Consider the following 57671-nt stretch of genomic DNA (forward strand, 5'->3'; position numbering starts at 1 on the left):
CCTTTGCAAAAGTGTTTAGTGTGGATAAAGTACAAGGCGCACGGAACACAGAAACCGAGATAGTACGCGGTGTACAGCGAGGTTGCGAGTACCGCGCAACGCAGTAATTTGCCGCAATAAATACTTTTGCAAAGGTCTCTTTAAACTAGTGCTTTTAGTTAAGCAAAAGCCTTTAATTTTCAAGCCAGCGAAACAATCGCCTCAATTTCCACCAATACATCACGCGGTAATTTAGCCACTTGCACAGTAGAGCGCGCAGGCGTGTGGCTACCAAAAGTTTCGCCATACACCTTATTCATGTCGGCAAAATCATCCAGATTTTTTAAAAAAACGGTAGTTTTAACCACTTTGTTTAAGTTCGCACCTGCGGCTTCAATCACGGCTTTAAGATTCGCCAATACTTGTGTGGTTTGCGTAGTAATATCGCCATCATTCAGCGTGCCATCTGCTAGAAGCGGAATTTGACCGGATGTAAACAAAAAATCACCCACTACCATCGCTTGTGAATACGGGCCAATAGCGGCTGGGGCGTTAGGTGTTTGGATTACGTGCATGAGGAAACCTTTTTAAATAATAGATATTTTGAAAATTTTGTTGAAATTAATAGTGAATTATATATTGCCAACTAGATATTAGAAGCATCGAAATATTGAAAATGTGCACGTTTAACATTGCAAAATAGCTCATAAGCAATGGTACCTGCTGCTTTTGCCACATCATTGGCTGCCACCTGGTTGCCCCATAACTCAACCTGGCTACCAATACTTGCTGCTGGAATATCGGTTAAATCAACAAACAACATATCCATGGATACACGGCCTATCAAACGGGTCATTATGCCATCTACAGCCATCGGCGTCCCTGCGATGGCCGACCTTGGATAACCGTCTGCATAGCCACAAGCGACTACACCGATTATTGTATCTTTATCTGCTGTAAATATGCTGCCATAACCAACTGATTCACCCTTTTTTATATTGCGAATCGAGATGATTTTTGAAGTAAGCTGCATCACTGGTTTTAACACAGGTACTTGTGATGATTGGACGATAGGGCTGGCACCATACAACATAATGCCAGGCCGCGACCAGTCACGCTTTATCTTTTGCCAGCCAAGAATCGCAGCAGAGTTGGCTAAACTTAATTCTATACGGGCTGCTTGTTTAAGCGCATGAATAGTGTTTTGAAAAACCTCAATTTGTTGCGAAGTATGGTCTGAGCTTAAGTTATCTGCATTGGCAAAGTGACTCATTGCCACAATTTTTTTAACGTTTTTATGTCCATTCAAACGTTCATAAGCTTGTACATATTCACTTACCGACAGGCCCAGCCTATGCATTCCACTATCCATTTTTAGCCATACCTGCAATGGTTGTGCGAGTTTAGCCGACAACAAAATTTCGAGTTGCCACTGGGCATGCACTACAATCCAACAGTCGTTTGCGACAATATCAGGTAACTCATTGGCTTCAAAAAAGCCTTCCAACAGCAAAATCGGCTCAGGAATACCAGCCTCTCGCAATTGCAATGCTTCTTCTAAACATGCAACAGCAAAGCCATCAACCTCACCTTCTATTGATTTAGCGCAATGCACGGCACCATGACCGTATGCATTGGCCTTTATCACAGCAAGCGCCTTGCCGCCATGACATTGTTTGGCAACACGATAATTGTGTCTAAATGCATCTAGGCGAATGTGAGCGATTGCGGGACGAGACATGACTGTTTTATGTTTTTATATGGTCTGCTGTGTAGTGGAAGGTTTGTGAACGTTCTTATTGTAGCTAGTTACAGTATATCGACCAAGTGCAAAATCGTCACTTTGGATAGCAGGTTGATGATTAGCGACTAAATCTGCCAGCAACTGTCCTGAACCGCAAGCCATCGTCCAGCCTAGCGTACCGTGGCCAGTATTGAGCCATACGTTCTCATACATAGCAGAAGCCTTACCGATAATCGGTGTACCGTCTGGCGTCATCGGTCGCAATCCAGTCCAAAATAGCGATTGCGACACATCGCCTGCATTGGGAAACAAACTGCCAAGTACCATTTCTAAAGTCTCACGACGGCGCGGATTAAGGCTTAAATCGAAGCCCGCTAATTCTGCCATGCCACCAACACGAATGCGATTATCAAAACGGGTAATGGCGACTTTATAGGTTTCATCCATCACGGTTGAAATGGGCGCGGCATCATTGTTAATCACAGGCACGGTGAGTGAATAGCCTTTGACGGGATAGACAGGTATTTTCAAACCTAAACCCTGCATCAATTGGCGGGAGTAACTGCCAAGCGCAACCACATATTGGTCTGCATGTAACATTTCCAAACCTTCTTGTGTAGTAATTTCAACGCCGCTAAGTTTGCCATTCAAGGTCAATAAACGCTCAATCGTCGCATCTTGTCTAAATTTAACACCAAGCTTGCGCGCTTCAACGGCCAAATTGGTAGTAAATAACTGACAGTCGCCTGTTTCATCGTGCGGCAACCGTAATCCGCCTAAAAGCTGATCTTTTACCAAGGCTAATGCAGGCTCTACGCGGGCACAACCATCGGAATCAAGATGTTCAAACGGCACACCCATTCGGCTTAACACGGCAATGTCTTTCGCCTCGGCATCAAGCTGTTTTTGTGTGCGAAATACCTGCAAAGTGCCACGTGTGCGACCTTCGTAAGCAATGCCGGTATTAGTGCGTAGTTCACCCAAACAATCACGGCTATATTCGGCTAACCGCACCATGCGCTCTTTGTTGCGATCGTAGCTTGCGGAGTTGCAGTTTCTTAACAATTTAAGCGTCCACGCTAATTGCCATAACGACCAGTCTGGCTTAAGCGCGAGCGGAGAATGCCGTTGAAATATCCATTTCAACGCCTTCATAGGCACACCAGGCGCTGCCCAGGGTGCAGAATAACCAGGGGAGATTTGCCCTGCGTTAGCGAAGCTGGTTTCCAAACCAACTGCGGGTTGACGATCTATCACCGTGACCTCAAAGCCCTTTTGTGCCAAATAATATGCACTGGTTACGCCAATGACGCCCGACCCTAATACAAGCACACGCATGACGACTCTCCAAAAATATACAGGTACCAGATATACAGGTACCAGATATACAAATATTTGCCTATACAGAATACATAGATAGTTTATTTTTTAATAACACAATTATTTAACTTAATTTATAATTGTTTTTAGTAAATATCACCAATTATTATTTATTAACAGAAAAAAATAACTGAAATTTTTTTTCATAATGTTTTTTATTTTTGTCTAAGGGTGAAATATGCGTATTCGAACCCATGCCGTGCGTGAACTAGATCGTATAGATCTTAAAATACTATCAGTGCTGCAAGAAAATGCGCGCATACCCATTACCGAACTTGCGGAACGCGTCGGCCTTTCTGTCACGCCTTGTGGAGAGCGAGTAAAAACTCTTGAAAAAGAAGGAGTGATTTTGGGCTATCACGCCCGGCTTGACCCGCATGCGCTAGGATTCGGCTTACTGGTATTTGTGGAGTTAAAGCTTTCTACCAAATCTGGCGCAATTTTCAGTAAATTCAAGCAAGAAATTCTTAAATTACCAAGCGTGCTGGAATGCCATCTGGTTTCAGGTGATTTTGATTATTTAATTAAGGCGCGCATAGCGCAAATGACCGACTATCGCACACTCCTGGGTGATATTTTACTTACTCTGCCAGGTGCGCAGGAATCTAGAAGTTATATTGTGATGGAGGAAGTGAAAGAAGGTTTGGCACTTCCGCTAATTGACACAAAAGATTAATTTCAAACACCATCACAAGTGGCTCTTAATTGTACTAATTCACCTTAGTAGATAATGTACATCCACTACTAACACTGACTAATTTTAAACATTGTAGTTAAAATAATTCTAAAATAATTCTAAAATAATTCAATGTCACCTTCTTTTTTATTTTCCTGTATGGCACCTTCATCTACGAGTTGCTCATAATGACAAATTCGGTTGCGTCCATTGTTTTTGGCAAAATAGAGCGCCAAGTCTGCACGATCTATCAACTGGCTTGAAGCGTCATCCGCTAAAATTTCAGTATAGCCTGCACTTACTGTCACCTTACCGACCTGAGGAAAATTGAAATTACCAACTTTTTCCCTGAAGCGTTCTAAAATAATCGGTATATCACTTTGACTCGTACATTCAAACACACCTACAAACTCTTCTCCACCAAAGCGAAACAGCGGATCTGTAGTCCTGAACGTCTGCGTCATTAACTGAGAAAACAAAAGCAGCACTTCATCACCTATCAGGTGACCAAATTCATCATTCACCCTTTTGAAATGATCAATATCGAAAATCGCCAGATAATGAAACAGCTTTGCTTCATCCTCTTTACGCGCATTCGTTAAACGCATCCGCGCCAAAACCTTATTAATTTTCTTCTCGAAAGTTTTACGATTAAGCAGCCCTGTTAGCGTATCACGCTCATTGTCATTGATAAGCCCGGTAAAGTTTTGGTAAATCTGCAGCAGTTTGGTAAAGTTTTCATGTGACTGAGGATCACATACAAAATTCTCGATGCCTATAATCGCCACAGTATGGCCTGCCGCATTTTTTAAAGGGTACAGTGCCGCGCTAGGCTCTCCCTCTTGGGCATAAGTACTATACCCGCCAGACTTAAATATCTCGATAAGCTTCTGTGTCAACCTTGGGGAAAGCGCATCTTTTTTTAATGGCTTACCAATAACAATGTCAGGAGGAAGCTGCTTTCTCACATCCTCAACACGATAAACTGACACTGATTTATCACCCTCGGCATTATAAGGTGCAATTAAATCAAACAGTGTTTGCGCCAATAAAAGCTCAATCGCCACCACATCGCGCTCGTATGTGAGTGCGATGAGTTTATCTAAAATTAAATGTGTATTGGCTGTATGCAAGAAATTAGGCTGGTAGGCGCATATAAATGTTATTTAAAAAAAATGGGGTTCAGGTCATTCATGGGATTTAAGTCATACAAATGTCATAAAGCTTAAAGTCTATATGAAATATCATTCTGCAATCGAATAATTTAGCGCAAATATATGGCGTAATTCAAAACTTACTTCTTAACGGCAGCGTGACAATGAGCAAACTCTGAACTATCCTATCGCTGACACGACGATAGCACTCAAGGCATCAAAAGTGATTGTGGAAAAATGTAATGACTAAAGCTTAATTGTTTTATTAAAGAAAGACTCTACCTGACTATGCGAAACTGGCTTACTGACTAAATAACCCTGTATCTCATCACAACCTAAATTCCTTAAAAACGCCAACTGCTCTTTTGTTTCTATCCCTTCACTGACAACACGTAATTTTAAAGCGTGTGCCAGATTTATAATCGCGGTCACGATTTCTGCATCATCGTTATTGGTCAGAACGTCATTAATAAAGCTTTTGTCAATTTTAACGGCATCAATCGGCAAGCGCCTTAACTGACCTAAATTTGAGTGCCCCGTCCCGAAGTCATCAATATACAGGTGAAGATTAAGCGCTCGCATTTCAGCAAGAATTTCCATGGTCATCTCCGGGTCATCCATCGTTGCGCTTTCAGTAATCTCAACGTTCAGCATGGAAGGATTCATTCTCGTCATTTTGATGATCTCAAGAATATCCCCTATCAAAGATAAATCACTGAATTGCCGAGGTGAAATATTAACGGCAACAGCTGGCGGATTGAGTCCGGCCTCATGCCATCTAACCCATTGCTCACATGCTTCACGAATCACAAATCGGCCAATCGGCACAATCAATCCTGTTTCCTCAGCAATCGGGATGAATTTATCAGGGCTGGTCAGCACGCCCGTATTAGTTAACCAGCGTACCAGCGCCTCCAAACCGACTACCTGATTAGTGCGCAAATCCACTTTGGGCTGATACATCAGCAGAAGTTCGCCTTTCTCAAGCGCCTGTCTTAGTCCGTTTTCAATTTGTAATTGCTCATGCGCTAAAACGTTCATTTCCTCACTAAAGTACTCAAAACCACTACGTTTGCTTTTGGCTTGGTACATGGCTAAGTCCGCCTGCCTGAGCAGCGCATTGGCATCTGTGGCATCGTTGGGTAAACACTAATGCCGATACTTGCACCAACGCTATAGCGTCTACCATCGAGTTCAAATGGCTGAGAAACGATACCGATGATTTTTCTGGCAAGGTTACTTGCGGCGTTATTGATGGGTGGGTGGGTATACACTACGGCAAATTCGTCACCCCCTAACCGCGCCACAAAATCATCTGCACGTAGGATGTCATTTAAACGAGTCGCGATAATTTTAAGCACTGCGTCACCAATCTCGTGACCTTCTGAATCATTGATTTTCTTAAACCGATCCAGGTCGATAAACAATAGATAGACCTGCTGTTTTTGTCTCTGCGCCTGCGCCAGACTATGCGTTAAAAAATCCTGGAAATAAGTGCGGTTTGGCAAAGCTGTTAACGGGTCATGATTGGCCAGCTTATTAAGTTTGACCTCTGCATAGTGACGTTCTGAAAATGCCGAAGCAACGAATAAACCACCCAAAGCCATTGGTACAAGTCCAATTTTTATGGTGAATACCGCTTGTGCATACAACTCGGTGTTAATTTGGTCATATTTATACACAACTGCGATGAAGGCGATGATGGCCGCCAGAAAAATCGCAGCATGCGTCACAATAGTCTTAAACCTAAGTGCTGCGAGTAAAACAAAGGATAACAAAACAAAAATGATGATTTCTGACGAACCCAACAATTGGCCGTATTGGATTGTCAGCCAGGAAACGACGCACATACCAACAAAAATAACCGCTGCTTCAATTTTATCCTGCGCTGAAAAGTATAGCTTTTGATATGAAAGCAAAGAAAGTAACAGAGGCAATGTAAGATACGCGACTAACAATTCATTAAACCACCATGACATCATGCTTTGGGTAATATTATCCCAAGTGACAAAGCCAAAAGCCTGCATACTTACAATTGAGATGATGGTGTGCGCAATGCTAGCTAAAGGTGCCGCAATAAACGCAAAAATAGTCACCATTGACACTTGATTGATGGTTACAACAGATGGATGGAATAGCCTAAATAAGTAGCGAAATATTAGTGCGCAGACACCGACACCGACGGCAAGCGTTAATGCGATATCCCAAGGCATTTTTAGCAGATGGAATAAAAATGAGCCCATGACAGCACCCAGGACGCCAGCCCATCCGTATCTTATAGTCACCGCAGCGGCCAGTGCGATAGCCGGCAACTCAAAAAATGCAATCGCATCAATATAAGGTGCCAGATAAGTACCGAAGTAAGCCACAACCAGGTAAATAAAGCCTATAACCGCAGCCTTAGTTAGAAAAGGCTTTACTTGCTTAACTGCTGCAATGCTGGCTTTTAATTCCATCTACTGGCACTCATTTTCATCAACTTGCATAATAAAACCCATTCTAGCGCATTGTGCTTATAAAGCAAAAACGAAACCCAGCTTAGCTTCTGACTTAATATAGTGTTAACTGCTAACATTTAAAACGTAGGCGGACTGCACGAACTCACTAATGTGCAAACTTGCGAGCCTGCGTTACGAAAGCGATGCGGCTCACTACTATTAAAATAATAAGCATCGCCCACACCCAATACCCGCGTCGACTCACCCACCGTAACCTCCAACCTGCCCGAAAGTATCACTCCACCCTCTTCACCTTCATGTTGCAGCATAATCAAACCAGTATCAGCGCCTACCTCATACGTTTCATAAAGAATTTGCAAGACATGGCCAGATTTTGCAGAACCAATTTGACGGTATGAAATACCCTCACCACCGCTAATCTCTGTCAGTTCCTGCGCACGGTAAAACACTTCGCTTTTCATATTGGGCAATTCGTCAGAAAAAAATTCAGCAAGCGTCATGGGAATGCCTGCCAATATACGCTTGAGTGCACTGACCGACGGACTGGTATTGCCTGACTCAATCAGTGAAATCGTGGCGTTAGCTACGCCCGCTTTTTTTGCCAAAGCGCGTTGCGATAATTGATGCCGTAGCCGAACCAACTTTAATCTTAACCCTACGTCTATATCCATCATGTAACTTTAGCGTGTTTAAAGTGTTAAATATACAATAACAATGATTAAATTAACACTCATTAAATCAACAGGTTAAAAATTTAAAAAACCATTGTTGACACATTATTCTAAACACCTGAATATATTGCGAGTAATTAAAGCATTAGCAATCGATTTAGGAATCCATAATGTCTCAAAATAAGCCTGTCCAATTGCCAAATATGTCGAATTACTGGATGCCCTTTACAGCTAATCGGCAGTTTAAGGCCATGCCCAGATTATTTAAAGCAGCTAAAGGCAATTACTATACCTCAATAGATGACAGGCAGATTCTTGATGGCACTGCTGGCTTGTGGTGCGTACCTGCGGGTCACGCACGTGCGGAAATTGCCACGGCAGTGGGCCAGCAATTGCTGACACTAGACTACGCACCTGCTTTTCAATCAAGCCACCCATTGGCATTTGAAACCGCAGAGCGTTTGGCAGAATACATGCCCGCAGGACTAGACCGCATATTTTTCACTAACTCAGGTTCAGAATCAGCTGACACCGCACTTAAAATAGCTTTGGCTTACCACCGTGTAACTGGCAACCCGCTACGCAATAAACTGATTGGTCGTGAGCGTGGCTATCACGGTGTAAATTTTGGCGGTATTGCAGTAGGCGGCATTGCAGGCAATCGCAAAGCTTTTGGTAATGGTTTAGCTGGTGTCGATCATATTCGCCATCCGCTAGATATTGCCAACAATGCGTTTACCAAAGGCATACCCGAAGATGGCGGCGTTGCACTGGCAAATGAGTTTGAACAGCGCATCATGACATTGCATGACCCTTTCACTATTGCCGCGTTGATTGTAGAACCCATGCAAGGCTCAGCAGGTGTGATTGTGCCGCCTGCGGGCTACTTAAAGCGTTTGCGCGAAATTTGCAATAAACATGGAATTCTGCTGATATTTGATGAAGTCATTACTGGATTTGGTCGCCTTGGCACCAAGTTTGGCGCAGATTATTTTGATGTCATCCCTGACATTTTGACGTGTGCAAAAGGCCTCACCAATGGCGTCGTACCAATGGGGGCGGTAGCCGTTAAACGAGAAATTTATGATGCCTTTATGGAAAAATCAGCCGCAGGCGCTATTGAACTGCCACATGGCTACACCTATAGCGCGATTCCGATTGCTTGTGCAGCAGCCATTGCCACGCTGGACATTTTTGCAACCGAAAAACTGGAAGACCGGGCAAATGGGTTAAGTCACTATTTTGAATCTGCAGCGCACTCACTTAAAGGCTTGCCGATGATAAAAGATATTCGCAACATCGGCTTGGTAGCAGGCATCGAGTTTGAAGCGACAACTAATCGGACCGGTGCTTTTGCCTTTGCGGTATATCTTAAATGTTATGAGTTAGGGCTTCACGTGCGCTATACAGGCGACATTATTGCCGTTTCACCGCCACTGACTATAGAAAAACATGAAATAGACCGCATTTTTAACACACTAAGTGATGCAATTAAATACGTTGCCAGCCAGGGTGAAGCGGGTTTGAATACAAACAATTATCTTAAAAATGAGCAGGCTTGGGCGGCACATCAACAACCAACCTAAACTTAATCACTTGATGTAGGAGCGCAATTTATTGCGCGAACAGCAAGCTACTTTTACTGCTACATTCGCGCAATAAATTGCGCTCCTACAATAAACCAATTAAATAAACCAATAAATTAAGATTATGGAGCAATCAAAATGAGCAATAAGATTATCGGCCATTATATTAACGGTCAGCACATTGCGGGCACTAGCGGTAGATTTAGCGACGTATACAACCCTGCCACTGGTGAAGTGCAAGCGCAGCTTTGCAATGCCACGGCTCAAGAAACTGAAGCCGCTATCAGTGCTGCACAAGCCGCCTTCCCCGCTTGGTCTTCAATGCCGGCTTTACGTCGGGCGCGCATTATGTTCAGGTTCAAAACCTTGCTGGATGAACATGCGAATGATTTAGCTAAAGCCATTTCACTTGAACACGGCAAAACCATCAGTGACGCGCGTGGCGAAGTGACGCGCGGCATCGAAGTTGTTGAATTTTCCTGCGGCATGCCGTATCTGATGAAAGGCGACTATAACGACCAGGTAGGCACTGGCATTGATACCTACAGCATGCACCAACCGCTAGGCGTGGTGGCGGGCATTACTCCGTTTAATTTCCCTATCATGGTGCCGCTTTGGATGATTCCCATGGCATTGGCCACAGGCAATACCTTTGTGCTTAAACCTTCAGAAAAAACACCAAGCGCGAGTTTGATGATTGCAGATTTACTGGCAGAAGCTGGCCTGCCTGCTGGCGTATTTAACCTGATAAATGGTGATAAAGAAGTCGTAGACGTGTTGCTATCAGATAAACGTATTCAGGCAATCAGTTTTGTAGGTTCAACACCTGTCGCTGAATATATTTACAGCACGGGCAGCAAAAACGGCAAGCGTGTACAAGCACTTGGCGGTGCTAAAAATCATTTAGTGGTGATGCCTGATGCAGATTTAGACCAAGTGGCTGACGCCTTGATTGGCGCAGGTTACGGCTCTGCTGGTGAGCGCTGTATGGCGATTTCAGTTGCAGTGACCGTGGGCGATGTTGCGGATAAATTAGTTGAAAAATTAACAGAAAAAGTAAAAACCATCACCATAGATCAAGGCCTGAATGAAAAAGCCGACATGGGCCCGTTAGTCACACCGCAACACTTTTCCAAGGTAAAAGAATATGTAGATTTAGGCGTAGCTGAAGGCGCAAAACTGGTGATTGATGGTCGCGATTACCGCCAAAAATCGTTTGAAAAAGGCTTCTTTTTAGGGCCATGCCTGTTTGACCATGTCACCAAAGAGATGCGCATTTACAAAGAAGAGATTTTTGGCCCGGTATTATCAGTAGTACGTGCAGAAACTTTTGAAGCAGCACTGCAACTAGTCAATGACCATGAATTTGGTAACGGTGCGGCTATTTTCACGCGTGATGGCGAAGTTGCGCGAGAGTTTACCAGCCGCGTACAAGCCGGCATGGTCGGCGTGAACGTTGCCATTCCTGTACCCATCGCGTTCCATAGTTTTGGCGGCTGGAAACGCTCACTGTTTGGCGACCATCACATCTACGGCACCGAAGGCATGCGTTTTTATACCCGTTTAAAAACCACCACTTCACGCTGGCCTGCCAGCAACAAAACCATAGGTTCTGAATTCGTCATGCCTACTATGAAATAGAAGCAACAAAATTGCTGCCTTGTTATTAAAGGAATCGCGTGCTGAGGCAGGCGCCAGAAGTGTGATTGCCTTCCTCAGCCTGCCCCTGTGCTATATTAGCGACTAACTCTGCATCAAAGATTAACGGATCAATGGCAAAACTTTTTCATCAAACACTCTTTAACCAAAAGTTAGTGGCTAAACACCAGGCCACCACGCCTACACCGCCCGCGCACAAGGCTTTGCTGCACGACTGGGCAAGCACAATTGCCAATCAAAGCATCACCAAACAAAAAGAGCAAGCCATACGCAGCAGCTTTATTCAAACGTTTTTTATTCAGATTTTGGGTTACACGCCATTTGGTGCGGGTAACGCGCAAACCATACAGGAAGAGCAAAATGCAGGCGCAGGCAGTGCCGATGCCGCTTTAGGCTTTTTTAGCCATGACGCTAAAAAGATTATCAGCGTGGTTGAACTCAAAGGCGCCGACACCCGCGATTTAGACGCCATTATGCCTGGGCGGCACAAAAGCCCTGTCACCCAAGCGTGGGAATACGCCATGGATACGTCGGGTTGCCAGTTTGTGCTGGTTTCCAACATGGTAGAAATTCGGCTTTACGCCGTAGGCCATACCCGTTTATTGTTTGAGAGCTTTGATATACGCACCATTGCTGATTCTGACGCTGAATACCAACGCTTTATGTTGTTACTCGCTGCACCCAATCTATTGCAAGGTCAAACCGCCAATTTACTTAAAGACAGCGCGGCAGCAGACAAAGCCATTACCCAACAACTGTACCAGGATTATCGTGGGTGGCGTTTACAGCTCATTATTGCGCTCGCCCAACACAACGCCCACATTGGTATGGTTGAAGTGATTGAATACGCGCAAACCATATTAGATCGTATTATATTTATCGCCTTTGCTGAAGACCGCGAGTTGCTGCCTGCGCATACGCTCAAAAGTGCTTTTGAACACCGCGACCCTTACAACCCGCTGCCGATTTGGCACAACTTTAAAGGCTTATTTTTAGCCATAGATAAAGGCAATGCCACGCTCAACATTCCCGCTTATAACGGCGGGCTGTTTCGTGCTGACCCGATTATTGATGCGCTCATCGTGCCGGACGAAACTTGCAGGTTCTTTAAAAAACTGGGTGAATACGATTTTGCCTCTGAAGTCAGCGTCAGCGTACTCGGGCATATTTTTGAGCAATCCATTTCAGACTTGGAATCGCTCACGGAGTTAGTTGGGCAAGATAACTTTCAGCTAGAAAGCTTAAAACAACAAACACAACAATCCAGCACCAGCGTCACTGGCAAGCGCAAACAAGAAGGCGTTATTTACACGCCTGACGAGATTACCGCCTTTATTGTAGAACACACGCTAGGCGCTTACATTGAAAAAAATCGCGCAAAAATACAGCAAGCTTATTTGGCCGACACCAGCACCGCTGACAATATCATCTACCGCAAACCCACCGCTCTTGAGAAAAAAACCAGCACCGCCAGAGATAAAGACAAAGATACTAACCGCATCACCGAATTACTGTTTTGCAACGCCTGGCGCGATGCCTTGAGCGCCATTAAAGTGCTAGACCCCGCCTGTGGCTCTGGCGCATTTTTAGTAGCCGCGTATGATTTGCTTAATTTGGAATACCGCCAAATTAACGAGCAAATACAAGCCATTACCGGCAGCTTTGGCTTATTTGATATTAACCACGAAATTTTAAACAGCAATTTATTTGGCGTAGACTTAAACCCGGAATCCATTGAAATCAGCAAACTTTCATTATGGTTAAAAACCGCACAGCGCGGCAAGCCCTTGCAAAGTTTAGAAACCAATCTGCGTGTAGGCAACAGCCTGATTAACGAAGCCGGTGCTGAATTCTCACCCCGCGCATTTGACTGGCAAGGGGCTTTTCCGCAGGTGTTTGGTGCGGGCGGTTTTGATGTGGTGCTTGGCAACCCGCCCTATGTGCGACAAGAGCGTTTTAGCAGCACCAAACCTTACTTGCAAAGCCATTATCAGGTGTATCACGGCATGGCAGACCTCTACAGCTATTTTTATGAGCTAGGCGTGCGCCTGCTCAAACCCAATGGCATGTTAGGTTATATTTCATCCAGCACTTTCTTCAAAACCGGTTCTGGCGCGCCATTGCGACAGTTTTTAGCGCAACAAACATCGCTGAATGTGTTGGTCGATTTTGGCGATATTCAAGTATTTGAAGGCGTGACTACTTACCCTGCCATCGTCATTTTAAGCAAAACCGTACCCACAGAAAATCATCAGATTCAAACACTCAACCTTAAAACCATGCCCGAACAAGGCGTGAGTGCCGCTTTTGAACAACAAGCCGTTTTAATGCCGCAAACGCAGCTGGGCGGCAATATCGCTGCCGCAACTATAGAGGGGCAATCCGATGTAGGAGCGGTCTTTGACCGCGAAAAAATAGCAGCACTCGCCAACATTGCATTCGCGGCGGAACGCCGCTCCTACCCACAAGCAAGCTGGCAATTAGAAAGCGGCGCGCAAGCCGCCCTGCGCCACAAACTCACGCACGGTTACGCTACACTGAAGAAGTGTATGGCTCGCCTTATCGTGGCGTTTTAACAGGCTTAAACGAAGCCTTTGTTATCGACGGCGCCACTAAACAAAGATTGATGGCGCAAGACGCAAAATCAGCCGACTTACTCAAACCGTTTTTAGAAGGCAAAGACCTGAAAAAATGGCGCGTAGAGCCGCGTGATTTGTGGTTGATTTTATGCGCCAAAGGCTGGACGCGCGCCCGAAGCGGCTTTGCAGATGAACCGCAAGCGTGGGCGTGGCTACAAAGCCATTACCCAGCCATTGCCGCTTATTTAGCGCCCTTTGCCGAAGCCGCGAAAAAGCGCACCGATAAAGGCGAGTTCTGGTGGGAGTTAAGGGCGTGTGCTTATTTTGATATTTTTGAAAAACACAAATTGATTTACCCTGAAATTTCTCAAGGCTCTAAATTTATAATTGAAAAATCTAGATTGTATGGAAATAAAACAGTTTATTCTTTACCAAGTTTTGATTGGTTTTTAGCTGGGTTATTAAATTCAAAAATTATTTGGCATTATCTCTCTGATGTTTGTTCGGCATTGAGAGGTGGAGAATGGCGCTTGATGCTACAAACTATTTACATAGAAACCCTACCCATCCCCAACGCCAGCCCCGAACAACGCACCCACATCGCGCAACTGGCAGAAAGCTGCCAAACGGCGGCAGAGGCGCGGCGCAATGCAGAAATCGCTTTTACAAGGCGCATCCCCGACCTGGCTGGCACAAGCCAAGTTAAACTCAGCACCAAACTGCAACAATGGTGGCTGCTCGACTTTGCAGGCTTTCGCGCTGAAATTCTTAAAAACTTCAAAGCCGAAATTCCGTTAAAAGACCGTAACGACTGGCAAGATTTATTCACCCAACAGCAAAGCCTTATTCGCGAATTAAGCCAACACATTCAACTGGCCGAACAACAACTCAACCGCGCTGTGTATACCTTGTTTGGCCTGGATGAAGCAGAAATCGCCCTGATTGAAATGTAGGAGCGACGTCTCGTCGCGATTGCGCTATTGCTTCGCGACGAGACGTCGCTCCTACAGAAAACCGAGGTATGCTGCCATTATTTTGAGGATTAGCTATAACGATCAACGCATTCGCGATCTCAAAGATCGCCCCTACACTTGCTGAATCATCCTAAACCTTTACCAGCGGCTATTGCGCCAAGCCAGCCGCTGGTTTGCATCAAGAAAAGTCCATGCAACAAGTCGGCTTTTCTTTTGCCCCTGCGCCATTTCAATGGTTTTCACTTCAAGCGCATTCACCTTTTTAAGTGCGCGGTAAACGCTCGGTAAGCTAGCAGCTTTTGAGATTAAGCTGGTAAACCATAAGCACTGATTTGCAATCTGTTTACTCTCGTTCACCATACGATTTACAAATGCCTCTTCACCGCCAGCGCAATATAACTCTGCACCTTGACCACCAAAATTAAGCGCTACTGACTGAGATTTAGTGCCTTTTTTTTCAAAATTCCTGCTTGTATTTTTACCCAAGCCTTGCCACTTACGTTGCGAACCAGCCTGTGCATCCTCTAAAGAGGCATGAAAAGGTGGGTTACACATCGTTAAGTCAAAAATTTCGTCATGCTTAACAACCCCTTTGAAGATGGCGGTTGGCGATGCTTGCTGGCGCAACTCAATGACCTCTGACTTGCCAATATTGACATCTAAAACATATTGCGCATTTTTCAGTGCAATAGCGTCTATATCTGCCCCTACAAAGCGCCAGCCATATTCATGATTGCCAATCAGAGGATAAACACAATTTGCACCTACGCCAATATCAAGCACCCGCACAGACTCACCCACAGGAATGACGCCACCATTATTGCCTGCCAGCAAATCTGCAATATAGTGCAGGTAATCTGCCCGGCCTGGAATAGGCGGACAAAGAAACTGCGCAGGAATATCCCATTCAGCAATATCGTAAAATTGTTTCAATAAAGCCCGGTTTAGTGCCTTAACGGCTTGCGGATTAGAAAAATCAATAGAGGCGTCCTGAAAGGCGTTCAGTTTCACAAATTGAGCAAGTGCAGGATTAGTCTGAATCAGCTGTTCAAAATCGTATCGGCTTCTGTGCTTGTTTCGAGGGTGTAGCCCAGATTTTATCATTTCAGAATTTACCATTGTGTTGGTCGTCATGGTGTTGGTCACTATGGTACTGGTCGTTATGTTTAAAAATATGGCAAGTAGCATAGCATTGATTATGAATACTGATCACGATGAAAAGCCTGAATAAAGCAGATTAATCCGCTTTATTCATCGAAGTGATTTGTTTGAACACACGATATTATTTGCAAATGAATAAGTGATTTGGCATTAACTTTATTTAAATCGTCTAAAAGTAAATTTGAGAGTATAAAAAATGGAAGATCAAGCATATATCGGGCGCCAGCCTATTATGGATGAAAAGCAGCAAATCATTGGTTATGAGCTTTTCTTCAGGCACAGTGCCGATGCTGAAAGCGCCGTGTTTGAAGACGAATTCAAGGCGTATTCCAGCGTGCTGATGAACACGATAGGCGGCGTAGATATACAATGGTTACTCGGTGATAAGCTGGCTTTCATTAATGTGAATGAAGCTATGCTGAAAAGTGAATTCATCGAGCTAATGCCACCACAGCGTACCGTGCTTGAGGTTTTAAGAAGCATTAACCCTAGTGCAGAAACTGTAGAACGCTGCCAAAGTCTGCGTGAACAAGGCTACAAAATTGCACTGGATAACCCGCAATTAAGCACAGAAGCATCACCTTTATTGCAATGCGCTGACTACATTAAAATTGATATTCAAAGCCTTAACTCTGCCGAGTTACAAAATACTTTTACACAACTTCATGTGCCTTCGGTAAAAATGATTGCGGAGAAAGTTGAAACAGACCAACAATTTGAAGATTGCAAAAGAATTGGCTTTCGCTTGTTTCAGGGCTTTCATTTTGCGCGTCCTGAAACATTTACCGCTAAAGTCATCAATGCGTCTTTTGATAGCGTTTTGAATATTCTGAACACTGTTAGCCAGGATGCTGAAATAAACGTGATTGAAGCAGGTTTTAAAAAAGACACCGCTTTATCATTCAAGTTATTGCGTTACATCAACTCTGTAGGTTTTGGGCTCTCATTCGAAATCCAATCCATCAATCATGCGCTGACGATTCTAGGTAGAAAGCAGCTATACCGCTGGCTGACTTTACTCATGGTCACTGCTGGAGAAAACTCCACACCACCGGCACTCATGAAAACATCTATCACCCGTGGCAGATTAACCGAGTTATTGGGCGAAACTTATTTTGAAAAACACGACCGCGACAACCTGTTTATTGTCGGCGTGTTTTCATTGCTAGATGCCATATTAAAAATGCCGATGGACAAGGTGCTGGATAAAATTCAACTGCCAGAAACAGTCACCGAAGCACTACTCACGCGAGAAGGCATTTACGGCCCGTTCTTACAATTGACCGAAGCCTGCGAAGATGCAAATAGTGAGAAAATTCTTGAATTAGCTGAGTTGCTGCAATTTGATGCTAACAAAGTCAATGAATGCCATATCTCAGCATTGGCATGGGTTGAAACACTAGGTATTTAGTAGCAGGTATTTAATTTACATCTTGCTTGCCGCAGTAAATGTAGCCTGTATGAAATACAGGAAAGCCATTAATTAACAATAACAAATTCACGCCACGTAAGGAATATTGCCCCCGTATTGCATACGGGCTACGCCGACTACTTTTTAGTGCTTATCAGTTGGTCCTATGGATTGATTTGAGTTGTACTATCGCAAAAAAAAGTATATTATTTAGCATGTTATTTGGTATTTATTTAAGGTAAATAATGGAACACTTACTCGCAAACCGCTCGATTAGCATTTCCGAACTCAAACGAAGTCCTAGTGCAGCTTTGGCTCTAGCTAACAATGAACCACTCGCTGTACTTAATCATAATAAGCCAGCGGCTTACTTAGTTACGCCACAGTTCTACCAAAAGTTGCTTGAGCGGTTTGAGGCTAGTGAAATTAGGTTTGCAATTGCTGAAAGTCGTGCCGACTCCCGTCCCGCTATTGCTGCAGATAAAGTATTTGAAGAGCTTGAAACTAGCATTAGTCAATATTCACGATAACTCCCTCATGCTAGAACTCCGATTTACGGCATTTGCACGTGATGATTTACTGCAAATATTACAATTTATTGCCCTTGACAATCCTAAGCGAGCACAAAGTTTTGTGGCAGAGTTGCGTCAACAGTGCCAATTACTGGCGCAATTTCCAAATATGGGGGTGGCTAAGCCTGAATATGCTGATAGAATACACATGCTAGCTTATCAACGTTATTTGATTTTCTTTTCCGTTCAAGAAAGTAAATCTGTGTTGATTGAACGCGTATTACACAGTGCTAGAAACATTAGTGATATTTTATTGATTAAATAACTTAGTCTGCAATCCTCATTAGCAAATAATAATGGTCCCACCCCTATTATTCTTAAGTAGCGCGACAATTACGCAACGTAACAGTAAAAAGTAAGTTGCTCCAGAAATGACATTTCGACGATAACGTACCATCGCAAAATTATATATCACCCATGATATACATTACGCGTATTGATGTAGCAGGTATTTAATCGGGCAGTTCGATATTCATTAGGCAGTTAATAGGCCGCCATAAGCTAGCCTACTAACGGCCTAATTACATTTTGCTTGCTACCGCCATCACCTGGCGTTCTAAGTTATAGGTGTAGCGATTGATTAAGCCCTCATTGCCACGTGAAGGCTCTATATACTGAAGGCCTATGCGATGTTTAATCACGCCGTCTTTCAACGTTACTTTAGTAATATTTCTCACTTGTAAGGTTAGGCTGGTTTCCCCAACTTCAGGGAAGCTAATTTTGCATTGGTTAAAACTTGCGCCTATCACTAAACGCGAATCTAATGGATCTGCGGAAATCACCCCGATACCGCCAAGGCTTACATCTACTAAAGTAAGCTCAAGCGTTCTGTCGACTGGATTAGCTTCATCACTAACAGGAATTAAACAAGGTACAGGGTTGACGATGGGGGTTGCAAGACGAAAAAATTCCCTGCGCTGCAAACGCATTAATGTTTGTGGTAAGGCAATCTTAATCGCCTTGCCATCCTTAAGTGTGGCTAATGAAATGCTTGTACTGGTCCATTTGATTCTAATACCGTCATCTTTAGAAAAAACCACTTGATGACTCGCTAACAACCGACTGTTAAAGGCATCATCAAGGCCAATATCCAAATAAACCGAATGGTTTTTCACATCCACTGAAATGATATTGGTAAGACAAACATCATGATTAAACGATACCTTTAGCATCTCATGATGTTTAGACAGATCAGTGAGAATCTGAATAATTTCTTTAAGGTTGCGAACAATAAATTGCTCTTCATCCGGGTTATGTGCAGCGTGTTCCATGAACGTCCTATCAAACTTTAATCTGTAATAATTTACCAAGACCTTTGTATCAATGCTTCTTTTGTATAAATATTTTATTAAATCTCAAAACGATTAACTTTAAAACCACCAACCTTAAAACCACCCACCTTAAAACCACCAACGCTATCATTTGCCTGATGCTGCCGATTCTGAAACAGGTAACGTGGAATTAGGTACAGCTGAATTAGGCACAGCTACTTGGGCCATATTACTAGCGCCTTTCTCGATAAAATTTTCAATCGGCTTCAACATCCCTGGCAACGATAATGCTAAAACAAGAAAACCTATACTTAATGTGATAGGAAAGCCAATACCAAACATATTGAGCTGTGGCGCTGTTTTAGTCAGTATGCCTAACGCCATATTGGTTATCAACAAGGCCGCCACTGCCGGCAATGCCAATAGCAGGCCAACGCTAAATATTGTTTCACCCCACATGGCTATTTTCATAGGGTCGATACCACTTCCGCCCAGTGCAATGGGCATCGTGATAAAACTATTCGCCACCGCTGTCACTATCAACAAATGACCATCCAGGCTTAAGAAAATAAGCATCGCTAGTATTACCAGAAACTGATTCAAAGCTGTGCTTTGCCCTCGAGTCTGCGGATCAAAAAAACTGGCAAAGCCAATACCCATCGACATGCCTATCAACTGCCCTGCCAAATCAACCGCTGCAAATACCAGACGCATACTAAAACCTATCGCCAGCCCAATAATAAGCTGTTGTACTAAGATGAGCAGGCCTTGAAAGGAAAATATCTCAAATTGAGGTAAGGGTGGCAACGTAGGCACAATGATTAACGTGAGCATAATACCCAAGCCCAGCTTGACCCGTTGCGGGATAGATTTATGACTGAATATGGGTGCCGCAGCAATCACACCGAGGATTCTGGTCAAAGGCCAAAGCAGGCTGATAATCCAGGTTTGCAGAAGATCGCTGCTGATTGATACCATTTTTAAACCTTTGCAATCTGCTCAACAAGTCTAAACGTTTAATTAGCCATCGCAGGGATATTGGTAAAAACCAAGTGCATATAATCCACCATAGTGGTCAGCATCCATTGCCCGGCAAACATCAGTGTTCCAAACACACCGACCAACTTCGGAATAAATGACAATGTAGCTTCGTTAATCTGCGTGGCTGCCTGAAAAATACTCACTAACAATCCAATAGTGAGTACCACTAACAAAATAGGTGCGGCGACGAGCAAAGTGATTTCCATCGCATCTCTACCTAATGTCATCACGCTTTCTGGGGTCATTTTATAATTCCTTAAAAATTACTATTCGAGATTAAAGCGGATCGCTAATAGAAACTCTGAACTAATGAACCTAATAATAACTGCCAGCCATCAACCAGTACAAACAACATCAACTTAAACGGTAGCGCTACGATTGCCGGCGATACCATCATCATGCCCATTGCCATCAACACACTGGCGACCACCATATCTATGATTAAAAACGGGATAAATATAGCAAAACCAATTTGAAACGCGGTTTTCAATTCACTGGTAATAAAGGCTGGCACTAATACAAGTAAAGGTACTTGTTCTGGCGTTTCAATTTTTTCAATTTGCGCCATTTTTACAAATAATGCCAAATCACCTTCACGCGTTTGCTTCAACATAAATGCCTTAAGCGGTGCAGAGCCTTTATCCAGCGCTTCTTGCATGGTAATTTTGTTTTCTGAAAGAGGTTGATAGGCATCGACATAAATCTTGTCTATCACCGGGCTCATCACAAAAAATGTCAGAAACAATGCCAAACCAATCATCACTTGGTTTGGCGGCGCAGATTGCGTGCCAAGCGCCTGACGCAATAAAGAAAGTACAATGATGATGCGAGTGAAACCTGTCATCATCAGCAAGGCTGCTGGCAAGAAGGTCAAAGACGTTAGTAAAATCAGCGTTTGCAGGCTCAAGGTATAATTTTGGCCGCCGCTAGCAGTTGGCAGTGCGTTGACCAGAGGCAAGCCGTTCTCGGCCAATGCCGTTGTCGGTAATATCAGCAAGCCTGCCACGAGCATGACTGCTAATGAAATCCATGTTTTTAGTGAATATTTAGTCATAAAAAACTTTAATTTATTTGTTTGCATCATTTTTTTCTAAAATTTTACCTGTTGATTTTTTTAGCCAATGGGCAAATGTGTTAGTAAAGTCACCTGAGCCAATACTGTTGGCGCCAATATTGCTGGCAGGCATGCTTTCAGCAAGACTCGCAGCACCCATCTCTAAATTCGCAATGCGGCTAACTTGCCCGGATGCCACACCAACGACTATCCAACGGCCTGCCACCTCTAATACCACCACGCGTTCGCGTGAACCTACACTTACGCCACCCACAATACGCACTACGGATTGCTTATTGCCTACGCCTGGCATCATGCGCTTTAGCACCCAGGTAATGACGGCCATTACGCCCAACACTACCGCCAGACCAAGCGCCATTTTCAGCACACCGCCGGTTGGCGATACCGCAACTGTATCTGCCGCCCTAGCAAAACCAGGTAAGGAAAAAAAACTCAAAGCCAGCAAATTTGGTAAGATTTTCATTGGTGATTTTTCTATGTTTTTTCTATCTGAATTTAAGTCAAATTAAGTTAGCGGTTAATTTTTCGGATACGCTCAGCTGGTGTAATGATGTCGGTTAAACGGATACCAAACTTATCATTCACTACCACCACTTCGCCTTGTGCAATCAAACAACCGTTCACCAGCACGTCCATCGGTTCACCTGCCATGCCGTCCAGCTCAACCACCGAGCCTTGCGCCAGCTGTAATAGATTTTTGATGGCAATTTTGGTACGACCCAATTCAACCGTAAGCTGCACCGGAATATCCAATATGAAATCAATATCATTTTGGGTGTCTTGCAGTTTATTCTTAGCGGTAAACTCGGTAAAAACCTGAGTCTGTTCGGCGCTACTATTTTGTAAAACCGAGGATTCTGCAGACGTCTGCTCCGCCATTGCCGCACCCCAATCGTCCTCCGCTACCGCGTCATCGACTACATCATCTATAGCATCAGTCGCCATAAGGTTCTCCTTTAATATATTCAGTTGAGTTGGATCTTAAAAGCTTTTCAACACGCAACGCGTATTGGCCATTAAACATTCCGTATTTACAAAGCATGACTGGCACACCATCCACTTGCGCTTCAATCGACTCATCAATATTAAGCGGAATAACATCACCGACTTTCATATTAAGCACGTCGCCTATCTGCATATTTGTTTTGGCTAGGTCAGCCACAATTTCGACTTCCGCAGCTTGCACTTGCTGCGTCATCAGTTTTACCCAGCGTTTATCAGCGCCTAATACTTCACCTTGCAGTGACGAGCTCAGCATGTCACGTATCGGCTCTATCATGGAGTAAGGAAAACAGAAGTGTATTTCTCCGCTGGCGGGACCAAGCTCAACATTAAACGTAACGGCTACCACCACTTCATTGGGCGTTGCAATATTGGCAAACTGGGTATTCATTTCAGAACGTACATATTCAAACTGCACCGGGTAGACGGGCTCCCATGATTTTGAGTAAGTTTCAAACACGATATTAAGAATGCGCTGAATAATGCGTTGTTCAGTTTGGGTAAAGTCACGACCTTCAACACGCGTGTGAAAACGGCCATCGCCACCAAACATATTATCGACAACCAAGAACACCAATGTCGGGTCAAACACCATCAGTGCTGTGCCGCGCAACGGCTTCATCTGTACTAAGTTAAGGTTGGTTGGTACGACCAGATTACGAACAAAATCGCTGTATTTGGTAATACGCACAGGGCCAACGGAAACTTCAACCGTACGACGTAAAAAGTTGAATAACTCTATCCGAACCAGTCGTGCAAATCGCTCGTTGATAATCTCAAGCGTAGGCATACGCCCGCGTACGATACGCTCTTGCGTAGCCAGATTGTAATCACGCACATCACCAGCATCACTAGCTGGTGCAGCGTCATCCGGATCACCGTCTACGCCTTTTAATAAGGCATCAACTTCGTCTTGAGATAAAAATTTATCTGCCATGATTAATTTCTGCGTTAATTACTGAATCACGAAAGAAGTAAAAAACACGCCTGAAACTTCTTGCGGCTTAGCGTCCTTGGAAAAGGGTTTTTTAACTTCGGCGACAATCTCATCGCTTAGTTGCTGCTTGCCTTCAGAAGTTGAAATCTCAGAGGCCATTTTGCTGGTTAACAGCATCAATAAACGATTTCGCACGGCTGGCATTTGGGTTTTTAATAGTTCTGCTTGTTCCGGGCTAGCCACTTGCAGTGAAATTTCCAACTGCAAAAACTTCTCTTCCGGATCGGGCTGAAGGTTCACCGTAAATGTATCTAATGCAATAAAAACTGGCGCTTTTGCTGGCTCTTCATGCTTGACTTCTTTTTTATGGCCATCTTTTGGCTGCATTAAAAACCAGCCCGCCCCACCGCCGCCAGCCAAAAGTACCACTGCGGCAATAATGATGATAAGTTTCTTTTTAGATGCCGGTGCCGCTTCAGCGCCATCAGGCTTTGGATCTGCTGCCATGTTATTGCCTTTCCATATTAAAACTCTAGCCCTGTACTACCGACTTGGCAGCCATTGGCGTGATTGATGGTTACATTATGGAAAAAAATGACTGAATAACATGCTTAGATAAGAGGGGGAAAAAGGCGTTAAATTGAAGTTATCCAATACAACACACTACGTTACTGCGTCAATATGAATAAATACTTACATTACGCAAAAGTATCGACTAAGCCATTAGCTACCCGCACTATAGTACGGGAACTATTAGTGTTCTCAAGTTGTGATGCAGAGGCGTTGTTGTTATTTAACTGCGAACCCATGCCATTTTTTTGCGAAGCCTGTTGAAACTGTTGCTGCATCTGACCGCCCGAGCTTACGTTGGCTTGACCAAGTTGAATGCCTGACTCATTTAATTTGCCGCGCAAATTATCCATGCCATCTTGCAGCGCTTGTCTTACCTCAGCGTTATCAGATATAAAAGTCGTATCTGCTTTGTCATTGTGTACATGAATGACCACTTTCAGCGGACCCAACTCTGGGGGGTTCAAGCTGAGCGTTGCGGACTGCTCACTAGCACCTAACATCCACACTACTTTTTGGCTAATCGCCTGATCCCAGCCTGTTTTGCCTGGGTAAGCATTAATCACATTACTGCTGCCTGCCTGCTGAACAGCCTCGGCGGCTTTTATTTGCACCGCAGGCTGATTACTTGCTGGCGTAATCATGTCTTTAACTGCAATATCTTTGATTGTAATATCTTTGATTGCAATATCTTTACTAGCGCCCTCTTTAGCAGCATTTAAAGCAAGCTTGCTATTTGCAGATTCGTCAGCATCCATAGGATTAATCGCACGTAGTAATTTTCCCTCAGCCGTTTCTTTTAAATCATGCGCGTCAGTATCTGCAATGTTGTTGTTTTTACCTTGCGACAGTGCGTTGTTTAATGCCACATTGCTGATTTGCGCACCCAAAGTTTGCTGCTTTTGTGTTGCACCGTCTGCGGTTAAAGCCAGCCCTGTATTTGTGATAGCTGTTGAAGAGATAGCCTGTTTATTTTCTAGCAATGCAGGCGGCAATATGGCAAGTATTGATGCCGTAGCTGTTAAATTGGTATCTGCCGCATGAGTAGCAGCCTCTTCAGGGTTGGCATCATCCCCTTTAACAGCCAGCGATAACTTAGCATCCAGTGTGGATTTAATACTGTCAGTCAGCTCTTTAGAAGCAAGCTTTAATGCCTCTGGATTTTCAGCCTCTGTAATGGCTTTTGTGTGATTTTTCGCATTAATTACATGCTGCAAATGACTTTCTTTTTGACTATTCTTATTTGCAGTTTCTACAGTCTCAGCATTATCTGGCTTTGCGGAAGATTCTTTTGTCGTCGGTATTTTTGCCTGGTTTTGTTGTGCCTGGTTTTGCTTATCTTGAATTTGTTTATTTTGAATATGTTTATTTTGCAGTTGTTTCTCTTGAACTTGCTTATTTTGTAAGTGTGTATCCTGAACCTGCTTGTTCAGCATCATCTTAAATGATCTATTCGCCTCAGCCGAAGCTGAATTCTCAGGGCTAACATTACTTTTATTCACAGCCATTGTTGGTTTTTTCAATGCTGCTGTTTCTGTCATTTGCAATGATAAATTTTTCATGTTGCTCAACCTCAATAATTAAAACTAACCTTTGGTAAAACTATTTTTAAAATTATTTACGAATGCCTGGTTCTGGTGATGCGCATGGCAAATTCATCCATCATTTTCTGGTCTTTCTTTTGCTCCACTTTAAGCACGCGTTTATCAGACCGATCAGACAGCACCTCGTAAGAAAGCTTTTTACGCTGGCTTTCTTGCCACAATTGCTTTTGCACCTTGACTTGCTGGTTCGCCAGCTCGACTACTTCTTGTTGTCCCGCAATTGCCTGGTCTAGTTTCCCAAAAAAATTCTGGAAATTCTGATACGCTTCTGCCCCCATCCCGGCTTCTAAAATCTTGTTGAGATTTCTCACGTAGTCCAGCCGATATTCATTGAGCATGTCTTGTTTAGCCTGCGCTTCTGTTGCCACTTTCATGGCTTTTGCCAAGGCTTCTGCGGCCTCGTCCACTTCTTTAGAGGCGATGCCCTGTAACATATTGAGTACATTGCTTGATTGCGCTGCCATAGTTTCTCTATCTAGTTTTTAACCATTATTTAATTTCAACCATCATTTAATTAATAGCCAGGCCATCCAGCACGTGTGCTAGATGATTAATGCTTTCTTCAACCCCTGAACGCTCAGAAATTCCTTGCTGTAAAAATGCGTCAATACTGTCATGTCTTGCAATGGCTTGATCAAGCACTGCATCACTCCCTGCTTCATAAGCACCGACATTGATTAAGTCCACACTGCGCATATAACGTGAGTTAAGTTGTTTTAACTTACGCGCGAGTTTTTGGTGTTCCGGGCTGGTGATGTTATGCATGGCACGGCTAATCGACTGCTCTACATCAATGGCTGGATAATGGCCACTCTCAGCCAAGCTACGGCTTAATACAATATGCCCATCCAAAATCGCACGGGCCGCATCAGCAATTGGGTCTTGCTGATCATCGCCTTCAGTCAGCACGGTGTAGAACGCAGTAATTGAACCTTCGCCGCGCTTACCGTTCCCTGTACGTTCAACCAGTGCGGGTAGTTTTGCAAATACTGATGGCGGGTAGCCTTTAGTCGCTGGTGGTTCGCCGATTGCTAATGCAATTTCACGCTGTGCCATGGCGTAACGGGTTAATGAATCCATAATTAACAATACATTTTTGCCCTGATCACGAAAATTTTCAGCAATCGTTGTTGCATAATTGGCGCCTTGTAAGCGCATCAAAGCCGGCGCATCTGCTGGCGCTGCTACTACTACTGAACGTGCTAAACCTACCGGGCCTAATATCTGCTCAATAAATTCCTGTACCTCACGGCCGCGTTCACCAATCAGGCCAACCACAATTACATCAGCGGTGGTATAGCGCGCCATCATGCCTAACAGCACGCTTTTACCAACACCTGAACCGGCAAACAACCCCATACGCTGACCACGGCCAACAGTAAGCATGCTGTTAATTGCACGGACACCTACGTCTAAAATCTCCTCGATTGGTGCACGCATTAAAGGGTTCATCGGACGTGTATTCAGCGGTGAACTTTGTGTAGCTTCAATCTTGCCAAGATCATCCAGGGGATTGCCAGCGCCATCCACTACGCGACCAAGTAATTCATTACCTACAGGCAAATGCCGCGCACGATCTGTCACTCTTCTGCGTGGTGGATGGCCGTGATGTGGCTTAGGTAAAGCCTCAGCAACTTCTAACGCAAATACTTTTGCGCCTGGCATCACGCCATCTACACTACTTTGCGGCATTAATAACATACGTTCGCCATCAAAACCCACCACTTCAGCTTCTACGCGGCGACCTTCGGCTAACGGCACATAGCATGCGCTGCCTATGGGCAATTTAATACCAGCGGCCTCCATCACTAAACCAGTTAACTTGGTAATACGGCCTGCTATTTCCAATGGTTCAACGATACGCAGAATCTCTTTGCAATCACGAATATGGTCATGCCAACGCTGACGATGTATGTTTTGCATATCTACTTTTTGCGGAATCTCTTCTAACGGCACTTGACGTAATTGCTCTATATTTAACGCATCTAAGCCAAGCTGAACTGTGCTTTCTTGTTGCACTTCCTGATGATTCAATCTTGGTGAACTCATGGTAATAACCAGTCACTTTTTTGTGCCAATGCGTCGCTAATTCTTTTCCAGCGCACTTCATTGGTCGCGTCAATCTGGTTGGCACCTGTCTCTACAATGCAGCCGCCACGCTCAATATTGATATCTTCCTGAATCTGCCAATGCTGACTGGCTATTTCTTCGGCTAGATATTCACGCAGCATCTGCGCATCTTCATGATGCACTAATATTCTGGCTGGTTTTTGTACATAAGGCAGGTAGTGAATAGCATCCATCACCACTGGCAACACTATAGACGTATCAATATTCAACTTCACTTTCAACATCGCTTTTGCGATTTCCAACGCAAGCGATAGCGCATCGTCAGCAATTTGCTCATCCGACTTTTCAAGCGCGTCGCTGAAAGATTCCATCAACTTAAGAAAATGCTGTTTTTCTTCTTGTGCATATTCGCGCGCTTTAGCCATACCTACGGCAAACCCTTCTTGCATGCCTTTGGTATAAGCTTCCTTGCGTGCAGACTCAAATATCTGCGATATTTTTTCTGAGGCAACCGTATCCTCTTCTTTTTTCTTAGCCTTTATTCCACTAATGCTTGGGTGACCTTCGGTAAACGACGACATTTCCCACCGTTCATAAGCGGTTTGTTGCTCTTTAGGAATATTCATGGCACTCCTATGCATAATGAACGAACTTAAGAATAGAAAGTTTAGACATATTGATCATCTCCACCCTTCCCTGCCAACTGAATCTGACCTTCATCAGACAATCTGCGTACAATTTGCAGGATTTGTTTTTGCTGCGCTTCAACTTCAGAAAGCTTGACTGGCCCTTTAGATTCCAAATCTTCTTTCATCATTTCTGCGGCACGCGACGACATATTTTTGAATATTTTTTCGCGCATTTCTTCAGTGGTGCCTTTAAGCGCAACGATGAGTGTTTCAGACTGCACTTCTCTTAACATGACCTGAATGCCTTTATCATCAATATCCATGATGTTGTCAAAGACAAACATTTCATCCATGATTTTCTGCGCCATTTCATCATCGTAGCTTTTCAGCCCTTCCATAAGAGTAGCTTCGTTCTCGCCGCTCATATAGTTCATGATTTCGGCTGCAACTTTAATACCGCCCATGGTTTGTTTTTTAAGATTTTCGTTACCTGTTAATAATTTGGTCATCACCTCATTCAGCTCGCGCAGGGCAATAGGCTTCACACCATCCAGTGTTGCAATGCGCAACATCACATCTTGACGTAAGCGGTCCGAGAAATAGCCAATAATCTCTGAAGCCTGATCCGGCTCTAAATGCACCAGAATGGTCGCAATAATCTGCGGATGCTCATTCTTAATAAAATCAGATACAGTCAGCGCATCCATCCATTTAAGACTTTCAATACCACTTGCATCACGTGATTGCAAAATACGGTTAAGCAAGCCTGAAGCTTTGTCTTCACCTAATGCTTTGTTTAACACTGATCGAATGTATTCATCTGAATCCAGTCCGAAATCACTGCTTTGCTCAACTTCAGTCATAAATTCCGCCACAGTCGTTTCAACCTGATCGCGGCCGACTGACTTCAAAGTCGACATCGCCGTGCCAAGTTTCTGAACTTCCTTTGGGCTCAGAAACTTCATCACTTCTGCAGCTTCATCTTCACCCAGCGCAAGCATTAAGATTGCGCTTCTCATTACGCCGGCATCACTCATTTTCGTTACTCATTTCCACTTGTCCAGTTTGCGACCACACTTGCTACCATTCTTGGGTTGTCTTTTGCCAACTGCTTGGCAGCGGCTAAATTATTACTGCTACCTGCAGGTGATAACAACTGCGCTTGCCCAGCTTCTCCGCTTAGGTTAACCACGGCATCTTCATCCTTAGGTGCATTTAATAACTTTGGAGATGGTGCAGTTAATTTACGTAACATCGGGCTTAGCGCACGCTTATAAATCATGATTAGCACGACGATGCCCACAATAAAGCGTAATGCGTCTTTACCGTACTCTATGACTTCAGGGTTTTTCCAAAGCGGCACTTCAGGAATAATTTCTACAGGTTCACCGGCAAATGAACTATTCACCACTGCCAGCGCATCGCCACGTTCTTTATTAAAGCCCATGGCCTGCATCGCTAAATCATTTATTTGCGTTTTCTCTGCTTCAGTCAGTGGTCGGTAAGTCACTTTTCCTGCTTTATCAACCACTGGCATGTTATTCACCACCACGGCAACATTGAGGCGTTTGATGCCGCCCATCCCTTGTTGTGAATAACGTACAGTTTTATCCACCTCATAATTGGTCATGATATTTTTTTGATTATTTACTGGCGCACCATCAGCAGCAGCCCCACTAGAATTAGCACCTTCTGGTGTTGTGAGTGGTGCAGTAGCATTTGCCGGCGGTTGATTAGATAAAGCGCCTGGTACACCGGTAGCACCGGCACCGTTGCTGCTGAGAGATTCATTGCTTTGCAAGCTGCGAATCGCCGCATCATCAGGTTTCTGGTTAGGTTTATAGCTTTCAGCAGCTTGTTCTATGCTGGAAAAGTCTATTTCTGCACTCGCTTCTGCACGTACGTTTTTAGCACCTACAATCGGCGTAATAATTGATTCAACACGCTTAACGATACTTTGCTGAATATCTTCAATGTATTTAAGTTGAGTTGGGTCCAGGTTATTCGATCCCATTTTTTTGGAAGTATCTGACAGCAGATTACCGTTTTGATCAACCACCGTCACATTGGCAGCAGGTAGATTTGGAACGCTACTTGCCACCAGATGCACGACTGCACCGACTTGCTGTGCATCTAAACTACGACCGCCACGCAAATTTAACAATACAGAGGCAGTTGGCTTTTGTTGGTCCCTTACAAATACTGAAGCTTTAGGAATAGCCAAATGGATTCTGGCCACTTCAACCGCACCGATAGACTGGATGCTACGCTCCAGCTCACCTTCCAAAGCACGCTGAAAATTCACTTGTTCTACAAATTGCGAAACGCCGAATTTTTGATTTTCTAGCACTTCAAAACCAATATTTCCGCCTTTAGGTAGGCCATCAGAAGCTAATTTCAACCGAGCCTGGTGAACCTGTGCAGCAGGTACAAGAATCGCTGTACCACTATCAGAAAACTTATAAGGCACATTCATTTTCTCAAGCGCAGCTACAATTGAACCGCCATCTTTATCAGAGTAGTTAGAAAACAATACGCGATAATCCGGCTGCTGGCTCCAAAGCCAAAATACAGCCATCACTGCAACTACTGCAGCTGCAGCAACTACTAAAAGTAATTTATTGCCTAATTGAGAGTTCAAACCCATTACGCCTTGATTCATTAAGGCTGCGTCATTGCCTGCTGCCATCGTATTTCTCCAATTTGCTACTCAACAAAACTTTTCGACTGACGCTTTAATGTATATAAGGTTAAAAACTTTTACATCCATATTGCTTCAGTAAGCTATTGGATACCATTATGCCAATTGCCTGAATTTTCAAATTTAGGAATAGAGCGCTTTTCATCGGCCTATTTGGATGCTCATAGAAATAGCCAAGTGTTAAATTAGCAACTGTCAGTGAAAGGTTTAAATTAGCAATCTAAATTACAGTTGTTAATTTAGACAGCTAGTTTAACGCTCACGAATTTAAGACGAACGGAGGTAAACCATGAAAACAGGTGGAATTGATGCCAGCAGAATAGAATCTATGCTTGCACAGTTAAAAGCTGCTGCACAGCGCCCGCAAAGCGACGCTATTGGCGGGTTGGCTGCTTCTTCAGGGCTACAGCAGACTCAAGGTGCTGGAAAAGTTAACTTTTCAGACGCACTCAAAGCATCACTGAACCAGGTCAACAAAGTACAAGTTGAAGCAGAGCAATTAGGTAAAAACTTTACGATGGGCGATGACAGCGTCAGCCTTTCTGACGTGATGATTGCAGGCCAAAAAGCCAACATTTCGTTTCAAGCTACCGTACAAGTGCGTAATAAATTAGTATCTGCTTATCACGACATCATGAACATGCAGGTTTAAGCTCTAAATATTAAACCTTGCATTTAGCCTGGGAAAAACTCCGGGTGATTTTGAACAATATTTTTTAGGTGCTCAAAGCATCTGGCATCTATCGCTGTTCCCACTGTTTCAGACATAATCACCAGCGTTTTATCAACAGGTATCGCACCGCGATAAGGCCGTTCTGCGGTAATGGCATCAAAAATATCAGCTGTAGTAATAATACGTGTTTCTATTGCAATATCTGCGTCTTTTAGTCCGCGCGGGTAGCCACCGCCATCAAGCCGTTCATGATGGGCGGCTGATACGCGGGCAAGTTCATCAAAGTTACTGACACGCCCTAAAATAGCCTCGGTGTAAGCGGCATGCCGCTGCACTGCTGACCATTCATCTGCATCCAGTTTGCCCGGTTTATCCAGAATACTATTACTTACCCCGAGCTTACCTACGTCGTGCAGCAAAGCACCGCGCTTAAGCCAGCGCCTGCGTGACTCGGGTATCTCCATTGATTCTGCTAACAGCGTGGTATACAAACCCACCCTTGCGCTGTGCCCTGCTGTATATGGGCTTTTAGCATCCACCACTTTGCCAAAGGCCTCAGCAATATCGTCAAAATAATCTTCATCCAGCGGCACTTGTTGGCCACCGGGTTCTAGCGCAAATACCAATGCTTCGACATCAGATGAATTCAGTATTGACCAGAAATCTGCAGATTGTGCAACAGCCATAAAAGCATCCACTGCCTCCGGGTCAAACCAGGTGCCGCGCCGTTTTTGAATCTCGGTAAGTGCCGCTGCCTGACCTTCTGAGCTATTCACAACATCTATTACTTGCGCCAGTAAGGCAATACGCGAATAAAGCGGAATTCTAGAACCTGCCAGCCCTTCAGGTCGGCCTTGACCATTCCAGTGTTCATCCAGAGAGTGAATACCTTTTGCTACCCCTTCAGAAAAACGTAACTGACGTGCGATATCCGCGCCGCGTGTACAGCGCGTTAGAATCAGCTCCTGGGCGATTTCATCGCCGTTGGTCAGTATGCCGCCTAAAGTTTTAAGGCGATCAATCAAGCCAACACTCGGCCCGGTATGACGCAACACAAAACGCAATACTTGCGGAAGGCTGCCGTCTACCCACTTAAAGTCACGTTTAAAACTCAAATCATCTGTCAGGTATAACTCGCAAATGCGCGATGCATTGCTGCTGCAGCCCAAGTCTTTAAGCAGCAATGTGTAATACAACTCCCACAGCTGCTCAGTGGCCATGCCCAGTTTTTCACCAATATGCATCCCTATCCAGCAACAGCGTATGCAATGGCCTTCAGGTTGCCCTTCGGTAATGTCGAGCGCATGACTGAGCGCACCGATAAGTTCTGATAACTTTAATGCTTGCATAAAGTGTCTTTTCAGCTATGGCTGCCTGTTAACCTGAAATATCCTGAATTGTTTAACTTGATAAGAATACACGCATCAGAATATGACATCTTCTGAATCTGCCTTACCTTCTTCCAACTTATACAGCCAAGCCAGAATCTCGGCAATCGCCTGATAAAGCGCAGGCGGAATATGGTCATCAAGATCAACCTGCATCAATAATGCAACGAGATCTTTGGATTCATGCACAAATATATTGTTCTCTTTTGCTCTGGCAATAATCTGCTCTGCAATCAGGCCACGCCCTTTAGCCAACACTTTTGGCGCATAGTCACCAGAGGCATAAGCCAAGGCAATCGCTTGCTGATTCGGGTTAAAGCCTGCCTTTGAATGTAAGCCAACATCGGCATTTGCAACAGGATTAGCAACAGGATTATAGTCAGCGCTATTCATGGCGCACCACCGTCAGTGCATCTAACTGCTGGCCATTTTTTCCTATCGCCTCGGCTAAACGTAGCCTTTGGCTTTTTAGAATATCCAGTGTCTGCGCTTGTTCTGCAAGAATATTCACACGCATATGCCCATCAATCAGGCTTATTCTGGCTGACACTTTACCTAAATGTGGCAAATGCAGAGTCATCTCGCTAGCAATTGGTCTCGCCTGACCTTCATCTGACTCATTTGACGCTTGACCATCATCGCCTTCAGCACCCCGCTCTTGCAGGGTGACATCCCAATCCATTTTTTGTCTTGGCCAAACTTCACCATGCCACGCCAGACGCTGATTTTCCAAAACAGCCAACTGTTGAGACATTAAGCTAGCCATTGATGTACTGCTTTGGTTCTGCGGTTCTTGCTTAAGTGCCGAAAGTGTTTGGTTGCTTTGCAGCAAATCACTCAAATGCGACTCATAAAATAAACCGCTGCTTCTCAAAGCATTTTTTAAATCATGCGCCATGATGAGTGGGTTATTAGGAGTTTGTGTCACCACGGCTACCGCAACAAATCGGTTCGATACGCCGTCGCCTTCTGCCTGTTTTAGATATTGGCTGATCAGGCTTGCTGCTGTACTTAATTTTGTGGTGCTACCCGAGTCTTTTGAATCTGTAAGTGTCAGTAAAAATGTCGGTACCGGGCTGTCGTGCATGTATTTCAGCAGCAGTGTTTGTCCGGCCTTGGCCGTCGCCCCCAAGTCCATTTTGAGTATGGTGCCCTTAAGGTTTTCATTTTCAACTTTTACGTTATAGGTAGATTCACCAGCCCTTGATAACACATGCGCGAAATACTGCTGTCCTTTTACAAACTGAGTTGCCCTGTCGCTAAGCTCCTGCGCCGCGCCACCGATATTATCTACAGCTAGTAAAGGCGCTATTCTAGCCACAGGGTGTATGCTTGCAATGTCGGGTTTGATGATCATCTTGATAATGACTATTCTACTGAACGTAGGCTCGCGTCAGTTTGTTTTCCATATGTAAACTGCCCATCAGAGAATTCAATCTCAACATCCATGGCGACACTATATTGCGTATCTCACGGTCATCCGCAAGTATGCTTTTAATACTGGCTAATTTTCTCGCGCGTGCATCGCCGGCTAGTGGCAGTAAACTTTCTGTGACCTTTAATGTGGCTACATGCTGGGCACAGTAAGCTTCGAGTTCAGCCAACGTATCCCAATCCTGCTGTTTGGCAGCCGATAGCATTTGTTTAGTTAATCCCGCAACAGTTTCATAAATAACAATAGGGTCCTGATGTTCAGTTTCATCTTGGTATTCAGTACTATCTTGGTATTCAGTACTATCTTGGTGTTCAGTTTTATGGCGTTCCATGCTTAAACCTTCTATTAGATTTTTTAAACTTTTGCGTATTGCGCAATATTGCGATTAATGGTTCCTGCAATCTGACTAGGTACTATATTGGGTATTTCTGATGTTGTAGCTGGTGAACTGGCAATGGTTTCCCACGCTGTTTTTAAATCTGTTAATAACTTAATCACTTCATGCACCAGTTCTGGCTGGTTGTGAATATTCGCCATGGTTAACTGCTTGCTCATATAGGCGTAAAGCGCATCCAGGCTTACGGCAATCTCGCCACCGGCTTTTTTATCCAGGCTCAATCTAAGGCCACTTTCAATAATCATAATGGCTTTTGACAGCATGGCGCCTTTGTTAGAAATGTCTTTTTTCTGCATGTGGCCAATTGCACTATGGCAAGCAGCGATTGCCCCTTCATAAAGCATGACGATTAACTTATTCGGGCTTGCGGCAACCACGCCGGTTTCCAGGCCAACTTTGGCATACACATTTACTCCGCGCTGATTGAGTCCAAACATGATCGTATCCTTTACTTGATATTGATTATTAGTGCTTATTTACTATTTGCATTGATTGATGCAATTTGCTGGGTTAAGAAAGAGCTAGTCGTACTCATGCTGGACATTAATGTATCCAAGCGAGTAAATTGCGCGCGGTAGCGCGCCTCAATAGAGGTCAACCGCGCAGTGATTGATTCCGCCTGTTTATCCAAACGTTTAATAGAGGTATTAATGCCATCGGTTCTTGATGCCAAAATACCGGTTTCACCCAACAAATTAGTAATCACGCTATCTAATTGCGCCGCATAACCTATGCTAAAGTTAACCGTGCCACGCGCACCAAGCGCGCCACTGGTTACCTTGATATTCAGGCCTTCACTTGCATCACCCGCTGCACCCAGTAAATTACTACCTGTGCCGTTTGCAGCCACGCCGTTAATCGTGCCAGCAGTGGGTGCTAAACCAGTGACATTAATCGCATAAATGCCAGACTGTGTTTTCTTGGTGCTGCTGACAAAAGAAACCTGCGGGTCAGAAACTTTAGCCGTGGTTGCAAACAAGCTGGCAATGTCGCCAAAGTTAGTTGCAACGGCGGCATCCAGCTTGGTTGCATCCAGCGCCAATTTGCCATCACGCTGAAAAGATACGCCAATTTGACTAAGTGACGTCAATGCACCGCCGCTGCTCACCGTTTTCGTCATTACCGCTTTTAGCTGACTAATCACAGATCGGGTAGTTGCATCGCCCAACAACACGCCTGAGTTTTTACCGGACTCATCATATTTGGTTAAACTGCGTAATGAACTATCCAGCTTATTGTAAGCATCTATAAAAGCGGTGACTGATTCTTTAACCTTATCTTTATTGCTGGCAACCCCTAAATTTGCGCTAACACCGGCACTGGTCGCCAGCAAATTAAGCGTCACGCCGCTAATCGCATCGCTAATGGTATTACTCGCTTTAACCACCACAATACCGTCAATATCCAAAATGGCATTTTTGGCGGCCTGCATTTGCGTCATGTTTTTACCGCTGCCTGCGCTGGCTGTTGGGTCATACGCCAATTGTGATAGGCCTGCAGCATTAGTATCATCGCCATCAGTGTCAGCCACTGATATTTTCAGGCTATTCACCTCACCTGTATCTTTCGAGGTAATGACTAAATAATTAGCCGTGCCATCATTCACAATCGTTGCACTCACGCTGGAGTTTGCGGCGTTAATCGCATCACGCACACCTGCCAGCGTATTGTTTGTGCTATCAATCGTAATACTTATATCGGTTTTAGCCGCATTTGGCGTAAATGAATTAGGCGTAATAGGCGCGGTGGCGGTTAAAGGGTTATAAGTACCGAATGAAATAGTTAAAGTGCCCGTGCCAACAGTATCTGCAATATTGGCAGTACCCGCAAATGACAGCTTTTGTGACTTAGCCAACTGGCTCACTGTCACGGCATAATCACCCAGTATCGCGCTGCCGTTTGAAGTTGCAGTAAACACACTGGCATTGCCGGATGTCACGTTTTGCGCATTAAACTTAGACGCGCTGGAAAGCGCACTGACTGCAGTCTGAAAAGTTGATAAACCGCTCTTCAACGTACCGTAAGCAGATATTTGAGATTGATAACTGGTTTTTTGTTTAGTAACAGCGGTTAATGGTTTTTGCTCGATACCCATTAAACTGGTCACGATGCCGTTTACATCAAGGCCAGAACCTAAGCCTGCTGACGAAATGCCCATGTTGAATATCCTTTTTAAACAATTATCATTGAATTAACGTTTGCCAAACCAGCGGCGTTAATCATACAACGGCACAATTATTCAAAAACTTTAATAAAATCTACTTTAATACCTTAAATCAAAATGCAAACAAAATACAAAATGGTAGGAGCGATCTTTAGATCGCGAAGACAATATGGAGATCGCAAAGGCAATATGGCCTATAACAGCCAAAAAACATTCGCGATCTAAAGATCGCTCCTACATAAGACTTTGCAGGCGCTACAACACTTAGCAAATTAGAAAATTAGCAACACTTACCAGCTAAGCTGGTTTAGTGGCGCTTATCAGTTTATTCTGATCGGAGTACCCTTGTGGTACAAAACCATATCTTAATCGTCTTTCCCGCGCAGGCGGGAATCTAGGCGAGTCAAAAAGCTAGCTGGATTCCCGCCTGCGCGGGAATGATGAAAAAGCAGGTTTTAGTGCTGAAAGGCGCTCACACAAAGGTCTTACATGAAACAAACCCTGTTTAAGCGGTTTGCCTAATCATCAAACCCTGCAACTTATCCAGTGTTTTAGACATCGCCAGTACCTCTTCATTTGGAATCTGCCTTAACACCTGCTTAGAAGCAGTATCCACTACTTTTACCACCATGCGCTCTGACTGTTCATCTAATGAAAACTGTACGGTTTGCAACGCTGGTGCAACAAGCTCATTCAGCTTTTTAACGGCAGTCACCAGTTCAGTTTTATCTACCGCAATTGGTTTAACATCAGCCTTGGCATTTTCAGCCGCTACAACGGGTTTAAGCCCTGATGGGCTTGTTGTTCTATCAATGGCAATTTGGCCGCCGGCATTTTGCACAGCGGCCAGTTTTCTAACTGAACCATAACCATCTATTGATGTGTTGAACATGATTTTCTCCTTTGCAAAACCCCACAGGCTGATCAGGCCTGTGGGTGGTAAGGTTTATACTCTAAATATTACTTAGCCTCTTAACAGTGCTAACACACCGTTAGGTAATGAGTTGGCTTGCGCTAACATTGCTGTACCTGCTTGTTGCAAGATTTGACCACGAGTCAGGTTTGCACTTTCTGCAGCAAAGTCAGCATCCATGATGCGTGATTTAGCAGCTGACTGGTTTTCAGCAGAAACTTGCAAGTTGCTAACAATTGATTCAAAACGGTTTTGTACAGCACCGAAAGTTGCACGGGCGTCGTTCACCTCAATAATCGCAGCATCAATCGCTTCAATTGCTAGTTTTGAATTAGCCGCTGTATCCACTAAAATCGTAGCAGCTGCAGCAGCCGCAGTGTCGCCTGCACTTAAATCTACACCTGTCACCGTCACTGAGTCGTTAGCCGTATTATTGGCACCTACTTGGAATGCGACACCTGCAGCAGCTACTGAGCCTAATGTATTAACACCATTAAAAAGTGTATTTGCAGATACACGTACAATCTCTTCTTGCAATTGTCCAAACTCAGCCGCTAAGCTTGCATTGTCTGTGGTGCCGTTGGCGCCCTGTACCGCTAGTTCACGCATACGCTGTAATGAGTCTGTCACTTTGCTCAAGCCGCCATCTGCAGTTTGTGCGAATGAAATCGCATCGTTAGAGTTACGAATCGCAACGTTCATACCGCGAATTTGTGAGTCCATTTTTGTCGCAATTGCCAAGCCAGAGGCATCATCTTTACCACTGTTAATACGTAAGCCTGATGACAAACGTTGTAATGAAGTGTTTAAACCAGCTTGTGAAGCGCTTAAGTTACGTTGTGTGTTTAATGAAGCAATGTTGGTATTGATTACTGAAGCCATGATAATTCTCCTAAATTTAAGTTAAATTCCAATTACTCTTTCTTGCCTTTAGCGTTACAACTTGTTTAACTTAGTACTTGTTTAACTTAGTAACTTGTTTCAAATTGCGCTGCTGTTGTAACTATTATCGGTAGGCTTTTCAGAAAGTTTAGGGTTGTTTCTAAATTTTCTTTTTGTGTCTTGCCGATTAAGCAATCCTGATGTAAAGAGTATCGGTAGCATTTTTAAAATCTTTAGGGTGATGCAAAATACCTCTGTTTTTTATATGAAGCAATTTGTACAAATAAGCCTGAAAAGCCTTATTTCAGGGCGTTGCGAACAACTTTAATATGCTTGTTACGTACTGTTTGTGTAGGAGCGGTCTGTGACCGCGATAGCGCTGGTTCGCGGTCACAGACCGCTCCTACAGACACGCACTCTATTCAGCAATAGCCTAAGCATATGACTGAAAAGTAATAACTAATTAAATATCAAAGAAGCTAATTAAGAGGTAAAACAGAATGAATCTTAAAAAGGTGAACGGACACGCTCATAGGACGGACTTTGCTATTGAAATACTCTATAGATTTTCGAAGGCGTTCCCTGAGCTTGTCGAAGACGTTCCCTGAGCTTGTCGAAGGGAATTGCAAGCATTGTTTTTTTATAAGCTCAGGGAACTAGGTTCTGGTGAGATTAGCTTTCAGATGAAGCTAATCTACCAGATGATTCCTGATCGCATAATGCGTTAACTCAGCATTGTGACGTAAATTCAATTTCTCAAGCATACGGGTACGGTACATGCTGATGGTTTTAACTGATAACGCTAGCTTATCGGCAATCTCGCTCACAGAAAAACCTGAAGCAATCATTGTCATGGTTTGAAATTCACGGTCTGAAAGGCTTTCATGCGGGGCCTTTTCTGTTTCCATTCCCACATTGTTAGCCAATATTTCGGCAACTTCCGGCGTGATATATTTTTTACCTTTAGCTACAATACGAATCGCATTCACCAGTTCTGATGATGCGCTTTGTTTACATAAATAGCCTGCCGCCCCTGATTTTAAAGCACGTACTGCATATTGGTCTTCTTTGTACATAGAGAGCATGAGTACCGCAATGTGATTATTGACATGCTTAATATATTTAAGTGCATCCATACCGCTACGGTCAGGCATGGCAATATCCATCAATATCACGTCAGCTTCTGGCTGGCAGCCGAGTTTAATGGCTTCAGCAGCATTCTGTGCTTCTGAAATCACTTCAATATCATCTGTTTCAGCCAGAATCTGTTTAAGACCTGCTCTTAATATTGCATGATCATCCGCGATAATGACTTTGATTTTATTGTTTTTCATCATGCTGCTTTCCGTACGTTTATTAAGTAAGCGTTATATGAAATCATTATCTCTTCAATTGTAAATGTCGCTTTAATGACATCAGCCTGGTTGCCATTTACTTTGGTGCTGGCGGCTTGATGAGTTAGCGCGTTATTTAAAATTTGATGTGACGGTTTCATTTTCAGCTTAGTTTTTTGTTTACTTATTTACATATAAGCAAACTGTGTGCCAGCTGATTTTTGGTGTGTTTGTCAGGAAGAGTCTGACATTGCAATGCCGCTATTAACTATTTACGGGCGTTTAATTTGAATGAAATATCAAATTAGCAGTGTCGGTTTTTAACGGTTTAAAGGCGCTAAAGCTGGATTTGGCAGGCAAGAAGCTACGGCCATGTGCCTTTGCAGCACTTATCAATATTTAAGAAATTAAGTCAGGAGAATCAAGAGCAAAAATTCACCCCGTATTGGTTACATGGCTACGGTGAATTTTAGAAAATCAGCAATTCTGTGGAAATTTCAACGCCATGATGAAGTTTGTCACGACTATGTCGAAATTTGAACTTTTATATAGTTTTATACTGATTTTTTGGATAAGTGCTTAAAACCAGCATGCTGGGCAAAAGTGATTACTCTGCTGGCAGCCTAATGGTAATAACAGTACCTTGCTTAGCTGATTCGGTCACGTTAAACGTGCCATTCAGTGCAGTCACACGCTCACGCATGCCACGCAAGCCAAATGAATTGGTTTTTAGCGTATCGCTTGATTTAATGCCCACACCATTGTCACTAATCGTCAATACAATATCATTGTCATCAGCAATCAAATCAACAGCCACATATGTCGCCTTGGCATGTTTGGCTATGTTCGACATGGACTCCTGAAAAATCCGGAATAGCGTAATTCCCTGATCTGTAGTCACAGGAATTTCAGCCTGATTACAGGTGAATTTACAAGTAAGCCCTAATTGTTTTTCGAACTCCTTAGCCTGCCATTCCAGCGCCGCCACGATGCCTAAATCCAATACATTTGGCCTCAAATCACTGGAAATTCTGTGTACGGCCTCAAAGGTGCTATCCAGAATAGACTCCAGGCCAAGCGCTTGCTCTACTGCAACGTTCTTACCCTCATTAAGTCGTTTAATGATGGAGGATAAGCCCATTTTAATAGCGGTTAAATTGCCGCCCAAATCATCATGTATCTCGCGTGCAATCGCACTGCGTTCCTGCTCTTTAATTTTGTGTATGTGCGCGGTTAATTCTACAAGTTCACGTCGAGATTTTTCAATTTCATGCTTTGCATTTTTGCTTTGCGTGATGTTGGTCATGATGCCTTCCCACTGCACCACGCCATTGTTAAGCATTCTTGGAACAGCACGCAAATCTAGCCATTTGTTATCTTGCCAGCCATCAATCCAAACCTTACCTTCCCAGTTCATTAAACTGAGATTAACGGTAGATTGCTCTAATTTTTTGCGTAACACAGCGCGGTCTCTCGCGCTCATCATCGCATACAGCAAACTTGAATCTAATTTCAGGTCTTCGGCATTTAATCCAAGCAGGGCTTTACATCCATCCGTTAGATAGATGAATTTAATTTCACCATGACTATTCAGTTGAAACTGAAAAACCAAGGCCGGTGCATTGGCGATCATAGTCTGATAACGGGTTTCGTAGTCACTTAGCTTGTTTTTTGCGTCAACATGACTAGCAGCAGCATCGGCTGATGTATTTGTATTGTCATTTTTAATAATCAGCATGAACTCTTGCTGGCCAGATTGTAAAACCATGACCCGTAATTTGTTATGCTTGATATTGCCAATAAGGGTAGTTTGATCCTGCAACAACTCAACAAAGTATGAATGGTGCCGATGGTTTTCAAGGTGGTCTTGTACTGTTTGTTGGTCTACTCCTAAAATGTCTTCCAGACTATGCTCTTTCAGGCCTTTCAGATCGTAACCGGTATCTTTCAGTACACTCTCGCTCACATAGGCGAGTTCCATGGACGATACATCTAAAAGATACACCTCATCCGTTACCCCCAACAGCAGGGCGTCTAATAGTAAAGAGGTGTCAGGCAGTTGAAGCAATTTAGATGACCTTAATTTATATCCATAAATTTTGTATCGCTGAACATTATCAACCAATACTTATTGAAATTCAACTTTCAGTAATGCGCGTTATTTTCCAGCCAAATACTAACAGTTAACACCGTAACGCTATGACATTATTATAAGATTTAGCGCATGCTATTTAAGTCGATTTCGGTCATCACACGGTTTTTACCGGATTTTTTGGCTAGATACATTGCTTGATCAGCCCGATTCAACACTGTCACCTGATCTTCATTCTCTTTAAATACTGAGATTCCGGCACTAAAGGTAATGAGTAAGCGTTCATTATTACCCAGGAAAAACTGTTTGGTTAATGCACGTTGCAGACGAGAAACAGCCCCGATAGCTTCATCAATACTGGTGTCAGGGAGTAATATTACGAACTCTTCGCCTCCAAAACGTGCCGCAATGTCGGTAGGCCTTAAAGTTTGCTGTATCACTTTAGCCAAGTGCTGTAATGCGGTGTCGCCCACATGGTGACCATAAGTATCGTTAAAGAATTTGAAATTATCAATATCCAGCAAAGCGATGCAAAGTTGTGAGCCGCCGCGCTGGGCACGCGCAATTTCTCGCAGCATCGCCTCATCAAGACCGCGACGGTTGAGTACGCCAGTCAATTGATCTATCGAAACTTTTTCGCTCAACTGTGTTAGTTCCGCTTGCAACTTCACTATCTTTTCTTGAGCAGTGCTAACTTCATCAGTCTGCTTGATCATCACCTCGCGAGAACGCACAATGTCGGTTTGCATCGTATGCGTATCTTTCATTAAATTCTCTAGCAAGGCATTAATTAGTGCGATGTCTTCGGTTTCTGCCAGCTGATCAGCGTAACTTTCTACTTTTTCTTGATATGTACCAGTTGAACTGGACATGTGCCCTAGCCTATCCACAAAAGTAGTAATCATGCTTTTAAAGGCATTTTTGGCCTCGATTAAACTGTGCTTCAACATGCCTTGCTTGAAAATCACCTCTTTCAGACTTCTTTCCGCATCCACAATCAACGCTCTGTCTAACGGACCTGAAATGATTGTTTGCACTACTGCAATCTGGCCACGCACCCATTGGTCATCCGCCACCAACTCGCCAATGTTATCAACGAGCAATTTTAGCAATCGCAGTAAATCCTGCTTCATGTCATCTTCATTCGCGCCAATCACCTCTACACGTACTAAAAACGCCCGGAACTGCTTAGTCATTGCCTGCCAGTCTTTTAGCTTGCGCGCCTTTTCTGACAGCGCAAAAATCTGCTCGGCTTCTTCTTTTAAATCCGGGTAGCCATCTAATCTTGGAATTAAGCCATGATTAAGCGATTGCTTTAACATATCCTGCAATGCACGGAACGTTTCCTGAAACTGGTCAGGTTCATAACCAGCGATCACAGAGACTTCTGTCGGTTTTGGAGCAGGCTCAACAAAAACTGGCAAGTCTATGGACGAATCAACACCGGCTTGCTCTACTAATGAATACTGTGAATATTGAGTAGTCACGTTATCCGATACAGATTCGTCAGCTGCCAGCTCAATTGTTTTTGAACTGGCTTCTATCGTTCCATATTGTTTCCAGCTATTCGCCATCGTCTGTATTTTTTGTGCTAAAAGTGGATCATTACCAAAATTAATCAGCACTTTTTCCAATGCCTCTTTTTTTCTTGGCACATCAAGTCCTGCTTGCTTTGCATCCCAGTTTTGCAAAAGCTCCCGAATAGCATCTGGCCACTGCCTCGAAAACGTCACACTGGCATCCATGCCATCATTTAATAGCGCAGGCAAAGCAGACCAATTCCCCTGTTTTAATAGTTTTTCCCAACGATTCAGCCATTTGCTTTGCTCTGCCGTTTCATTTGGCAACTGATTAAGTGCGCCTCTAAAAGCAGTATCAAATGTTTCTTTTACCGGCAAACCGGCAATTTCGTTATAAATGAGCTGATAATTATCAGGCGTAGGAACCACGCGCCGCATCGCCATCTGCTTAAAAGTTTCACGCGCTATGTCCAATGGTGCAAGTTCAGATTTACTAGGTTTGTTGTTATTTGTCATGACGTTGGCAATTTAATTTTCTGTTGCAAAAATTGATATAGCTAACATTTTCCAACTTGTGAGAAAAATCAAAGGCAGGTTAAGTGATGCTTTTATCGCTCTGTTTTAGAAAAATATTCTTATTTGTACTGCAGTTTATCAGTCAAAGTATTGTAAAATTGCATTTGGCGGGCCTCCCCGCATTGTGAAGTAGCCAATCTGGTCAGGTGCGGAAGCAAGCAGCCACAACTATTAAGCAAGTGCCGGGGTAAAGGCTCGCCTCTTTCATTTTGGGCTACCAGATTTTTGAGTTACAAGTAAAGTAAATTGCGACGATGCATATGCCTGATATGTGAGTAGCAATTTTTTTGTGCAACGCAGTATGGCAACAAAATTTGAGTTTTTAGAGGCATCTATATGTCATATCAAGTCCTAGCCCGTAAATGGCGCCCAAAATCTTTTGAAACTCTGGTTGGGCAAGACCATGTGGTTCGCGCACTGACTAATGCGCTCGAACAAAACCGATTACATCATGCCTACTTATTTACTGGCACACGCGGTGTAGGTAAAACCACACTTGCCAGGATTTTAGCTAAATCGCTTAATTGCGAAACTGGCATCACAGCCAAGCCTTGCGGCGTTTGCAATGCTTGCGTTGGAATTGATGATGACCGTTTTATTGATTATCTTGAGATTAACGCTGCCTCAACTCGCGGTATAGATGATGTCAGGTCGTTACTTGAACAAGCTACATATGCGCCCACATTGGGTCGTTTCAAAATTTTCATGCTTGATGAAGTTCACCAACTTACTAAAGAGGCATTTAATGCCTTATTAAAAACTTTGGAAGAACCTCCTTCTCACGTCAAGTTTATTCTTGGCACAACTGACCCACAAAAAGTACCTGTTACCGTGTTATCACGCTGCCTGCAGTTTAATTTGCGCCAAATGGCAGGCACTTCAATTATTTCGCATTTACAAAATATTCTCGGCCAGGAGAATATTCCATACGAGCCAACAGCGCTTCATCTAATATCACGTGCAGCAGCAGGCAGTATGCGTGATGCATTATCGCTCACTGACCAAGCCATCGCTTACGGTGGTCAAACGGTCAATGAGTCAGAAGTTCGCTCAATGCTGGGTGCGATTGATCAAAGTTATTTGTATCAGTTGATTGACGCATTGCTGGCTAATGATGGCGCGGGCATCATCGCCCAGGCAAAGTCTATGGAAGAACGCAGTTTATCGTTTGAGGCCGCTTTAAATGATTTAGCACAGCTGCTGCATCAAATCGCAGTCGCTCAAACCGTGCCGGATAGCGTTGCAGACGACTTGCCTGAACGCACTCTGTTACTAGGCCTGGCACAAAGAATATCACCAGAGACCTTGCAGCTGTATTACCAAATCGCTTTATTAGGCCGTCGTGATATTGGTTTGGCGCCCGATGAATTTGCTGGTTTTACCATGAGTTTATTGCGCATGCTGGCGTTTACGCCTAGTGAAGGTGAAGCAAAAAAGCTGCCGAATAAGCCGCTAGCCCAACCTAATAAGGCACAAGCCGATACTTTAGTGAAACCGCAAATATTGTCTCAACCCATTGAGAAACCTATTGATAAACCCGCAGAGCCTGTACTACAGCAATCAGACAGTTTACAGACTGATGAAATGATTGAAAATGAATCTAATCAATCATTCAATGGCAACTGGCGTGGTTTATTAGACCAGCTCAAATTGGGTTTAGCACGTAATTTGGCACTCAATAGCGCACTGTTAAGCTATGACGAAAACACCATGCGCTTTGCCATACAAGATAAAGACAAAGCCTTGCTTAGCCCCATGTATCAAGACAAATTAAGTTCCGCATTGCAGCAGCATTTTGGCAGAAAAATTCGCCTGGAATTTAGTGTAGAAGGCAGTGCCAACACGCCAGCAAAACAAGTAGCACAAGAAAAAGCACATGCCCAAGCCAATGCAGAAAGCTCAATTGAAGATGATAGCTTTGTACAAGCATTAATCAATGACTTTGGGGCTTCCATCATCCCCAATTCAATTAAACCAATTAAACCAATTTAACAATTTAAACTCTTTAACCATTTAACTTCAACCCATTTAAAAGGAGCAGCAAAATGATGAAAGGTGGCATGGGCAATATGATGAAACAAGCCCAACAAATGCAAGCAAACATGCAGAAAGCACAAGCTGAACTTGCCAATATTGACGTTGAAGGCGTTGCGGCTAACGGCTTAGTAAAAGTCACAATGGCTTGCAACAACGTTGTAAAACGTGTGACTTTAGACGATAGCGTTATGGACGATAAAGAAACGCTTGAGGACTTATTGGTCATCGCATTAAAAGACGCAGCGGCTAAAGCCGAAGCGACATCATCAGCGCGCATGGCAAATTACATGCCTGCTGGCATGAAATTACCATTTTAATTTCAACCGTTAATGAAAAACCCGCCAGCGCTTGAGCAGTTAATCGATAGTCTACGTTGCCTGCCTGGCGTAGGCCCAAAGTCAGCACAGCGCATGGCGTACTATTTATTGCAGCGCGACCGTAAAGGCGCAAGCGCATTAGCCAACGCACTTGATACGGCCTTGCAAGTAGTTGACCATTGCCAACTCTGCAATACCTTTAGCGAGCAACCGATCTGCCCGTTATGCGCTTCAGACAACCGCGATAAAAGCTTGTTATGTGTGGTAGAAATGCCCACAGACTTGCTAATGCTAGAAAATACACACGCTTACAATGGTATGTATTTTGTGCTGATGGGCAGATTATCACCGTTGGACGGTATAGGCCCCAAAGAAATCCATTTAGATAAACTCATTAAGCGCGCACAAGATGGTGTTGTAAGCGAAGTGATTCTGGCGACAAACTACACAGTTGAAGGCGATGCCACCGCACACTATATCAGTGAGCTACTTCGTGTACGCGGCATTAAAACCAGCCGTATAGCACGCGGCATGCCGATGGGCGGTGAGATTGAATATGTCGACAGCGGCACTCTGGCGCAAGCGATGTTAGAACGCAGGAGTGTTTAGCTTTAGTTTTCAATATCTATCTATTATTGAAAACTAGAGATCAACCCCATCACTTCAGATGGGGAGCTTATCAAAACATCTGCACCCCACTCTGCTGGCTTGTCCGAAGCAGCGATATATCCAAATAACGCCACCACAGTTTTCATTCCAGCAGCTTTACCTGCTTGAACATCACGTTCTGCATCACCCACATATAAACACTCACCAGGTAAAGCATCAGCTTCCTGACAAGCCATCAAGAGCGTATCAGGAGCAGGTTTTGGTTGTCGTGCGTCATCGCCACACACTAAGCAGGCAGAGCGCTGATACAAGCTTGTATTACCCATTTTGACGGCTTTGGTTAAATCAACTGAAAAACGCCGTGGCTTGTTAGTAACTATGCCCCACTTAATACTCTGCTCATCAAGTTTTTCGAGCAGGTCAGCGATACCAGGCAAAAAAACTGGGTTGTTAGTAAATACCGATTCATATAAGTCTAAATACTCCAGCTTCATGGCCTCGAAGTTTGAATCAACAGGGCTGATACCAAAACCTAAAGCAAGCAAGCCCCGTGTGCCATGTGACGCTACAGGCCAAATGTCTTCATGTGCCAATGGCAGCTTACCATGGCGCGCCAATTGCATATTGAGCGCCAAGCCCAAGTCATGCGCGGTATCGACTAATGTGCCGTCTAAATCAAACAGGATGACGCTCATACGGGTGATAAAACAGTATGTATCATGTAATTGACTGATACATCATCACCCAAACTATAGTGTTGTGTAATCGGGTTGTAACTCATGCCGCACATGCCAGAAACATTTAAATCTGCAACTCTTGCCCAATTTGCCAGCTCTGATGGCTTGATGAATTTAGCATAATCATGCGTTCCTTTCGGCAACATATTCAGCACGTATTCCGCGCCTATTACCGCAAATAAATAGGATTTTGGATTGCGGTTAATGGTTGAAAAAAACACAGGGCCACCTGGTTTTACCAGCTTTGCACAAGCCATAATAATGGCAGCTGGATCAGGTACATGCTCCAGCATTTCCATGCAAGTCACCACATCAAAGCTTGCGGGTTGCTCAGATGCTAATTGTTCAACAGAGATATATCGATAATCAACTTTGGAACCGCTTTCAAACTGATGTAGCTTAGCCACGTTAAGTGCTTTTTCGCCTAAGTCTATACCTGTCACATCGGCACCCTTAAAGTGCATGGACTCAGACAAAATACCACCGCCACATCCCACATCAAGCACGTGCTTGCCTTTCAGGTTTACCAAACCGTCTATCCAGCTTAATCTTAGTGGGTTTATTTCATGTAATGGCTTAAATTCGCTATTTTTATCCCACCATTTGTGGGCAAGTTCGCCAAATTTTTGCAACTCCAAGTCATCCGCATTTAATCGGACATCTTCATTTAAATGTTTATCTGCTTTCAATGTTTGTACTGCCTTAGTTTCGGTTGCCATGTGTTAATAATATCCTTTAATTCTACAGGTTCGATATTGGCATAGACACCATTGCTATAACGTAATTCACCTGCAACCCAAGTATGCGTCACATGTTCACGACCACAGGTATACACTAAATGTGACACTGGGTCGTAGCAGGGGCTTGTACTCAAGTCGCTTAGCTTGACTGCTGCCAAATCCGCAAGCTTACCAACTTCAATTGAACCAATTTTATGATCTAAAGCCATTGCTTTCGCGGCATTAATCGTAGCCATTTCTAGTGCTTGATGTGCAGGGATTACTGTTGCATCTTCAGCAATTCCTTTTGCCAGCAATGCGCTTAATCTCATCTCAGCAAAAATATCTAATCGGTTATTACTGGCCACACCGTCTGTGCCTAATCCAACGTTTACACCTTTAGCTAACAACTGTGCTATTGGTGCTATTCCGCTCGCCAATTTTAAATTAGAAGAAGGACAATGTGCTACATGACAGCCAAATTCTGCCAACATATCAATTTCACTGTTAAGTAAATGCACGCAATGCGCTGCAACAAAGTTTGGGCCTAACAATCCAAATTCAGCCAGTCTTTGTAAAGGTCTCAAGCCATACTTTGCTTCACTTTGCAAAATCTCATCTCGAGTTTCTTGCAGATGCGTGTGAATACCAAGCCCAAGCTGTTCTGCATAAGTAACTATTGTCTTAAATGTCTGATTTGACACGGTATAAGGCGCGTGCGGCGCAATAGATGATGTAATCAATGGATTATTACGCCAGTTATCATGTGCAGCAAACCCTTTTTGCAAATAATCATCCGCATCACTTGCATACGCAGATGGGAATTCTAACACCACTAAACCAAGATTTGCTCGCATACCAGCTTGATTTACCGCCATCGCCGCTGCTAACGGGTAAAAATACATTTCATTAAAACAGGTAATACCGCCACTTAACATTTCTGCACAAGCCAACAATGTTGCATCCTGCACGTAGCGTTCTGATACAACGGCTCGCTCTGCTGGCCAAATATGCTGCTCTAGCCAAGGCATAAGAGGCAAATCATCTGCCATACCACGCATTAAGCTCATTGCGGCATGGGTATGTAAGTTAATCAAACCCGGGATTAATATGTGCTCAGCAAGCTTTACGATTTCTATCGCTTGGTACTGTTCACTCACTGAGACTGAAGGACAAATGTCAACTATCTTCCCAGATTGAATTACGATGGAATGGTGCTCTAAAAGCACATTTTTAGGGATAACTGGACACAACCAACGTGCCTCGATGACTAAATCAACTTGTTTTTTCATAGCGTTATTATAACGACTAAACCATTAAGCAATAAAATCAATACCTAAAAACGTAGACAAGAAAAAACCCGCGTATGCGGGTTTTTTCACTAGCTAATGCTTCTTAGCTGATTTAACTTAGTTACAGCCAGATTGCTTTGTACCAATTGCGCGAATATCAACGCGACGGTTTGGTTGCAGGCAAGAAATCAGTTTTTTTGTTGTCTTGTTACCAACACACTGAACAACTGGCTCTGACTCACCCTTACCTTCAGCGGTAATCATTGCAGCATCAACACCTTGCGACACTAAGTAGTCTTTAACGATGTTAGCACGGCGCTCTGAAAGTTTTTGGTTGTATGCATCTGAACCGATACGATCAGTATGACCAGTTACAATCACTGCTGTAAGTTCTGGATTTGCTTTAATTTGAGCTACAGCATCATCTAAAACTGGTTTAGCACCTTTTTGCAACTTACCTTCGTTGAAACCAAATAGCTTTTCAGCGCTAACAGTAATCGTAGTCTCACTAGGCTGGCATGCAGGAGCTGGTGCAGGAGCGGCTTCAGCCACTGGCTCTGGAGCAACATATGGTGCAGGCTCTGGAGCAGCAACTGGCGCTTCAGCTACTACAGGCGCAGGTGCTGGAGCACCAAAGCGGAAAACACCACCTAAACTAAGTAAAGTATTACCAATAGTACCTGATTCACTTGCAGTCGCACCATTCACTTCATTAACAAGGTCTAACTTGGCACGAGACCATTGATGACGCAAATCAGCCTGCAAACCAAAGGAGTCGTTGATTAAATACTGTGCACCAAGCCCTACATTTGCCAACCAAGAAGTCTTTTTACCATCTGCGCTAATTCCAGGCGCAGTGTAGTCAATGTTATTTCTTGCAACACCTAAGCCTGCTAACAAAAATGGACGGAAACTATCACGGCTAAACATGTATAAAGCATCTAAGCCCAATGTAGTTTGTTTATAACGACCATCTACACCAGCAATACCAGTATCTTCTTTTGCACGGTTGTAACCTAGACCACCTTGGATATCCCAGCTTTCAGATAATTCTTTACCTAATTTAAGGAATACGCCAGGGCCATTTTTAGCCTCTAAGTCGTTATCTGTGTTCATGTAACTTACACCCGGAACTGCATACCAAGCACCGCGGTACATGTCTTCTGCAGAAGCAGCAAAAGCTGCTAGACCTAAAGTTGTGGCAACTGCCATATTAATAAGATTTTTTTTCATTCGTTTTGACTCCTAAATTAAATTACTTTACTTTATTGGTACATCTAAATACAAAAATATATGAAGCCGATAATACCCACACATAACCGTTAGCGCAATGTTTTATCACCCAAAACTTTGGAATCACGGCGCATTCTGTTGCATTTATACAACAGAATTACAATGTTTTACGTATTGCTTTAATCTTTTCGGCATTAAGGCTTAGCCTACGTTTATTTTCATCACAAACGCCACCTCTGAAACCTATATAGGTAGGGTTAACTTCTTTCACCAGGGCTAAATGTTGCAATTTCAAAGAGCCCGCCAAACCGAACGACAGACCGCTGTTTACTACCACTTTTGCAAGTTCTTTACGTTTTTTTTCTGAGTAAAAATCCAGAAATGTTAGACCGTTTTTATTGAATGTATCCACCATAACGCCTATAAAACCAGCTTGTTTAATAGCCTCAATTAAGTTTGCAGGATAAGTACTTTCAGCAAACAACACTGCAATCAATTTTATGCCGGCTTTTATAGACGCCTGAAGTGCGTCTAAACATGGCTGATAATCATTCGTCTCAAAAAATCCTATTTTAATAAAATCCACTTTTGTCTTACTGAGTTCTGCCACATGACGCGATATTAAATCAGCCTGCATTGGTAAATCGCCTATCGTTGCACTAGTCCTTACTTTAGCGATGTCTTGAGCATTTACATAGGTAACGATGGAATTGATTTGCACAATGGACAATGCGCCTAATGCTCCCTGGTTCGGATCTTTTAGGTCTATGATATCCGCACCATTTTCAATAGCGATTTTTGCCTCTTCAATACTTGTCACACTTATAAGCAGTTGCGTCATCGCCAAGCCTCATTATGCAAAATTTTCACCAGACTGTTCCGCATAAAAATTTTCAATTTTCTCTGTCAACCAGCTCCAAGCTAGCAGTTCGCGCTCGCCAGCTGTTTTGTCGATAGCGATTTTCAAATACGACAATTCAGACAGTACTTTTTCTTTTGGCAACATATGCAAACGGCTTGCAAGTACCGCAAGCTCAATGACTGCGGCTTGCGAACGATTAAAGCCTGAAAACGGGTGATGTTGCTCCTCATGTACAACCTCCATCAGCAACTGTGGTCTCTGAGCATCCTCTATTACTTCAACCAGCTTTAACTCTTTATGCACCAAGGTTTCCAACAACCTAAAACCTAGAATTTTTTGTGTAGGCACTAACGTCCATGCTTGCCGACGGGTTAGTGCGCCAGCAAATACGCGCACATCGTCGGTTAGATTCATCACTGCTTGTTGAGTAGCCAAGATATTATTTAGCGTAGCCGAGGGCTTATACGGCGAAATAACCACCAGGTCATCTTGCAGTTGTATACCAAATGGCGTTACGTGGACATTGCCTGATATATCAATACTGCTAATAATAGTTTCAAAAATCATATTTTATTGGCTTGTCTTTCTTGCCTGTTTTTCTTGCCTGTTTTTCTTTAAGTGAAGCTTCACGATGGGAATTTTTATCGCCAATATCGGTTGTTTGAGTTGGCACACCCCAAGTTAGCTCTTGATCTTGTACATAGCGCTTTTTAAGCTGCCATGCAATTTGCGCACGCGCTAATTCAACGCCAAGATAAAATGCGTGTGAAGCGTCATCATCAACCTTTAAATTTGGATAAAGTGCGAAAGGCTCTAGAGCTTCATACAGACCATCACGATTATAAATGTGCAAACCTTGTTCACTTACCTGAATGCGAAAGCTTGGGTCTTTAATCATTGCAGCGATTTCTTTAATTTCATCTGCTGCATAAGTAAATGGTCGCCTGTCATGCAAGCCCAGCAAACCATTGCTATAACCGCGCGGCAGCCTATCGTCCTGCTTTGCAGCATGCATTATGCGTCTAGCAATATCGGCTTCAGCAATCGCGTTAATAGCATGCGGGCTCACGGAAGTTGCTAATACTGCGTTAATGTTAAGCTCACTAATCATGCCAAACAACAGAGCATTGATGCCAGTGGTATCTGCATCGGTCAACTCGGTTAAATTACCTATACCCATCATAATTTGTATATCAGGATATTTCTTGCGTAATTTTTGATAACGGACAATAGAGTTGGTTAAACCAAAATGAATTGGGTCTAAAATCGCATCAGCAATAAATGCTTTGTTGCGTTTTATGCAAGCTTCAATCGCCCTATAAAGTGAAGGCATACTATGCGGTTTGGCGGGGATTAAAACTGGTGTAGCGGCTACTTCATCAGCAATCCATAAGGTCTTTTCTGTTAGGCTTAACAAATAGTCAGCACCCGCGTGACCTGCAGCCAGCAAATCATCAGCGTTAAGTGAATCTACACTCACCTTAAAATCAAGTGCTTTTAAAGCTTTAACTGCATCTGCTAAATGTAGAAAAGGCACAGCTGGCAGGCAACCTAAATCAATAACGTTGGCGCCTTGCGTTTGGTAGGCTTGTGCTTTTTGAACAATCGCTTCGACGCTCAAATATGGCGCATCAACAATTTCTGCAAAAATTTGTACTTTATATTGGCTTAAATCAGGCGTTACGCCTGCATGGCCAAAATACTGGGGTAAATCTTTTAAATCATCAGGGCCACGTTCTACAGGCACACCATATTTTGCTTCAAGCGCGGTTAAATCGCCTAGGCATAAGCCTGGCACAATCACCTTATTAGCATCACCGGTTTCTTTCAGTCTGCGTGCAATTAGTTCAGGGGTCATCAGTGCAGCTACAGATACGCCAATTTGTTGCACCCGATATTTGAACTGCGGTGTTTTCGGATTACTTTGTGATTTGGTTTGCAATTCGCTCAATACTTTATGCAAGCTTTTTTCAGCTAACTTACCTGTTAAAAAAAGTAAATTTTCAGGATTATTTGAATGCATTTAGGCGAGTGTGAATTGCATCTGCAAGTGCATCTAAATCAGCCACCACCTGTGTCGCCTCAAAGTTGGCTAATTTTGCCACATTATCCAAATCAATTTGGCGTGGATAAACTTTAACGACATTGTCTCGCGGTGCCTCAGACTCAAGCTCCGGACCAGTATCACAGGCAAACACAATGCTAGTCACGCGCGTTTTACCTGCTTGCGCATATAAATTGGTCACTAGGCTATCAGAAAAACCATATGCCATTTTAGCAATGGTATTTGAAGTGGCGGGCGCTATCACAAGTGTGTGATATTTTCCTTCATAAAATAGTTCAACAGGCACGCTACTGGCTGTTTTATCTTGATAAACGCGGTGATTTGTAGCCTCTAACTGAGGCTGAAAACCATATTGCTTGATGATTTCAGCCGCAGCTTTGCTTAAATAAACATCTACATTTTCCAGCATTTTGAGAATGGCCAGCGACTCTCGCAGATAATGACCAGAGCCTGTGATTGCCCAGGCTAAACGCTGATTTTGCATAACATATTAAGCAAAGGGATGTTCAATCACGATAGTTTCATCACGCTCTGGGCCTGTTGAAACAATTGCAATTGGCACGCCACATAGTGCTTCCAAACGTTTTAGGTAATTTTGTGCTGCTTTAGGTAAACCATCCCACGTTTTTACACCAAAGGTATTGTCTGACCAACCTGGCACAGTTTCGTAAATAGGCCTACAGTTAGCTACATCATCTGCACCAATTGGAAGTAAATCTATTTTCTTGCCATCTAGCTCATAACCTGTGCAGATATTAAGTTCTTTAATCCCATCCAACACATCAAGCTTGGTGATACATAACCCTGTAAGACCGTTAATCATGGCTGAACGACGCAACGCGGCGGCATCAAACCAACCGCATCGGCGTTTACGCTTGGTGACTGTGCCAATTTCTTGACCTTTTACAGACATCTGCGTACCAGGTGCGCCTTCAGTATCAATATCCAGTTCGCTTGGGAATGGGCCACCACCCACGCGGGTAGTGTAGGCTTTGGTAATGCCCAACACATAATGCAACATATTGGCGCCAACGCCGGTTCCTGCTGATGCTTGGCCTGCGATACAGTTGCTTGAAGTGACATAAGGATATGTACCGTGATCAATATCCAGAAGTGTGCCTTGAGCGCCTTCAAACAATAAGTTTTCACCACGTGCATTAGCGGCATAAAGGTCAGCAGAAATGTCACTAATCATTGGCTTTAGAGCAATTGCATGCTGCATACTGGCATCATATTGTTGATTAAAATCAACGGCTTTAGCACCCAGATAATTAGTCAGCACAAAATTATGGTAATCCATCACTTCGCGTAACTTGTCTGCAAAACGCTCAGGATAAAATAAATCATAGACTCGTAAAGCACGGCGCGCTACCTTATCTTCATAAGTTGGGCCAATACCTTTACCTGTGGTACCAATTTTTTTATCAGCGCTACGCTTGGCTTCACGCGCTACATCCACAGCTACGTGATGGCTTAAAATAAGTGGACAACCTGAACTCACCTTTAAGCGATTTTTAACTTCCAAGCCGTCTTTTTCAAGTGCAGCGATTTCGCCTAATAAATGTCCAGCATCTAATACTACGCCATTACCGATGTAGCAATTGATACCAGAACGGACTATGCCTGAAGGTACTAGATTAAGCTTGTATACCCGTTGCGCATCGCCCTGCCCCACAACCAAGGTATGCCCTGCATTGTGGCCTCCTTGAAAGCGCACCACGCCCTGTGCATGGTCTGTAAGCCAATCAACAATTTTGCCTTTGCCTTCATCACCCCATTGCGTGCCAATAACGACTACATTTTTAGCGACCTGCTGTTTAGCTACTATAGGATTTACTGCTGAATTTGCCATAACGTTTACTTTATTTTAAGTGTATTTATTTAATTTTGAGAGCTGAGTATCAGTACCTTTAAACTCTAGCACCTTCAATACTAGTGCTTTTCAATCTCCACTACATGCCAACCTGACTTGTAATGTTCCAGCTTTTTATTGCAATTTAGTTCAGTCATGCTGGATTCAACACCCACCAACTCTTGCACGACGATATATCCATCAGCCCTTAAAACATCTATTTTACTGGCTAAAGTTTTATCATCTGATACTGGTGCAAATATTGCCATAGCTGATTTTGCCGGTGGTAACGCAGTTGCTATGCCACGTAAATCTAAGCTAAAGCCAGTCGCTGGACGCGCACGGCCAAATGACTGTCCTACTTCATCATAACGACCGCCTAAAGCCAACGGACCTTTGTAACCTTGTGCATAAGCCGCAAATACGATGCCACTATGGTAGTGATAGCCACGTAACTCACTTAAATCAAAACTGACCGTGACTCCTAAATCATCTAAAGCCGCGCTCACATTTAGTAAGTCGTCCAGCGCATGTTGAACAGCTGGTGTTGCAGGTAACAACTTTACAGCCTTAGCCAATATACTTTTATCGCCGTTAAGTTCAGTTAAATGCAATAAAGCTTCGCGCGTAGATTTATCCAAACCTGTTGCTAAACTTGCTACGGCCGATTGGTCTTTGCTTTGCAATGCTGCGTAAAGCGCTTGTTCAAGCTGAGGATTGATTTGGCAAGACTCTATTAAACTGCCGAATATATTCACATGACTAAAATCAATATGCACTTGGCCTATGCCAATCGCCTGCAAAGCTTTAATCAGCAAACATTGAATTTCAATATCACTGGCAACACCCGCATGACCATATAACTCTGCACCCAACTGTAAGGGCTCACGCGTTTGCGCCAATCCATCAGGTTTTGTGCGTAGCACACTGCCGGCATAACATAAGCGCGTGATACCTTGGTGGTTTAGTAAGTGAGCATCAATACGAGCTGCTTGTGGAGTCATATCTGCGCGCACTCCCATTAAACGCCCAGTCAACTGATCTACTACTTTAAATGTAGCCAAGTCTAAATCGTGTCCTACGCCTGTTATCAAAGACTCCATGTATTCTAACATTGGAGGAATAACATACTGATAACCATGCACTCTGAATAAATCTAACAAAGTGCGTCGTAAAGCTTCAATGCGTGCAGCCTCTGCAGGCAACACGTCTTCAATATATTCCGGGAGTAACCAATTACGCATTTTTTATCATCTTAAAAACCATCATCTGCTTAACCAAATTAACACTAGACCACCAACTACAGACAACAACCCAACTGAACGTAACTGTCCATCTTTGAGTGCTACCATACGTTTAAAGGTTTCACGCCAAGCCTGCGGCAATAATAAAGGTAACAAGCCTTCTAATACCAACATTAAACCCAACGCTGTAATCAGCGTGCTATTCACCGCCCGCGCCCTTTACTTTTTAGCGGGACTGCGCATGTACTTGAAGAAGTCTGAACCCGGATCAAGTACCATCACATCACTCTTGCTATTAAAGCTATTTTTGTAAGCTTCAGTGCTACGATAAAATGCGTAAAATTCAGGGTTTTTGCCATAAGACTGACTATAAATCGCTGCGGCTGTAGCATCACCTTCACCTTTGGCTTTCTGTGCTTCACGGT

General features: G+C 43.6%; 57 protein-coding genes and 1 other RNA gene (1 of these 58 running past the window's edge). 13 read left to right on the top strand and 45 right to left on the bottom strand.

Translation table 11 applies throughout. The annotated features are described in order from the left end of the window. Positions 1–179: 179 nt before the first annotated feature. From Q8J82_RS06825 to Q8J82_RS06835, 3 genes are all read right to left on the bottom strand, one after another. Complete coding sequence (locus tag Q8J82_RS06825) at positions 180–554, bottom strand: RidA family protein (protein ID WP_304892277.1); 375 nt, start codon at positions 552–554, stop codon at positions 180–182. A 71-nt stretch (positions 555–625) separates the two neighbouring features. After that, entirely contained in the window at positions 626–1720 is a 1095-nt protein-coding gene (gene alr / locus Q8J82_RS06830; RefSeq protein ID WP_304892278.1) for an alanine racemase, read from the bottom strand. Between the two features lie 15 nt (positions 1721–1735). Then, positions 1736–3061: a D-amino acid dehydrogenase gene (locus Q8J82_RS06835; RefSeq protein ID WP_305328001.1), complete on the bottom strand. Its 1326-nt coding sequence runs from the start codon at positions 3059–3061 to the stop codon at positions 1736–1738. A gap of 220 nt (positions 3062–3281) precedes the next feature. On the opposite strand from Q8J82_RS06835, the gene Q8J82_RS06840 reads away from it, so the two are divergent. After that, complete coding sequence (locus tag Q8J82_RS06840; RefSeq protein WP_304892280.1) at positions 3282–3779, top strand: winged helix-turn-helix transcriptional regulator; 498 nt, start codon at positions 3282–3284, stop codon at positions 3777–3779. Positions 3780–3898: 119 nt separating this feature from the next. Here the strand turns inward: Q8J82_RS06840 and Q8J82_RS06845 are convergent, their stop codons facing one another. From Q8J82_RS06845 to Q8J82_RS06860, 4 genes are all read right to left on the bottom strand, one after another. Next, a complete protein-coding gene (locus Q8J82_RS06845; RefSeq protein WP_304908219.1) occupies positions 3899–4912 on the bottom strand; it encodes a GGDEF domain-containing protein in 1014 nt (337 codons plus the stop codon). Between the two features lie 267 nt (positions 4913–5179). Then, the gene (locus Q8J82_RS06850) at positions 5180–6025 is read right to left on the bottom strand and encodes a bifunctional diguanylate cyclase/phosphodiesterase (protein ID WP_305328002.1); all 846 of its coding nucleotides are present in this window, start codon (positions 6023–6025) and stop codon (positions 5180–5182) included. A gap of 2 nt (positions 6026–6027) precedes the next feature. Beyond that, positions 6028–7389, bottom strand: coding sequence for a diguanylate cyclase domain-containing protein (locus Q8J82_RS06855; RefSeq protein ID WP_305328003.1), 1362 nt, complete (start codon positions 7387–7389; stop codon positions 6028–6030). A 119-nt stretch (positions 7390–7508) separates the two neighbouring features. Continuing rightward, positions 7509–8057, bottom strand: coding sequence for a cupin domain-containing protein (locus tag Q8J82_RS06860; RefSeq protein ID WP_370868111.1), 549 nt, complete (start codon positions 8055–8057; stop codon positions 7509–7511). Between the two features lie 176 nt (positions 8058–8233). Between Q8J82_RS06860 and Q8J82_RS06865 the strand changes: the two genes are divergently transcribed. From Q8J82_RS06865 to Q8J82_RS06880, 4 genes are all read left to right on the top strand, one after another. Next, the gene (locus Q8J82_RS06865; RefSeq protein WP_305328004.1) at positions 8234–9649 is read left to right on the top strand and encodes an aminotransferase class III-fold pyridoxal phosphate-dependent enzyme; all 1416 of its coding nucleotides are present in this window, start codon (positions 8234–8236) and stop codon (positions 9647–9649) included. 138 nt (positions 9650–9787) lie between these two features. Further along, positions 9788–11290: a CoA-acylating methylmalonate-semialdehyde dehydrogenase gene (locus tag Q8J82_RS06870; RefSeq protein WP_305328005.1), complete on the top strand. Its 1503-nt coding sequence runs from the start codon at positions 9788–9790 to the stop codon at positions 11288–11290. Between the two features lie 131 nt (positions 11291–11421). Beyond that, complete coding sequence (locus tag Q8J82_RS06875) at positions 11422–13884, top strand: DNA methyltransferase (protein WP_305328006.1); 2463 nt, start codon at positions 11422–11424, stop codon at positions 13882–13884. Then, positions 13854–14840 (top strand): TaqI-like C-terminal specificity domain-containing protein, encoded by a 987-nt coding sequence (locus Q8J82_RS06880; RefSeq protein ID WP_305328007.1) that lies wholly within the window; start codon positions 13854–13856, stop codon positions 14838–14840. The genes Q8J82_RS06875 and Q8J82_RS06880 overlap by 31 nt, the downstream gene beginning before the upstream one ends. A gap of 159 nt (positions 14841–14999) precedes the next feature. Here Q8J82_RS06880 and rlmF read toward each other — a convergent pair whose 3' ends face one another. After that, positions 15000–15995, bottom strand: a complete 996-nt coding sequence (gene rlmF, locus Q8J82_RS06885) for a 23S rRNA (adenine(1618)-N(6))-methyltransferase RlmF (RefSeq protein ID WP_305326472.1) — start codon at positions 15993–15995, stop codon at positions 15000–15002. A 223-nt stretch (positions 15996–16218) separates the two neighbouring features. Here rlmF and Q8J82_RS06890 point away from each other — a divergent pair, with 223 nt between their 5' ends. From Q8J82_RS06890 to Q8J82_RS06900, 3 genes are all read left to right on the top strand, one after another. Further along, positions 16219–17433 carry an EAL and HDOD domain-containing protein gene (locus Q8J82_RS06890; RefSeq protein ID WP_305326473.1) on the top strand — a complete coding sequence of 405 codons (1215 nt, stop codon included), beginning with the start codon at positions 16219–16221 and terminating at the stop codon, positions 17431–17433. A 245-nt stretch (positions 17434–17678) separates the two neighbouring features. Beyond that, positions 17679–17963, top strand: coding sequence for a type II toxin-antitoxin system Phd/YefM family antitoxin (locus tag Q8J82_RS06895; RefSeq protein WP_304891422.1), 285 nt, complete (start codon positions 17679–17681; stop codon positions 17961–17963). A gap of 7 nt (positions 17964–17970) precedes the next feature. Beyond that, on the top strand, positions 17971–18270 hold the full coding sequence (locus Q8J82_RS06900; RefSeq protein WP_305326474.1) for a type II toxin-antitoxin system RelE/ParE family toxin: 300 nt from the start codon (positions 17971–17973) through the stop codon (positions 18268–18270). A 256-nt stretch (positions 18271–18526) separates the two neighbouring features. On the opposite strand, the gene Q8J82_RS06905 is transcribed toward Q8J82_RS06900, so the two are convergent. The 14 genes from Q8J82_RS06905 to fliF form a co-directional block, all read right to left on the bottom strand. Beyond that, complete coding sequence (locus Q8J82_RS06905) at positions 18527–19276, bottom strand: flagellar brake protein (RefSeq protein ID WP_305326475.1); 750 nt, start codon at positions 19274–19276, stop codon at positions 18527–18529. 147 nt (positions 19277–19423) lie between these two features. After that, positions 19424–20254, bottom strand: a complete 831-nt coding sequence (gene fliR / locus Q8J82_RS06910; protein WP_304908212.1) for a flagellar biosynthetic protein FliR — start codon at positions 20252–20254, stop codon at positions 19424–19426. A gap of 38 nt (positions 20255–20292) precedes the next feature. Then, positions 20293–20562: a flagellar biosynthesis protein FliQ gene (gene fliQ / locus Q8J82_RS06915; protein WP_304908211.1), complete on the bottom strand. Its 270-nt coding sequence runs from the start codon at positions 20560–20562 to the stop codon at positions 20293–20295. Between the two features lie 44 nt (positions 20563–20606). Continuing rightward, on the bottom strand, positions 20607–21371 hold the full coding sequence (gene fliP, locus Q8J82_RS06920) for a flagellar type III secretion system pore protein FliP (RefSeq protein WP_305326476.1): 765 nt from the start codon (positions 21369–21371) through the stop codon (positions 20607–20609). Between the two features lie 13 nt (positions 21372–21384). Beyond that, on the bottom strand, positions 21385–21855 hold the full coding sequence (fliO, locus tag Q8J82_RS06925; RefSeq protein ID WP_305328008.1) for a flagellar biosynthetic protein FliO: 471 nt from the start codon (positions 21853–21855) through the stop codon (positions 21385–21387). A gap of 47 nt (positions 21856–21902) precedes the next feature. After that, the gene (gene fliN, locus Q8J82_RS06930) at positions 21903–22337 is read right to left on the bottom strand and encodes a flagellar motor switch protein FliN (protein ID WP_304889883.1); all 435 of its coding nucleotides are present in this window, start codon (positions 22335–22337) and stop codon (positions 21903–21905) included. Then, positions 22327–23331: a flagellar motor switch protein FliM gene (gene fliM / locus Q8J82_RS06935; protein WP_305326478.1), complete on the bottom strand. Its 1005-nt coding sequence runs from the start codon at positions 23329–23331 to the stop codon at positions 22327–22329. Before fliM ends, fliN begins: the two co-directional genes overlap by 11 nt. Before the next feature lie 18 nt (positions 23332–23349). After that, positions 23350–23838 (bottom strand): flagellar basal body-associated protein FliL, encoded by a 489-nt coding sequence (gene fliL, locus Q8J82_RS06940; RefSeq protein WP_304889881.1) that lies wholly within the window; start codon positions 23836–23838, stop codon positions 23350–23352. A gap of 191 nt (positions 23839–24029) precedes the next feature. Beyond that, positions 24030–25463: a flagellar hook-length control protein FliK gene (locus Q8J82_RS06945; RefSeq protein ID WP_305328009.1), complete on the bottom strand. Its 1434-nt coding sequence runs from the start codon at positions 25461–25463 to the stop codon at positions 24030–24032. Positions 25464–25519: 56 nt separating this feature from the next. Then, positions 25520–25969 carry a flagellar export protein FliJ gene (gene fliJ / locus Q8J82_RS06950; protein WP_305326480.1) on the bottom strand — a complete coding sequence of 150 codons (450 nt, stop codon included), beginning with the start codon at positions 25967–25969 and terminating at the stop codon, positions 25520–25522. Between the two features lie 46 nt (positions 25970–26015). Next, positions 26016–27428, bottom strand: a complete 1413-nt coding sequence (gene fliI / locus Q8J82_RS06955) for a flagellar protein export ATPase FliI (RefSeq protein ID WP_305326501.1) — start codon at positions 27426–27428, stop codon at positions 26016–26018. Between the two features lie 122 nt (positions 27429–27550). Then, the gene (locus tag Q8J82_RS06960) at positions 27551–28201 is read right to left on the bottom strand and encodes a FliH/SctL family protein (RefSeq protein WP_305252363.1); all 651 of its coding nucleotides are present in this window, start codon (positions 28199–28201) and stop codon (positions 27551–27553) included. Positions 28202–28242: 41 nt separating this feature from the next. Further along, positions 28243–29241, bottom strand: a complete 999-nt coding sequence (fliG, locus tag Q8J82_RS06965; protein WP_304891659.1) for a flagellar motor switch protein FliG — start codon at positions 29239–29241, stop codon at positions 28243–28245. Positions 29242–29246: 5 nt separating this feature from the next. Beyond that, positions 29247–30893: a flagellar basal-body MS-ring/collar protein FliF gene (gene fliF / locus Q8J82_RS06970; protein WP_305328010.1), complete on the bottom strand. Its 1647-nt coding sequence runs from the start codon at positions 30891–30893 to the stop codon at positions 29247–29249. A gap of 301 nt (positions 30894–31194) precedes the next feature. Here fliF and fliE point away from each other — a divergent pair, with 301 nt between their 5' ends. Continuing rightward, positions 31195–31557, top strand: a complete 363-nt coding sequence (gene fliE, locus Q8J82_RS06975; protein WP_304908206.1) for a flagellar hook-basal body complex protein FliE — start codon at positions 31195–31197, stop codon at positions 31555–31557. A gap of 23 nt (positions 31558–31580) precedes the next feature. Here fliE and Q8J82_RS06980 read toward each other — a convergent pair whose 3' ends face one another. The 11 genes from Q8J82_RS06980 to Q8J82_RS07030 all read right to left on the bottom strand — a co-directional run bounded on the left by Q8J82_RS06980 (position 31581) and on the right by Q8J82_RS07030 (position 44219). Further along, complete coding sequence (locus Q8J82_RS06980; protein ID WP_304908205.1) at positions 31581–32927, bottom strand: HD-GYP domain-containing protein; 1347 nt, start codon at positions 32925–32927, stop codon at positions 31581–31583. 75 nt (positions 32928–33002) lie between these two features. After that, the gene (locus tag Q8J82_RS06985; protein ID WP_304891367.1) at positions 33003–33359 is read right to left on the bottom strand and encodes an EscU/YscU/HrcU family type III secretion system export apparatus switch protein; all 357 of its coding nucleotides are present in this window, start codon (positions 33357–33359) and stop codon (positions 33003–33005) included. Beyond that, positions 33352–34323 carry a flagellar hook-length control protein FliK gene (locus Q8J82_RS06990; RefSeq protein WP_304891366.1) on the bottom strand — a complete coding sequence of 324 codons (972 nt, stop codon included), beginning with the start codon at positions 34321–34323 and terminating at the stop codon, positions 33352–33354. Before Q8J82_RS06990 ends, Q8J82_RS06985 begins: the two co-directional genes overlap by 8 nt. 16 nt (positions 34324–34339) lie before the next feature. Further along, positions 34340–34732 carry a flagellar protein FliT gene (locus tag Q8J82_RS06995; RefSeq protein ID WP_304891365.1) on the bottom strand — a complete coding sequence of 131 codons (393 nt, stop codon included), beginning with the start codon at positions 34730–34732 and terminating at the stop codon, positions 34340–34342. Between the two features lie 23 nt (positions 34733–34755). Then, the gene (gene fliS, locus Q8J82_RS07000) at positions 34756–35235 is read right to left on the bottom strand and encodes a flagellar export chaperone FliS (protein ID WP_304908203.1); all 480 of its coding nucleotides are present in this window, start codon (positions 35233–35235) and stop codon (positions 34756–34758) included. 35 nt (positions 35236–35270) lie between these two features. Continuing rightward, on the bottom strand, positions 35271–36956 hold the full coding sequence (gene fliD / locus Q8J82_RS07005; RefSeq protein WP_304908202.1) for a flagellar filament capping protein FliD: 1686 nt from the start codon (positions 36954–36956) through the stop codon (positions 35271–35273). Between the two features lie 511 nt (positions 36957–37467). Next, the gene (locus Q8J82_RS07010) at positions 37468–37854 is read right to left on the bottom strand and encodes a flagellar protein FlaG (protein ID WP_304908201.1); all 387 of its coding nucleotides are present in this window, start codon (positions 37852–37854) and stop codon (positions 37468–37470) included. A gap of 72 nt (positions 37855–37926) precedes the next feature. Beyond that, the gene (locus Q8J82_RS07015; protein ID WP_304908200.1) at positions 37927–38757 is read right to left on the bottom strand and encodes a flagellin; all 831 of its coding nucleotides are present in this window, start codon (positions 38755–38757) and stop codon (positions 37927–37929) included. Positions 38758–39446: 689 nt separating this feature from the next. Further along, positions 39447–40094, bottom strand: a complete 648-nt coding sequence (locus Q8J82_RS07020; protein ID WP_305328011.1) for a response regulator transcription factor — start codon at positions 40092–40094, stop codon at positions 39447–39449. Between the two features lie 604 nt (positions 40095–40698). Then, the gene (locus tag Q8J82_RS07025; protein ID WP_305328012.1) at positions 40699–42159 is read right to left on the bottom strand and encodes a sensor histidine kinase; all 1461 of its coding nucleotides are present in this window, start codon (positions 42157–42159) and stop codon (positions 40699–40701) included. A 149-nt stretch (positions 42160–42308) separates the two neighbouring features. Continuing rightward, positions 42309–44219 carry a GGDEF domain-containing protein gene (locus Q8J82_RS07030; RefSeq protein ID WP_305328013.1) on the bottom strand — a complete coding sequence of 637 codons (1911 nt, stop codon included), beginning with the start codon at positions 44217–44219 and terminating at the stop codon, positions 42309–42311. Between the two features lie 166 nt (positions 44220–44385). On the opposite strand from Q8J82_RS07030, the gene ffs reads away from it, so the two are divergent. From ffs to recR, 4 genes are all read left to right on the top strand, one after another. After that, an RNA gene (gene ffs / locus Q8J82_RS07035) (signal recognition particle sRNA small type) lies at positions 44386–44482 on the top strand. A 133-nt stretch (positions 44483–44615) separates the two neighbouring features. Then, the gene (gene dnaX, locus Q8J82_RS07040) at positions 44616–46271 is read left to right on the top strand and encodes a DNA polymerase III subunit gamma/tau (RefSeq protein ID WP_305328014.1); all 1656 of its coding nucleotides are present in this window, start codon (positions 44616–44618) and stop codon (positions 46269–46271) included. Between the two features lie 53 nt (positions 46272–46324). Continuing rightward, on the top strand, positions 46325–46633 hold the full coding sequence (locus Q8J82_RS07045; protein ID WP_305328015.1) for a YbaB/EbfC family nucleoid-associated protein: 309 nt from the start codon (positions 46325–46327) through the stop codon (positions 46631–46633). 12 nt (positions 46634–46645) lie between these two features. Next, entirely contained in the window at positions 46646–47242 is a 597-nt protein-coding gene (gene recR / locus Q8J82_RS07050) for a recombination mediator RecR (RefSeq protein ID WP_305328016.1), read from the top strand. A 23-nt stretch (positions 47243–47265) separates the two neighbouring features. Here the strand turns inward: recR and Q8J82_RS07055 are convergent, their stop codons facing one another. The 12 genes from Q8J82_RS07055 to hflC form a co-directional block, all read right to left on the bottom strand. Continuing rightward, on the bottom strand, positions 47266–47937 hold the full coding sequence (locus tag Q8J82_RS07055; RefSeq protein ID WP_305328017.1) for an HAD family hydrolase: 672 nt from the start codon (positions 47935–47937) through the stop codon (positions 47266–47268). Beyond that, positions 47934–48698 carry a bifunctional 2-polyprenyl-6-hydroxyphenol methylase/3-demethylubiquinol 3-O-methyltransferase UbiG gene (gene ubiG, locus Q8J82_RS07060; RefSeq protein WP_305328018.1) on the bottom strand — a complete coding sequence of 255 codons (765 nt, stop codon included), beginning with the start codon at positions 48696–48698 and terminating at the stop codon, positions 47934–47936. Before ubiG ends, Q8J82_RS07055 begins: the two co-directional genes overlap by 4 nt. Further along, positions 48665–49990, bottom strand: a complete 1326-nt coding sequence (locus tag Q8J82_RS07065; RefSeq protein ID WP_305328019.1) for a TRZ/ATZ family hydrolase — start codon at positions 49988–49990, stop codon at positions 48665–48667. The genes ubiG and Q8J82_RS07065 overlap by 34 nt, the downstream gene beginning before the upstream one ends. Positions 49991–50107: 117 nt before the next feature. Beyond that, the gene (locus tag Q8J82_RS07070) at positions 50108–51223 is read right to left on the bottom strand and encodes an OmpA family protein (protein ID WP_305252348.1); all 1116 of its coding nucleotides are present in this window, start codon (positions 51221–51223) and stop codon (positions 50108–50110) included. 157 nt (positions 51224–51380) lie between these two features. Next, complete coding sequence (locus tag Q8J82_RS07075; RefSeq protein WP_305328020.1) at positions 51381–52064, bottom strand: (5-formylfuran-3-yl)methyl phosphate synthase; 684 nt, start codon at positions 52062–52064, stop codon at positions 51381–51383. 12 nt (positions 52065–52076) lie between these two features. Then, on the bottom strand, positions 52077–52652 hold the full coding sequence (locus Q8J82_RS07080; RefSeq protein WP_305252345.1) for a DUF447 domain-containing protein: 576 nt from the start codon (positions 52650–52652) through the stop codon (positions 52077–52079). Next, a complete protein-coding gene (locus Q8J82_RS07085; RefSeq protein ID WP_305326492.1) occupies positions 52642–54108 on the bottom strand; it encodes a DUF6513 domain-containing protein in 1467 nt (488 codons plus the stop codon). The genes Q8J82_RS07080 and Q8J82_RS07085 overlap by 11 nt, the downstream gene beginning before the upstream one ends. Continuing rightward, positions 54095–54634 (bottom strand): flavoprotein, encoded by a 540-nt coding sequence (locus tag Q8J82_RS07090; protein WP_305328021.1) that lies wholly within the window; start codon positions 54632–54634, stop codon positions 54095–54097. Before Q8J82_RS07090 ends, Q8J82_RS07085 begins: the two co-directional genes overlap by 14 nt. A gap of 6 nt (positions 54635–54640) precedes the next feature. Beyond that, positions 54641–56002: an adenylosuccinate synthase gene (locus Q8J82_RS07095; protein WP_304908190.1), complete on the bottom strand. Its 1362-nt coding sequence runs from the start codon at positions 56000–56002 to the stop codon at positions 54641–54643. An 80-nt stretch (positions 56003–56082) separates the two neighbouring features. Beyond that, positions 56083–57246, bottom strand: coding sequence for an ATP phosphoribosyltransferase regulatory subunit (locus Q8J82_RS07100; protein WP_304908189.1), 1164 nt, complete (start codon positions 57244–57246; stop codon positions 56083–56085). 21 nt (positions 57247–57267) lie between these two features. Continuing rightward, a complete protein-coding gene (locus Q8J82_RS07105; protein ID WP_304890479.1) occupies positions 57268–57453 on the bottom strand; it encodes a DUF2065 domain-containing protein in 186 nt (61 codons plus the stop codon). A gap of 12 nt (positions 57454–57465) precedes the next feature. After that, positions 57466–57671 carry the end of a protease modulator HflC gene (gene hflC, locus Q8J82_RS07110; protein WP_304890487.1) on the bottom strand. The gene runs 667 nt beyond the window's last position, so 206 of the gene's 873 nt are visible here — the last part of the coding sequence; its start codon lies off the right edge, out of view; the stop codon is at positions 57466–57468.

The organism is Methylotenera sp., from assembly GCF_030684185.1.
In the GTDB taxonomy this organism is placed as follows: domain Bacteria; phylum Pseudomonadota; class Gammaproteobacteria; order Burkholderiales; family Methylophilaceae; genus Methylotenera.

Bases quoted from the DNA above. Each gene is read 5' to 3' on its own strand.
- fliS (WP_304908203.1), bottom strand. From the start codon at position 35,235: ATGTTTGGACTCAATCAGCGCGGAGTAAATGTGTATGCCAAAGTTGGC.
- fliR (WP_304908212.1), bottom strand. From the start codon at position 20,254: ATGGTATCAATCAGCAGCGATCTTCTGCAAACCTGGATTATCAGCCTG.
- Q8J82_RS06850 (WP_305328002.1), bottom strand. From the start codon at position 6,025: ATGTACCAAGCCAAAAGCAAACGTAGTGGTTTTGAGTACTTTAGTGAG.
- Q8J82_RS07095 (WP_304908190.1), bottom strand. From the start codon at position 56,002: ATGGCAAATTCAGCAGTAAATCCTATAGTAGCTAAACAGCAGGTCGCT.
- Q8J82_RS06990 (WP_304891366.1), bottom strand. From the start codon at position 34,323: ATGATCATCAAACCCGACATTGCAAGCATACACCCTGTGGCTAGAATA.
- Q8J82_RS07020 (WP_305328011.1), bottom strand. From the start codon at position 40,094: ATGATGAAAAACAATAAAATCAAAGTCATTATCGCGGATGATCATGCA.
- fliL (WP_304889881.1), bottom strand. From the start codon at position 23,838: ATGGCAGCAGATCCAAAGCCTGATGGCGCTGAAGCGGCACCGGCATCT.
- Q8J82_RS06905 (WP_305326475.1), bottom strand. From the start codon at position 19,276: ATGGAACACGCTGCACATAACCCGGATGAAGAGCAATTTATTGTTCGC.
- Q8J82_RS06900 (WP_305326474.1), top strand. From the start codon at position 17,971: ATGCTAGAACTCCGATTTACGGCATTTGCACGTGATGATTTACTGCAA.
- Q8J82_RS06985 (WP_304891367.1), bottom strand. From the start codon at position 33,359: ATGAATAGCGCTGACTATAATCCTGTTGCTAATCCTGTTGCAAATGCC.
- Q8J82_RS06840 (WP_304892280.1), top strand. From the start codon at position 3,282: ATGCGTATTCGAACCCATGCCGTGCGTGAACTAGATCGTATAGATCTT.
- fliD (WP_304908202.1), bottom strand. From the start codon at position 36,956: ATGGGCATTTCGTCAGCAGGCTTAGGTTCTGGCCTTGATGTAAACGGC.
- Q8J82_RS06995 (WP_304891365.1), bottom strand. From the start codon at position 34,732: ATGGAACGCCATAAAACTGAACACCAAGATAGTACTGAATACCAAGAT.
- Q8J82_RS07080 (WP_305252345.1), bottom strand. From the start codon at position 52,652: ATGATTTTTGAAACTATTATTAGCAGTATTGATATATCAGGCAATGTC.
- Q8J82_RS07030 (WP_305328013.1), bottom strand. From the start codon at position 44,219: ATGACAAATAACAACAAACCTAGTAAATCTGAACTTGCACCATTGGAC.
- Q8J82_RS06870 (WP_305328005.1), top strand. From the start codon at position 9,788: ATGAGCAATAAGATTATCGGCCATTATATTAACGGTCAGCACATTGCG.
- Q8J82_RS07090 (WP_305328021.1), bottom strand. From the start codon at position 54,634: ATGCAAAATCAGCGTTTAGCCTGGGCAATCACAGGCTCTGGTCATTAT.
- Q8J82_RS07085 (WP_305326492.1), bottom strand. From the start codon at position 54,108: ATGCATTCAAATAATCCTGAAAATTTACTTTTTTTAACAGGTAAGTTA.
- Q8J82_RS06895 (WP_304891422.1), top strand. From the start codon at position 17,679: ATGGAACACTTACTCGCAAACCGCTCGATTAGCATTTCCGAACTCAAA.
- fliN (WP_304889883.1), bottom strand. From the start codon at position 22,337: ATGGCGACTGATGCTATAGATGATGTAGTCGATGACGCGGTAGCGGAG.
- Q8J82_RS06855 (WP_305328003.1), bottom strand. From the start codon at position 7,389: ATGGAATTAAAAGCCAGCATTGCAGCAGTTAAGCAAGTAAAGCCTTTT.
- Q8J82_RS06865 (WP_305328004.1), top strand. From the start codon at position 8,234: ATGTCTCAAAATAAGCCTGTCCAATTGCCAAATATGTCGAATTACTGG.
- Q8J82_RS07015 (WP_304908200.1), bottom strand. From the start codon at position 38,757: ATGGCTTCAGTAATCAATACCAACATTGCTTCATTAAACACACAACGT.
- ubiG (WP_305328018.1), bottom strand. From the start codon at position 48,698: ATGGCAACCGAAACTAAGGCAGTACAAACATTGAAAGCAGATAAACAT.
- fliI (WP_305326501.1), bottom strand. From the start codon at position 27,428: ATGCAAAACATACATCGTCAGCGTTGGCATGACCATATTCGTGATTGC.
- Q8J82_RS07075 (WP_305328020.1), bottom strand. From the start codon at position 52,064: ATGACGCAACTGCTTATAAGTGTGACAAGTATTGAAGAGGCAAAAATC.
- fliP (WP_305326476.1), bottom strand. From the start codon at position 21,371: ATGACTAAATATTCACTAAAAACATGGATTTCATTAGCAGTCATGCTC.
- fliQ (WP_304908211.1), bottom strand. From the start codon at position 20,562: ATGACCCCAGAAAGCGTGATGACATTAGGTAGAGATGCGATGGAAATC.
- Q8J82_RS07045 (WP_305328015.1), top strand. From the start codon at position 46,325: ATGATGAAAGGTGGCATGGGCAATATGATGAAACAAGCCCAACAAATG.
- Q8J82_RS06875 (WP_305328006.1), top strand. From the start codon at position 11,422: ATGGCAAAACTTTTTCATCAAACACTCTTTAACCAAAAGTTAGTGGCT.
- Q8J82_RS06980 (WP_304908205.1), bottom strand. From the start codon at position 32,927: ATGCAAGCATTAAAGTTATCAGAACTTATCGGTGCGCTCAGTCATGCG.
- Q8J82_RS07055 (WP_305328017.1), bottom strand. From the start codon at position 47,937: ATGAGCGTCATCCTGTTTGATTTAGACGGCACATTAGTCGATACCGCG.
- Q8J82_RS06835 (WP_305328001.1), bottom strand. From the start codon at position 3,061: ATGCGTGTGCTTGTATTAGGGTCGGGCGTCATTGGCGTAACCAGTGCA.
- alr (WP_304892278.1), bottom strand. From the start codon at position 1,720: ATGTCTCGTCCCGCAATCGCTCACATTCGCCTAGATGCATTTAGACAC.
- Q8J82_RS06945 (WP_305328009.1), bottom strand. From the start codon at position 25,463: ATGAAAAATTTATCATTGCAAATGACAGAAACAGCAGCATTGAAAAAA.
- fliF (WP_305328010.1), bottom strand. From the start codon at position 30,893: ATGGCAGCAGGCAATGACGCAGCCTTAATGAATCAAGGCGTAATGGGT.
- Q8J82_RS07100 (WP_304908189.1), bottom strand. From the start codon at position 57,246: ATGCGTAATTGGTTACTCCCGGAATATATTGAAGACGTGTTGCCTGCA.
- fliO (WP_305328008.1), bottom strand. From the start codon at position 21,855: ATGAAAATCTTACCAAATTTGCTGGCTTTGAGTTTTTTTTCCTTACCT.
- fliE (WP_304908206.1), top strand. From the start codon at position 31,195: ATGAAAACAGGTGGAATTGATGCCAGCAGAATAGAATCTATGCTTGCA.
- fliM (WP_305326478.1), bottom strand. From the start codon at position 23,331: ATGGCAGATAAATTTTTATCTCAAGACGAAGTTGATGCCTTATTAAAA.
- recR (WP_305328016.1), top strand. From the start codon at position 46,646: ATGAAAAACCCGCCAGCGCTTGAGCAGTTAATCGATAGTCTACGTTGC.
- Q8J82_RS07010 (WP_304908201.1), bottom strand. From the start codon at position 37,854: ATGTTCAACACATCAATAGATGGTTATGGTTCAGTTAGAAAACTGGCC.
- Q8J82_RS06825 (WP_304892277.1), bottom strand. From the start codon at position 554: ATGCACGTAATCCAAACACCTAACGCCCCAGCCGCTATTGGCCCGTAT.
- Q8J82_RS06960 (WP_305252363.1), bottom strand. From the start codon at position 28,201: ATGAATATTCCTAAAGAGCAACAAACCGCTTATGAACGGTGGGAAATG.
- fliJ (WP_305326480.1), bottom strand. From the start codon at position 25,969: ATGGCAGCGCAATCAAGCAATGTACTCAATATGTTACAGGGCATCGCC.
- Q8J82_RS07070 (WP_305252348.1), bottom strand. From the start codon at position 51,223: ATGAAAAAAAATCTTATTAATATGGCAGTTGCCACAACTTTAGGTCTA.
- fliG (WP_304891659.1), bottom strand. From the start codon at position 29,241: ATGAGTGATGCCGGCGTAATGAGAAGCGCAATCTTAATGCTTGCGCTG.
- dnaX (WP_305328014.1), top strand. From the start codon at position 44,616: ATGTCATATCAAGTCCTAGCCCGTAAATGGCGCCCAAAATCTTTTGAA.
- rlmF (WP_305326472.1), bottom strand. From the start codon at position 15,995: ATGACGACCAACACAATGGTAAATTCTGAAATGATAAAATCTGGGCTA.
- Q8J82_RS07065 (WP_305328019.1), bottom strand. From the start codon at position 49,990: ATGAAAAAACAAGTTGATTTAGTCATCGAGGCACGTTGGTTGTGTCCA.
- Q8J82_RS06890 (WP_305326473.1), top strand. From the start codon at position 16,219: ATGGAAGATCAAGCATATATCGGGCGCCAGCCTATTATGGATGAAAAG.